The organism is Allobosea sp. MMO-172, from assembly GCF_037147855.1.
GTDB lineage: Bacteria > Pseudomonadota > Alphaproteobacteria > Rhizobiales > Beijerinckiaceae > Allobosea.
This window is the reverse complement of sequence record NZ_JBBCUM010000015.1, coordinates 1-56,759: the sequence shown is the minus strand read 5'-3', so window position 1 is coordinate 56,759 and position 56,759 is coordinate 1. Positions and strand designations below refer to the sequence as shown.

The 56,759-nt window shown below is 67.8% G+C and carries 52 protein-coding genes, 1 tRNA gene and 1 pseudogene (1 of these 54 running past the window's edge); 13 read left to right on the top strand and 41 right to left on the bottom strand.

Features of this window, described 5'->3' with window-relative positions; translation table 11 throughout:
* Both WFK61_RS20390 and WFK61_RS20385 read left to right on the top strand, forming a co-directional pair.
* A protein-coding gene (locus tag WFK61_RS20390) for a methyl-accepting chemotaxis protein (RefSeq protein WP_336813906.1) crosses the window boundary here: on the top strand, positions 1–1,136 show its 3' portion. Its footprint begins 682 nt before the window's first position; 1,136 of the gene's 1,818 nt are visible here — the last part of the coding sequence; its start codon lies beyond the left edge, outside the window; its stop codon occupies positions 1,134–1,136.
* A 94-nt stretch (positions 1,137–1,230) separates the two neighbouring features.
* Positions 1,231–1,563 carry a hypothetical protein gene (locus tag WFK61_RS20385; RefSeq protein ID WP_336813905.1) on the top strand — a complete coding sequence of 111 codons (333 nt, stop codon included), beginning with the start codon at positions 1,231–1,233 and terminating at the stop codon, positions 1,561–1,563.
* Positions 1,564–1,578: 15 nt separating this feature from the next.
* On the opposite strand, the gene WFK61_RS20380 is transcribed toward WFK61_RS20385, so the two are convergent.
* Both WFK61_RS20380 and WFK61_RS20375 read right to left on the bottom strand, forming a co-directional pair.
* A tRNA-Gly gene (locus WFK61_RS20380) sits at positions 1,579–1,653 on the bottom strand.
* Between the two features lie 115 nt (positions 1,654–1,768).
* Positions 1,769–2,857, bottom strand: coding sequence for a 2'-deoxycytidine 5'-triphosphate deaminase (locus tag WFK61_RS20375; RefSeq protein WP_336813904.1), 1,089 nt, complete (start codon positions 2,855–2,857; stop codon positions 1,769–1,771).
* Between the two features lie 194 nt (positions 2,858–3,051).
* Between WFK61_RS20375 and apaG the strand changes: the two genes are divergently transcribed.
* Positions 3,052–3,444, top strand: a complete 393-nt coding sequence (apaG, locus tag WFK61_RS20370) for a Co2+/Mg2+ efflux protein ApaG (RefSeq protein WP_336813903.1) — start codon at positions 3,052–3,054, stop codon at positions 3,442–3,444.
* Positions 3,441–4,619: an acetylornithine deacetylase gene (gene argE, locus WFK61_RS20365; RefSeq protein WP_336813902.1), complete on the top strand. Its 1,179-nt coding sequence runs from the start codon at positions 3,441–3,443 to the stop codon at positions 4,617–4,619. Before apaG ends, argE begins: the two co-directional genes overlap by 4 nt.
* 55 nt (positions 4,620–4,674) lie before the next feature.
* Here argE and WFK61_RS20360 read toward each other — a convergent pair whose 3' ends face one another.
* From WFK61_RS20360 to WFK61_RS20350, 3 genes are read right to left on the bottom strand one after another with little or no spacing between them, the layout of a single operon-like run.
* Positions 4,675–5,679 (bottom strand): Hsp33 family molecular chaperone, encoded by a 1,005-nt coding sequence (locus tag WFK61_RS20360; RefSeq protein WP_336813901.1) that lies wholly within the window; start codon positions 5,677–5,679, stop codon positions 4,675–4,677.
* Positions 5,679–6,602 (bottom strand): ornithine carbamoyltransferase, encoded by a 924-nt coding sequence (gene argF / locus WFK61_RS20355; RefSeq protein ID WP_257733096.1) that lies wholly within the window; start codon positions 6,600–6,602, stop codon positions 5,679–5,681. The genes WFK61_RS20360 and argF overlap by 1 nt, the downstream gene beginning before the upstream one ends.
* Positions 6,603–6,646: 44 nt before the next feature.
* The gene (locus WFK61_RS20350) at positions 6,647–7,867 is read right to left on the bottom strand and encodes an aspartate aminotransferase family protein (protein ID WP_336813900.1); all 1,221 of its coding nucleotides are present in this window, start codon (positions 7,865–7,867) and stop codon (positions 6,647–6,649) included.
* A gap of 544 nt (positions 7,868–8,411) precedes the next feature.
* Here WFK61_RS20350 and WFK61_RS20345 point away from each other — a divergent pair.
* Positions 8,412–8,960, top strand: coding sequence for a GcrA family cell cycle regulator (locus WFK61_RS20345; protein ID WP_336813899.1), 549 nt, complete (start codon positions 8,412–8,414; stop codon positions 8,958–8,960).
* Positions 8,961–9,041: 81 nt separating this feature from the next.
* Here WFK61_RS20345 and WFK61_RS20340 read toward each other — a convergent pair whose 3' ends face one another.
* From WFK61_RS20340 to WFK61_RS20320, 5 genes are all read right to left on the bottom strand, one after another.
* A complete protein-coding gene (locus WFK61_RS20340; protein WP_336813898.1) occupies positions 9,042–10,085 on the bottom strand; it encodes an amino acid ABC transporter permease in 1,044 nt (347 codons plus the stop codon).
* Complete coding sequence (locus WFK61_RS20335) at positions 10,082–11,242, bottom strand: amino acid ABC transporter permease (protein ID WP_336813897.1); 1,161 nt, start codon at positions 11,240–11,242, stop codon at positions 10,082–10,084. The genes WFK61_RS20340 and WFK61_RS20335 overlap by 4 nt, the downstream gene beginning before the upstream one ends.
* Positions 11,243–11,409: 167 nt before the next feature.
* The gene (locus WFK61_RS20330; protein ID WP_442896343.1) at positions 11,410–12,444 is read right to left on the bottom strand and encodes an amino acid ABC transporter substrate-binding protein; all 1,035 of its coding nucleotides are present in this window, start codon (positions 12,442–12,444) and stop codon (positions 11,410–11,412) included.
* 157 nt (positions 12,445–12,601) lie between these two features.
* Positions 12,602–13,645 carry a GMP reductase gene (locus WFK61_RS20325; protein ID WP_336813896.1) on the bottom strand — a complete coding sequence of 348 codons (1,044 nt, stop codon included), beginning with the start codon at positions 13,643–13,645 and terminating at the stop codon, positions 12,602–12,604.
* 113 nt (positions 13,646–13,758) lie between these two features.
* Positions 13,759–14,835, bottom strand: a complete 1,077-nt coding sequence (locus WFK61_RS20320) for a DMT family transporter (protein ID WP_336813895.1) — start codon at positions 14,833–14,835, stop codon at positions 13,759–13,761.
* A 301-nt stretch (positions 14,836–15,136) separates the two neighbouring features.
* Between WFK61_RS20320 and WFK61_RS20315 the strand changes: the two genes are divergently transcribed.
* A complete protein-coding gene (locus WFK61_RS20315; RefSeq protein WP_336813894.1) occupies positions 15,137–16,240 on the top strand; it encodes an AbrB family transcriptional regulator in 1,104 nt (367 codons plus the stop codon).
* 5 nt (positions 16,241–16,245) lie between these two features.
* On the opposite strand, the gene WFK61_RS20310 is transcribed toward WFK61_RS20315, so the two are convergent.
* Positions 16,246–17,415 carry a glycosyltransferase gene (locus tag WFK61_RS20310; protein WP_336813893.1) on the bottom strand — a complete coding sequence of 390 codons (1,170 nt, stop codon included), beginning with the start codon at positions 17,413–17,415 and terminating at the stop codon, positions 16,246–16,248.
* Positions 17,416–17,580: 165 nt separating this feature from the next.
* On the opposite strand from WFK61_RS20310, the gene WFK61_RS20305 reads away from it, so the two are divergent.
* The gene (locus WFK61_RS20305) at positions 17,581–18,630 is read left to right on the top strand and encodes a glycosyltransferase family 2 protein (RefSeq protein ID WP_336813892.1); all 1,050 of its coding nucleotides are present in this window, start codon (positions 17,581–17,583) and stop codon (positions 18,628–18,630) included.
* A gap of 24 nt (positions 18,631–18,654) precedes the next feature.
* On the opposite strand, the gene WFK61_RS20300 is transcribed toward WFK61_RS20305, so the two are convergent.
* Together WFK61_RS20300 and WFK61_RS20295 are read right to left on the bottom strand one after the other, a co-directional pair.
* On the bottom strand, positions 18,655–21,108 hold the full coding sequence (locus WFK61_RS20300) for an exopolysaccharide transport family protein (protein WP_336813891.1): 2,454 nt from the start codon (positions 21,106–21,108) through the stop codon (positions 18,655–18,657).
* A gap of 24 nt (positions 21,109–21,132) precedes the next feature.
* Complete coding sequence (locus WFK61_RS20295) at positions 21,133–22,227, bottom strand: endo-1,4-beta-xylanase (RefSeq protein WP_336813890.1); 1,095 nt, start codon at positions 22,225–22,227, stop codon at positions 21,133–21,135.
* Positions 22,228–22,337: 110 nt separating this feature from the next.
* Here WFK61_RS20295 and WFK61_RS20290 point away from each other — a divergent pair, with 110 nt between their 5' ends.
* A complete protein-coding gene (locus WFK61_RS20290; RefSeq protein ID WP_336813889.1) occupies positions 22,338–23,567 on the top strand; it encodes a lipopolysaccharide biosynthesis protein in 1,230 nt (409 codons plus the stop codon).
* A 2-nt stretch (positions 23,568–23,569) separates the two neighbouring features.
* On the opposite strand, the gene WFK61_RS20285 is transcribed toward WFK61_RS20290, so the two are convergent.
* Together WFK61_RS20285 and WFK61_RS20280 are read right to left on the bottom strand one after the other, a co-directional pair.
* Positions 23,570–24,472, bottom strand: a complete 903-nt coding sequence (locus WFK61_RS20285) for a DUF6492 family protein (protein ID WP_336813888.1) — start codon at positions 24,470–24,472, stop codon at positions 23,570–23,572.
* Between the two features lie 10 nt (positions 24,473–24,482).
* A complete protein-coding gene (locus WFK61_RS20280; RefSeq protein WP_336813887.1) occupies positions 24,483–25,289 on the bottom strand; it encodes a WecB/TagA/CpsF family glycosyltransferase in 807 nt (268 codons plus the stop codon).
* 403 nt (positions 25,290–25,692) lie between these two features.
* Here WFK61_RS20280 and WFK61_RS20275 point away from each other — a divergent pair, with 403 nt between their 5' ends.
* From WFK61_RS20275 to hemA, 3 genes are all read left to right on the top strand, one after another.
* Complete coding sequence (locus WFK61_RS20275; protein WP_336813886.1) at positions 25,693–26,439, top strand: SDR family NAD(P)-dependent oxidoreductase; 747 nt, start codon at positions 25,693–25,695, stop codon at positions 26,437–26,439.
* A gap of 97 nt (positions 26,440–26,536) precedes the next feature.
* Positions 26,537–27,796, top strand: a complete 1,260-nt coding sequence (locus WFK61_RS20270) for an allantoate amidohydrolase (protein ID WP_336813885.1) — start codon at positions 26,537–26,539, stop codon at positions 27,794–27,796.
* 80 nt (positions 27,797–27,876) lie between these two features.
* Positions 27,877–29,088: a 5-aminolevulinate synthase gene (hemA, locus tag WFK61_RS20265; protein ID WP_336813884.1), complete on the top strand. Its 1,212-nt coding sequence runs from the start codon at positions 27,877–27,879 to the stop codon at positions 29,086–29,088.
* Positions 29,089–29,224: 136 nt separating this feature from the next.
* Here hemA and truB read toward each other — a convergent pair whose 3' ends face one another.
* The 6 genes and pseudogenes from truB to rimP all read right to left on the bottom strand — a co-directional run.
* Positions 29,225–30,172: a tRNA pseudouridine(55) synthase TruB gene (truB, locus tag WFK61_RS20260; protein ID WP_336813977.1), complete on the bottom strand. Its 948-nt coding sequence runs from the start codon at positions 30,170–30,172 to the stop codon at positions 29,225–29,227.
* Positions 30,162–30,617 carry a 30S ribosome-binding factor RbfA gene (gene rbfA / locus WFK61_RS20255; protein WP_336813883.1) on the bottom strand — a complete coding sequence of 152 codons (456 nt, stop codon included), beginning with the start codon at positions 30,615–30,617 and terminating at the stop codon, positions 30,162–30,164. Before rbfA ends, truB begins: the two co-directional genes overlap by 11 nt.
* 151 nt (positions 30,618–30,768) lie before the next feature.
* On the bottom strand, positions 30,769–33,591 hold the full coding sequence (gene infB, locus WFK61_RS20250) for a translation initiation factor IF-2 (protein ID WP_336813882.1): 2,823 nt from the start codon (positions 33,589–33,591) through the stop codon (positions 30,769–30,771).
* Positions 33,588–34,235 (bottom strand): RNA-binding protein, encoded by a 648-nt coding sequence (locus WFK61_RS20245; RefSeq protein WP_442896342.1) that lies wholly within the window; start codon positions 34,233–34,235, stop codon positions 33,588–33,590. Before WFK61_RS20245 ends, infB begins: the two co-directional genes overlap by 4 nt.
* Positions 34,236–34,291: 56 nt before the next feature.
* A complete protein-coding gene (gene nusA, locus WFK61_RS20240) occupies positions 34,292–35,884 on the bottom strand; it encodes a transcription termination factor NusA (RefSeq protein ID WP_336813880.1) in 1,593 nt (530 codons plus the stop codon).
* Positions 35,832–36,585, bottom strand: a pseudogene (gene rimP, locus WFK61_RS20235) (ribosome maturation factor RimP); the annotation flags it as partial. The gene nusA and the pseudogene rimP, both read right to left, overlap by 53 nt.
* 220 nt (positions 36,586–36,805) lie before the next feature.
* On the opposite strand from rimP, the gene WFK61_RS20230 reads away from it, so the two are divergent.
* Complete coding sequence (locus WFK61_RS20230) at positions 36,806–37,894, top strand: DUF2336 domain-containing protein (protein WP_336813878.1); 1,089 nt, start codon at positions 36,806–36,808, stop codon at positions 37,892–37,894.
* On the opposite strand, the gene trmB is transcribed toward WFK61_RS20230, so the two are convergent.
* From trmB to hslV, 20 genes are all read right to left on the bottom strand, one after another.
* Positions 37,869–38,558, bottom strand: coding sequence for a tRNA (guanine(46)-N(7))-methyltransferase TrmB (trmB, locus tag WFK61_RS20225; RefSeq protein WP_336813877.1), 690 nt, complete (start codon positions 38,556–38,558; stop codon positions 37,869–37,871). The genes WFK61_RS20230 and trmB overlap by 26 nt on opposite strands.
* A gap of 109 nt (positions 38,559–38,667) precedes the next feature.
* Entirely contained in the window at positions 38,668–39,873 is a 1,206-nt protein-coding gene (gene metK, locus WFK61_RS20220) for a methionine adenosyltransferase (RefSeq protein ID WP_336813876.1), read from the bottom strand.
* A 152-nt stretch (positions 39,874–40,025) separates the two neighbouring features.
* Positions 40,026–40,439 carry a helix-turn-helix domain-containing protein gene (locus WFK61_RS20215; protein ID WP_257733069.1) on the bottom strand — a complete coding sequence of 138 codons (414 nt, stop codon included), beginning with the start codon at positions 40,437–40,439 and terminating at the stop codon, positions 40,026–40,028.
* Between the two features lie 126 nt (positions 40,440–40,565).
* Positions 40,566–42,161: an apolipoprotein N-acyltransferase gene (gene lnt / locus WFK61_RS20210; protein WP_336813875.1), complete on the bottom strand. Its 1,596-nt coding sequence runs from the start codon at positions 42,159–42,161 to the stop codon at positions 40,566–40,568.
* Positions 42,161–43,150, bottom strand: coding sequence for a hemolysin family protein (locus tag WFK61_RS20205; RefSeq protein WP_336813874.1), 990 nt, complete (start codon positions 43,148–43,150; stop codon positions 42,161–42,163). Before WFK61_RS20205 ends, lnt begins: the two co-directional genes overlap by 1 nt.
* 12 nt (positions 43,151–43,162) lie before the next feature.
* Complete coding sequence (gene ybeY, locus WFK61_RS20200; protein WP_336813873.1) at positions 43,163–43,735, bottom strand: rRNA maturation RNase YbeY; 573 nt, start codon at positions 43,733–43,735, stop codon at positions 43,163–43,165.
* The gene (locus WFK61_RS20195) at positions 43,732–44,838 is read right to left on the bottom strand and encodes a PhoH family protein (RefSeq protein ID WP_336813976.1); all 1,107 of its coding nucleotides are present in this window, start codon (positions 44,836–44,838) and stop codon (positions 43,732–43,734) included. The genes ybeY and WFK61_RS20195 overlap by 4 nt, the downstream gene beginning before the upstream one ends.
* A gap of 249 nt (positions 44,839–45,087) precedes the next feature.
* On the bottom strand, positions 45,088–46,458 hold the full coding sequence (miaB, locus tag WFK61_RS20190; protein ID WP_336813872.1) for a tRNA (N6-isopentenyl adenosine(37)-C2)-methylthiotransferase MiaB: 1,371 nt from the start codon (positions 46,456–46,458) through the stop codon (positions 45,088–45,090).
* A gap of 106 nt (positions 46,459–46,564) precedes the next feature.
* Positions 46,565–47,365 carry a lysophospholipid acyltransferase family protein gene (locus WFK61_RS20185; RefSeq protein WP_336813871.1) on the bottom strand — a complete coding sequence of 267 codons (801 nt, stop codon included), beginning with the start codon at positions 47,363–47,365 and terminating at the stop codon, positions 46,565–46,567.
* A gap of 81 nt (positions 47,366–47,446) precedes the next feature.
* Positions 47,447–47,944: a GNAT family N-acetyltransferase gene (locus tag WFK61_RS20180; RefSeq protein ID WP_336813870.1), complete on the bottom strand. Its 498-nt coding sequence runs from the start codon at positions 47,942–47,944 to the stop codon at positions 47,447–47,449.
* A gap of 53 nt (positions 47,945–47,997) precedes the next feature.
* On the bottom strand, positions 47,998–48,684 hold the full coding sequence (tsaB, locus tag WFK61_RS20175) for a tRNA (adenosine(37)-N6)-threonylcarbamoyltransferase complex dimerization subunit type 1 TsaB (protein ID WP_336813869.1): 687 nt from the start codon (positions 48,682–48,684) through the stop codon (positions 47,998–48,000).
* Positions 48,685–48,739: 55 nt separating this feature from the next.
* Entirely contained in the window at positions 48,740–49,300 is a 561-nt protein-coding gene (locus WFK61_RS20170; RefSeq protein WP_336813868.1) for a NifU family protein, read from the bottom strand.
* 104 nt (positions 49,301–49,404) lie between these two features.
* A complete protein-coding gene (locus WFK61_RS20165) occupies positions 49,405–49,899 on the bottom strand; it encodes a universal stress protein (protein ID WP_336813867.1) in 495 nt (164 codons plus the stop codon).
* Positions 49,900–49,972: 73 nt separating this feature from the next.
* Positions 49,973–51,022 carry a tryptophan--tRNA ligase gene (trpS, locus tag WFK61_RS20160; protein WP_336813866.1) on the bottom strand — a complete coding sequence of 350 codons (1,050 nt, stop codon included), beginning with the start codon at positions 51,020–51,022 and terminating at the stop codon, positions 49,973–49,975.
* Positions 51,023–51,068: 46 nt separating this feature from the next.
* A complete protein-coding gene (gene murJ, locus WFK61_RS20155; RefSeq protein WP_336813865.1) occupies positions 51,069–52,622 on the bottom strand; it encodes a murein biosynthesis integral membrane protein MurJ in 1,554 nt (517 codons plus the stop codon).
* Positions 52,623–52,638: 16 nt separating this feature from the next.
* Positions 52,639–52,953 (bottom strand): type II toxin-antitoxin system RelE/ParE family toxin, encoded by a 315-nt coding sequence (locus WFK61_RS20150; RefSeq protein ID WP_336813864.1) that lies wholly within the window; start codon positions 52,951–52,953, stop codon positions 52,639–52,641.
* Positions 52,950–53,210 carry a ribbon-helix-helix domain-containing protein gene (locus tag WFK61_RS20145; protein WP_047578942.1) on the bottom strand — a complete coding sequence of 87 codons (261 nt, stop codon included), beginning with the start codon at positions 53,208–53,210 and terminating at the stop codon, positions 52,950–52,952. Before WFK61_RS20145 ends, WFK61_RS20150 begins: the two co-directional genes overlap by 4 nt.
* 80 nt (positions 53,211–53,290) lie before the next feature.
* Positions 53,291–54,601 (bottom strand): ATP-dependent protease ATPase subunit HslU, encoded by a 1,311-nt coding sequence (hslU, locus tag WFK61_RS20140; RefSeq protein ID WP_336813863.1) that lies wholly within the window; start codon positions 54,599–54,601, stop codon positions 53,291–53,293.
* The gene (locus WFK61_RS20135; protein WP_336813862.1) at positions 54,598–54,723 is read right to left on the bottom strand and encodes a hypothetical protein; all 126 of its coding nucleotides are present in this window, start codon (positions 54,721–54,723) and stop codon (positions 54,598–54,600) included. Before WFK61_RS20135 ends, hslU begins: the two co-directional genes overlap by 4 nt.
* A 38-nt stretch (positions 54,724–54,761) precedes the next feature.
* Positions 54,762–55,331 carry an ATP-dependent protease subunit HslV gene (gene hslV / locus WFK61_RS20130; RefSeq protein WP_336813861.1) on the bottom strand — a complete coding sequence of 190 codons (570 nt, stop codon included), beginning with the start codon at positions 55,329–55,331 and terminating at the stop codon, positions 54,762–54,764.
* A 363-nt stretch (positions 55,332–55,694) separates the two neighbouring features.
* Here hslV and WFK61_RS20125 point away from each other — a divergent pair.
* On the top strand, positions 55,695–56,759 hold a 1,065-nt coding region (locus tag WFK61_RS20125; RefSeq protein WP_336813860.1), incomplete at its 3' end, for a HAMP domain-containing protein.

The following is a 56,759-nucleotide window of genomic DNA, read 5'->3' as shown; positions in this document are numbered from 1 at the left end:
TCCTCGATTCGGCAGGCCGGCCCTACAAGGTCGTGAAATTCGCCTCCGACATCACGGAGCGCCGCCGCGAGCAGGACGCTCTGCAGCGCACGGTCGCGGAAACGCAGCAGGTCGTCGCCGCCGCCAAGCAGAAGAACCTCCATCCGCGCATCGACATGACCGGCAAGGCCGGCGACCTGCGCAATCTCTGCGAGGGCGTGAACGCGCTGATCGAAACCCTTTGCGAAGTCGTGACGACGACGGCCGACATCTCCGACAAGCTCGCCAGCGGCTCCTCGGCGATCAACCGCGACAGCCGCAACCTCGCCCAGCGGACCGAGGAACAGGCCAGCAGCCTCGAAGAGACAGCTGCGACGACCGAGGAGCTTGCCGCCTCGGTCAAGCAGAGCGCCGCGCGGGCACAGGACGCGACGGTGCTCGGCGAAACCGCCAATGCGATCGCCAACCGCGGCGGCGACATCGTCAGCGCCGCCATCGCCGCGATGGAGCGCATCGAGCGCGCCTCCGCCAATATCGCCGACATCATCAACGTCATTGATACGATCGCCTTCCAGACCAACCTTCTCGCGCTCAACGCCGCCGTCGAGGCGGCGCGCGCCGGAGAAGCGGGCCGCGGCTTCGCCGTGGTCGCTTCGGAGGTCAGGGCGCTGGCGCAGCGCTCCAGCGATTCGGCCAACGACATCAAGAAGCTGATCACCGATTCGGCGGAAGAGGTCTCGGCCGGCGTGAAGCTGGTCCAGGAAGCGGGCACCGCCCTGACCGAGATCATGCGGTCGTCGGGACAAGTCTCCGCCGCGCTCGCCGATATCTCGATCGCCTCACAGGAACAGGCGAACGGGATCGAGGAGGTCGCCAAGGTCGTGGCCCATCTCGACGAGATGACGCAGCAGAATGCCACGATGGTCGAGCAGAGCCAGGGTGTCGCCGGTTCGCTGGAGGATTCGGCCAGACGCCTCCAGACGCTCGTCACCTCCTTCCAGATTCCCGCGGAGCGCCTGGGTTCCCAGGCCGAGAATGCCACCCTCGCGCGGTCGCCACAGGCGGCGGCGGAGCCGGCGCCGACCGCGCCCGCCCGGCTGCAACGCCGGGTGCTGCGCGCGATGAACAGCGGCCGCGACGACTGGGCGGAATTCTGACGCCAGCCGCCGAGCCCTGTTCCCTTCGACCCAGGAACATGCCGTGAAGCCACGATGGCGGCGGCATGCCCCCAGCCAAGACGAGACCCATGCCATGAAGCAAGACGACCTCAGCACTTGCATCGCCGGGCTGGCCAGCGCCCAGATCAGCCTGTTCGGCATCCTGTTCAAGCATCTGGAGAACCGGCTCGGCAGCGAGATCAAGCGTGACTTCGCCGACGAACTCGGCCGGATCATCGCGGTCGCCGAGCAGAGCGGGCAGCCGGTCCAGCCCTTCCAGCGCATCATCTTCGAGCATATCGCCGACTGGCTGAAATCGCCTGAACGCGGCTGGACACCGGTCGTGATCGACGGCGCGAAGGCAGCTCAGGCGATGGCGGGCGCGACCGCGCCGGCACCCGCAGGCCACGGTTCGACAACAAGCTGAAGTTTCGAGGAAGTTTGGAGCGGGCGATCGGGATCGAACCGACGACATTCAGCTTGGGAAGCTGACGTTCTACCACTGAACTACGCCCGCATGCCCTTCACGCTGGCGAAGCAACGCGCGGCAGGCCCGCGTTCATAGCGGGTCCGCGCCCAAGTGTCATCCGGGAATCGCTGGCGATCGCGAGAGGACTAGAGCGGGCGTTCGCTCAGCCCTTGAAGTGCTTCGAGAGCTTCAGGGCCTGGCCCTGATAGTTGGACTTGAGATCGGCGCCGTAAAGCGCTTCCGGGCGGCCTGCCATGGTCTCATAGACCAGGCGGCCGACGATCTGGCCGTCCTCGATGATGAAGGGCACGTCGCGGGAGCGGACTTCGAGCACGGCCCGCGCACCCTGGCCACCGGCGGCACGATGGCCGAAGCCGGGATCGAAGAAGCCGGCATAGTGGACGCGGAATTCGCCGACCAGCGCGTCGAAAGGCGTCATCTCGGCGGCATAATCCGGCGGGACATGCACCGCTTCCTTGGAGGCGAGGATGTAGAACTGGCCGGGATCGAGGATCATGCTGCCCGAGCCGTCGTCATGGATCGGCTCCCAGAAATCGGCGGCGCGATAAGCGCCGACGCGATCGACATCGATCAGAGCGGTGTGATGCTTGCCGCGATAGCCGAGCAGGCCGTCGAAACCGGAAAGATCGACGCTAACGGCGACACCGCCCTGGAAGGAGGGCTCGGCCGCGCTGACCAGCGTCTCGCGGGCATGAATCTCGCCGAGGGCGCGGTCGTCGAGCCGTGTCTCGCCAGCGCGGAAACGGATCTGCGAGAGCCGCGAACCGGAGCGGACCAGAACCGGGAAGGTGCGCGGCGAAATCTCGATGAAAAGCGGGCCGTCATAGCCGTCCTCGACCAGATCGAACTCGCGGGCGCGATCAGTGATGACGCGAGTGAAGACATCGAGCCGGCCGGTCGAGCTCTTCGGGTTGGCGGCGGCGCGCAGGCCCTTGGGCAGGCGCAGGCCTTCCATCAGTTCGGCGATGTAGACGCAGTCAGTTTCGAGCACCGCGCACTGCGTCAGGTCGATCTCGTGGAGCGAGAGATCCTCGATGCGGCTGCGCACCGTGCGCTCCGGGCCAGGCAGGAACGAGGCGCGGACGCGATAGGCGCGTGCGCCCAGGCGCAGATCGAGGCTCGCCGGCTGGATCTGCCCCTCGGCCGGCGGCCGCGCGAGCGTGATCGCTCCCGCCTCTATGAAGGCGCGGATGGAGCTGTCGGGCTGGATGCCGGGCTTGAAGGTCAGCATGCGCGTTCCGCAGGGGACAATCGGTCATAGCTAGCGAACGAGGCCTTGAAGGCCAAGCATGGCGGCAGCGGGGCATGCACGGGCCAAGGGGTTGTCCACGCCAGAATCGCCGCAGCACCACATTGACGCTGGCGCCGGCCGGCCGGTAACACATCACGGCGGCAAGGCCGCGACCGAACGAAGCGGAGCCTTCGATGTATCAGGCCCAGACGCATGGCGTGCGCGTGACCGCGGCGCCGAGTTTCATGGATGCGGAATCCTCGCATGCGCAGAGCCGCTATTTCTGGGCCTATGCGATCGAGATCGTGAATCTCTCGACGCAGACCGTGCAGTTGATGACCCGCCACTGGTTCATCACCGACGGGCGCGGCGAGGTCCATGAAGTGCGCGGCGAAGGAGTCGTCGGCAAGCAGCCGGTGCTGCGGCCGGGCGAGAGCTTCAACTACACCTCGGGCTGCCCGCTGACGACGCCTGACGGCTCGATGCACGGATTCTATGCCATGCAGGACGAGAACGGCACGATCTTCGATGTCGAAGTGCCGCTCTTCCCGCTCGATTCCCCCTATGTGAAGAAGGTTCTGCATTGACCGCCTCCGCTCCAGCCGGGCAGCGCTACACGCCGCTCGAAATGCTCGCCCGCCTCGTCGCCTTCGACACGGTGAGCGACAAGTCCAATCTGGCCCTGCTCGACTTCGTCGAGGACTATCTCACGGGCTGGGGCGTCTCCTCCCTGCGCTTCCCGAACGCGACCGGCGACAAGGCCGCCCTGTTCGCGACGGTGGGTCCGCAGGATCGCGGCGGCATCGTCCTCTCCGGCCATACCGATGTCGTGCCGGTGGCGGGCCAGGCCTGGAGCCGCGACCCGTTCACGCTGCATGTCGCGGATGGCAAGGCCTATGGCCGCGGCGCCGTCGACATGAAGGCCTTCCTCGCGCTCGGGCTGGCGCTGGTGCCGGATTTCCTGGCGGCGAACCTGAAGACGCCGATCCATCTCTTCCTGTCCTATGACGAGGAGGTGACCTGCCTCGGCGTGGTCGACGGCATCAATGCCATGGGCAAGACCCTGCCGCGGCCGCGCGCCGTCATCGTCGGCGAGCCGACCATGCTCGATATCTGCGACGCCCATAAGGGGGTCAGGACCTTCCAGACGGTGGTGAAGGGCTTTGCGGCGCATTCCTCCAAGCCGCAGCTCGGCGCCAGCGCCGTCCATGCCGGCGCGCTGCTCGCGGCCGAGCTCGACCACATGGCGGAGGACGCCAAGCAGCGGCCGGACACGAGCGGCCGCTTCGACCCGCCCTATGACACCGTCCATATCGGCACCTTCCATGGCGGTATCGCCCGCAATATCCTCGCCGACCGCAGCGAGATCCTCTGGGAGATCCGGACGGTCCCGAGTTCCGATCCCGAGGCCGGCCCGGCGCGCTTCGCGAAGGTGGCCGACAAAGTGCTGGCACGGATGCGCTCGACCGCGCCGAGCTCCGCGATCGAGACGCAGATGACCTCGGACGTGCCGGGACTGGCGCCCGATCCGGGCTCGGAGGCCGAGCGGCTCGCGATGCGGCTCTCCGGCCGTAACCACACGATCGCCGTCGCCTATGCGACCGAAGCCGGGCATTTCCAGCAGGCGGGGCTTCCGACCGTGGTCTGCGGCCCCGGCTCGATCGACCAGGCGCATCAGCCGGACGAATACATCACGCTGGAGCAATTGGCGGCCGGCGAGGCCTTCATGCGCAAGCTGATGGCGGAGTGCCAGGTGGGCTAAAGGCTGTTGTCATGCTCGGGTCGCCGCTTCGCGGCGCCCGAGGATGACGAGTTGGCTACTGCCCCGCCGCCTGCCCGTCCTCGACCTCGGCCGGATCGAAGGAATAGCGCCGCGAGCAGAATTCGCAGGTGACGCCGAGCTTGCCGTCATCGGCGATCATCGCCTTGCGATCCTCGGGCGCGAAGCCGCGCAGCATCGAGAGCACGCGCTCGCGCGAGCAGCGGCAGGCCTCGTGCACGGTGACCGGCTCGAAGACGCGGGCGCCGCGCTCGTGGAACAGGCGATAGAGCAGGCGCTCGCTCTCCAGCGTCGGGTCGAGCAGTTCGTGATCCTCGACCGTCTCGACCAGCGAGCGCGCCTCCATCCAGGCATCGTCGGCAATGCCGTCCGGGTCGGGGTTGGCGAGAATCTCGTGACCTTCAGGCACGTCGCCGGGATGGATATCGGCCGCGCGCAGGCGGTCCGGCGAATGCGGCATGAACTGCACGAGGATGCCGCCGGCGCGCCATTGCGGACGCCCACCCGTCGTGACGGTGCCGACACCGAGGCGAACCCGCGTCGGGATCTGCTCGGACTGGCGGAAATACTGATGCGCGACCTCTTCGAGGCTCTGGCGCTTCAGCGGCACGATGCCCTGGTAGCGCGTCGTCGCCGAGCCCTGGTCGACGGTCATGGCGAGATGGCCTTCGCCGAGCAATTCCCCGGTCGAAACCTTGTCGAGCGCGATCGCCTCGACCAGCTTGGCCTCGTCGATATGGGCGACCGCGCGGAAATTATCCGGCGCGTTGAAGTCCACGACCATCATCGGGATGGCGCCGTCGCTCTTGGTCTGGAGCTGAAAGCGGCCCTCGAACTTGAGCGCCGTACCGAGCAGGACGGTGAGCGCTGCCGCCTCGCCGAGCACGCGCGAGACGGGCTCGGGGTAGCCGTGGCGATCGAGGATCGTATCGATCGAGGCGCCCAGCCGCACGACGCGGCCGCGCACGTCGAGATCGGGCACGGCGAAGGGGATGACCCGATCGTCGAGCCCGGCGGTGTCGATGGTGTCGTCCACGGCCATCAGGCCGCCACTCCGCCGAAGCACCAGGCAAGAATGCCCTTCTGCGCGTGCAGGCGGTTCTCGGCCTCGTCGAAGACAGCCGATTGCGGGCCGTCCATGATCGCGTCCGTGACCTCCTCGCCGCGCGAGGCCGGCAGGCAATGCATGAAGATCGCGTCCTTCTCGGCGCGCTCCATCAGCCTGTCATCGACCTGATAGGGTCGCAGGAGGTTGTGACGGGTGCCCTCATCGTCGTCGCCCATCGAGACCCAGCAATCGGTAATGACGCAATCGGCGCCCTCGACCGCCTCTTCGGGACGGTGGGTCAGCTTGATCCTGGCACCCTGCTTCTTGGCCCAGGCGATCAGGGCCGGCGGGGGTGCCAGCTCCTCGGGCGTTGCGACGGACAATTCGAAATCGAGCCGGCCGGCAGCATGGACCCAGGAGGTCAGCACGTTGTTGGTGTCGCCGGTCCAGGCGATGCGCTTGCCCTCGATCGCACCCTTGCGCTGCTCGAAGGTCATGACATCGGCCATGACCTGGCAGGGATGCTGGCGCTTGGTCAGGCCGTTGATCACCGGGACGGTGGCGTATTTCGCCATCTCGACCAGCGAGTCGTGGTCGAGAATGCGGATCATGATCGCGTCGACATAGCGCGAGAGCACGCGGGCGGTATCCGCGATGGTCTCGCGCTCGCCGAGCTCGATCTCATGGCCGGCAACCATCATCGGCGAACCGCCGAGCTCACGGATGCCGACATCGAAGGAAACGCGCGTGCGCAGGGACGGCTGCTCGAAGATCGTGGCGACGACCTTGCCTTCGAGCAGGCGGTCCCCGGCGGCGGCGGGGGTACGGCGTCGCGCCTTGATCTCCTCGCCCGTGCGCAGGATCGCGCGCAGCTCGCTGCCGGAGAAATCGGAGAGATCGAGGAAATGGCGCGTCACGGGCGCTTCCTTACGCTTCGCTGGTGTGGGGCTTGCGGATGAACTTATTCGGCGGCCGGGCGCTTCAGCGTGGCCTCGATGCCGGACGCCGCCTTGTCGAGGCGCGACACGGCTTCGGCGACATCGGCCTCGGTGATGATCAGCGGCGGCAGCAGGCGCACGACATTGTCGCCGGCACCGACGACGAGCAGGCCGTGGGCGCGGGCCTCGTTGACGAAATCGGTGTTGAGCGTGTGAAGCTTGAGGCCGAGCATCAGGCCCTCGCCACGGATCTCGGCGATGACCTCGGGATGCTTGTCCTTGAGCTCGGCCAGCGACTGCTTCAGGCGAAGAGCGATCTGGCCGACATTCTCGATGAAGCCGGGCGCGAGCACGACATCGAGCACGGCATTGCCGACCGCCATGGCGAGCGGGTTGCCGCCGAAGGTAGTGCCATGGGTGCCAAGCGTCATGCCCGAGGCCGCCTCTTCGGTCGCAAGGCAGGCGCCCATCGGGAAGCCGCCGCCGATGCCCTTGGCGATCGACATGATGTCAGGCGCAACGCCGTATTTCTCATGGGCGAAGAACTTGCCGGTGCGGCCGACGCCGGTCTGGATCTCGTCGAAGATCAGCATCAGGCCCTGCTCGTCGCAGAGCTCGCGCAAGAGCTTGAGGAAGCGGGCCGGCACGGAGCGCAGACCGCCCTCGCCCTGGATCGGCTCGATCATCAGCGCGGCGGTTTCCGGCGTGATCGCGGCGCGCAGCGCCTTCTCGTCGTCGAAGGGCGCCTGGTCGAAGCCGTCGACCTTGGGGCCGAAGCCGTCGATGTATTTCTGCTGGCCGCCGGCCGCGATGGTCGCCAGTGTCCGGCCGTGGAAGGCGCCCTCGAAGGTGATGATGCGGTAACGCTCGGGATGGCCCTTCGCGGCATGGTATTTCCGCGCCATCTTGATGGCGCACTCGTTCGCTTCGGCGCCCGAATTGGTGAAGAAGACGCGCTCGGCGAAGGTCGCCTCACAGAGACGGCGGGCCAGCCGTTCGCCATCCGGCGCGCCATAGAGGTTCGAGGTGTGCCAGATCTTGCCGGCCTGCTCGGTCAGCGTCTTGACGAGATGCGGATGGGCATGGCCGAGCGCGTTGACCGCGATGCCGGCGCCGAAATCGAGATAACGCGTGCCGTCCGCCGTGATCGCCCAGGGGCCTTCGCCGCGCTCGAAGGCAACGGGGGCGCGGGCATAGGTCGGGACGAGCACGGACTGGCTGGCGGAAACAGGGGCGGGAGCCATGAGACGAAGATCCTCGCGAGGGGGACGGGGTGAGAAACGGATTGGCGCTGAACGGAGAACGACGATCCGGGATGGATGCTGCAGGCATGCAGCCACGATAAGACCCGGTGACGACGTTATCGTCGCACCCAGCTCCTGATCTCTCGTCGCGCCGTCATCCGCATCGTCGGAACCTTGATCCGCCAAACATAAGCGCCGCCCGAGCGGGGCGGCGTCACCTTGTGGATAAATATGCTTAAGGCGGTCGCGACTGTCAATTCAGTGCCGCAGGGACAGTGTTGCCGAAAGGATTCGCTTGACCGTTCAATCGCGAATCGTCTGGGGAAAAGCCGAATTGGGATTCGCCGACTCTTGTTCGCGAGTCACCGCAGCTTGTATGGTCGGCTTCGTCAGATACGACATTTCGTGCGGCGCCTCCTGTACCGTCTGTTGCGGCAGCAACGGCCTTGTCCCTGCGACAAAGCCGCCGGTCCCGGATTCCGTCACGAAGCGCCCTTAAAGGCAGGACCCGCGAGGGACCAGCCGGACAAGACAGGTGATGCGGATGAACGAAGCCGGAGCATGGACGGAAGAGCGCGTCGAGCAGCTCAAGAAGCTCTGGAGCGACGGGCTGAGCGCCAGCCAGATCGCCGCCGAGCTGGGGAACGTCACGCGCAACGCGGTGATCGGCAAGGTGCACCGTCTTGGCCTTTCGGGCCGGGCCAAGAGCGCAGCCCAGCCCGCCGCGCCGCGCAACAGCGCCCCGCGCAAGGCGCCGGCCCGCTCGCCGAGCCATCCGATGGCCGGCGCGGCCCCCACCCCGACGCGTGGCGCCCATGCGCTGGCGCCCGACTTCGCCCCCGAGGCGGAGATCGAAGTCGAAGCCGCGCCGCTGCCCTCCGAGGACGTGGTGATCCCGTTCTCCGAGCGCGTCACCATCATGGACCTGCGCGAGTATATGTGCCGTTGGCCGATGGGCGACCCGACGACCCCCGAATTCCGCTTCTGCGGCGCGCGCTCGCAGACCGGCCTGCCCTATTGCAGCCACCACGCCCGCATCGCCTACCAGCCCGCCGCCGACCGCCGGCGCGACCGGAGCAAGGTCCGGGCCTGATCGGGTTGCGGAGCATCGAACAAAGAAAACCGGCCGAAAGGCCGGTTTTTTGTTGTCTGAACTCGAGCCGGCCGCGTGGCCTCACAACCTCCGCTTCTTCTCCAGCGAGCGGCTCCAGCGCGAGAGCGCGAAACAGATCAGCCAGTAGATCGCGCCAGAGAAGACATAGGCCTCCATGTTCATGCCGACCCAGTTGGGATCGGCGAGCGAGGCCTGGGCGATGCCGAGCAGGTCGAGGATCGAGACGACCAGCACCAGCGTCGTGTTCTTGATCAGCGCGATGAACTCGTTGGTCATCGCCGGCAGCGAGATGCGCAATGCCTGCGGCAGCACGATCAGGCCCGTCGCCTTCCAGTAGTTGAGGCCGAGCGCGGTCGCGGCCTCGCGCTGGCCCTTGGGCAGGGCCTGCAGGCCGCCGCGCACCGCTTCCGCCATATAGGCGGCGATGACGAAGCCGAGACCGATCACGGCGCGCGCCAGCCGGTCGATGCCGATGCCGCCGGGCAGGATCAAGGGCAGCAGGAGCGAGGCGAGGAAGATCACCGCGATGATCGGCACGCCGCGCCAGAACTCGATGAAGATCACGCTGATCAGGCGGATGATCCGGAGTTCCGACTGCCGGCCGAGCGCGAAGAGGATGCCGAGCGGGATCGCGATCAGGCTCGAATAGATCGAGATGAACAGGGTCAGCGTCAGCCCGCCCCATTCGCGCGTCTCGACATAGCGCAGGCCGAAGCCGCCGGAGAGCAACCAGATGCCGAGCGGCGGCAGGACGACCAGCAGCGCCAGCGCGAGCTTCAGTTTGAAGCGCTGCGGCGCGAAGACCACCGACAGCACGCCGGCCAGGACGAGAAGCCCGGCGATATCGACGCGCCAGCGCTGGTCCACGGGGTAGAGCCCGTACATGAACTGGCCGAAACGGGCGCGGATGAAGACCCAGCAGGCGCCGCCGGGCGCGCAATCGGCCCGGGTCGAGCCGATCCAGGTCGCGTCGATCACGGCCCAGCGGATCAGCGGTATCGCGATCCAGGCCATGAGGGTGATCAGCACCACCGAGGTGAAGCCGGTGAAGGGCGTTGCGAAGAGGCGCTCGCGCCAGATCGAGAGGGCGGAGGTGCGGGTCATCGCGTCACCAGGGCGATGCGGGCGTTGTACCAGTTCATCAGCGCGGAGACCGCGAGGCCGATGACGAGATAGACCGCGAGCGTCATGGCGATGATCTCGATCGCCTGGCCGGTATTGTTGAGCGCCGAGCCCATGAACAGGCTGACCACGTCGGGATAGGCGATCGCCGCGCCGAAGGACGAGTTCTTGAGCACGTTGAGGTACTGGTTGGTCAAGGGCGGGGTCATCACGCGCAAGGCCTGCGGGATGACGACGAGGCTCAGGATGCGGCCGGGGCGCAGGCCCAGCGCCGATGCCGCCTCGCTCTGGCCCTTCGCCACGGACTCGATGCCGCCGCGCACGATCTCGGCGATGAAACCGGCGGTATAGGTGACCAGCGCCGCGAGGAGCGCGACGAATTCAGGGATGACGACGAAGCCGCCGCGATAGTTGAAGCCGCGCAGCACGGGGATGTCCCAGCGCGTGGCGAGGCTCGCCCAGGCGATGGCGAGCGCCGGGACGACCACGATCAGGCCGATGCCGATGGCGAGCAGCGGCGCGTCCTGGCCGGTGCGGTCCTTGCGGCGGCGCGCCCAGGCGCTGGCCAGCCAGTAGCACAGCCAGGACATCAGGACCGCCAGCGCCGCCCAGCGGAAATTGCCGGGCGCATCCGGCAGTGGAATGGTGAGGCCGCGATTGTTGAGGAAGGCGACGCCGAACAGGCCGATGCTCTGGCGCGGCTGCGGCAGGGCAGCGATGACGCCGAAATACCAGAACAGCACGAAGAACAGCAGCGGGATGTTGCGGACGAACTCGATATAGGCGCCGGCGATGGTCGAGAGCAGCCAGTGCGAGGACAACCGCGCGATGCCGAGCGCGAAGCCGAGCAGCGTCGCCAGCACGATCGCGATCACCGTCACCAGCATGGTGTTGGCGACGCCGACCCAGAACAGCGCGAAGATGTCGTCGGACTGGGTATAGCCGGTCAGGACGAAGGGCACCTCGATGCCCGATGTCCGCCAGAGGAAGTCGAAGCCCGAGGCGATGCCGGCCTTGACCATGTTCTCCGAGGCATTGCGCACGAAGAACACGGTGAGGCCGACGAGCAGCAGGATCAGGGCGATCTGGTAGAACCAGTCGCGGACACGCTTGTCGTTGATGAAGGATAGGACGTTCATGCCGCGAGGCCTTCGCAACTTGCGTCGGAAACACGCGGTCATCCCGGGCGGAACGAAGTGGAGACCCGGGATCCATGCCGGAACGGTTCAGGCATGGATCCCGGATCGGCGCCGCTCACGCGGCTTGTCCGGGATGACGCGCTGGCGGGTTCGCTAGGCGTCCGCTCTCACTGGAAGGGCGGGGTGAAGAGCAGGCCGCCCTTGGTCCAGAGCTGGTTCTGGCCGCGTTCCATCTTCAGGCCCGAACCCATGCCGACGGTGCGCTCGAAGCTCTCGCCGTAATTCCCGACCTGCTTGATGGCGTTGTACATCCAGTCGTTCGAGAGCCCCATCATCGCGCCGAAGCCGCCCTCGGCGCCGAGCAGGCGGCGGACTTCCGAGTTCTTGGAGTTCGCCTTCATGTCGTCGACGTTCTTGGAGGTGACGCCGAGCGCCTCGGCCGCGATCATGCCGTTCAGCACCCAGCGCACGATCAGCTGCCAGCGCTCGTCGCCCCAGCGCGTCACCGGGCCCTGCGGATCGTTCGAGATCGGCTGGGTCAGGATGACGTGATCCTCGGGGGTCTTGAGCTTGGCGCGCTGACCGGCGAGCGCGCCGACGCCGGCGGTATAGGCGTCGCAGCGGCCCGCATCATAGGCGGCGATGGCGTCGTCGTTCTTCTGGAAATTGGTGATGGTCGTCTTGAGGTTGCGCTCGCGGAACCAGTCGGCGGCGTTCTTCTCTTCGGTCGAGCCGGCGGCGACGCAGACCGAGGCGCCGTCGAGATCGGCCGCCGTCTTGGCATTGGCCGACTTGCGGACGATGAAGGTCTGACCCTCGTAGAAATTGATGCCCTGGAAATTGAGGCCGAGCGTGGCGTTGCGCGAGAAGGTGATGGTCGAGTTGCGCGAGAGCACGTCGACCTGGCCGGATTGCAGGATCGGCCAGCGCTGCTGCACCGAGGTCGGGGTGTACTTCACCTTGTTGGCATCGCCGAGCACCGCGGCGGCCAGCGCCTTGCAGTAATCGACATCGAGGCCGCTCCACTCGCCCTTGTCATTGGCGAAGGAGAACCCGGGCAGGCCGAGATGCACGCCGCATTCGAGATTGCCGCGCGCCTTGACGGCATCCAGCGTCGGGCTCGGCGCCAACTGCTGCGCCTGCGCCATCGAAGCCCCCGCGGCAAGCAGAGCCGCGGCACCCAAAATCCTGAAGGTCGTCATATCCGTCTCCCCGAAGCCGTCGGGCGGCTTTCTGTGTTGCAGGGCGACTATGCAACAGGCGCGGGGAAAGCGATAGCGCATCGAAAGGCGAGCGGATCACCCGCGCCATCGTCCTGCCGGGGCCTGTCAGGATGCCCCGGCCGGTTGTTCCGCGCCCTCAGTTGCCGAAGATGGTGTTGAGCTGGCTGCCGACCATGATGAAGGTGGTGCGCTTCGGCATCTCCTTCAGACGGACGGCGCCGATATAGGTCATGGCCGAGCGCACGCCGCCCATCAATTCCTGCATCGTGCCCTCGACCGGGCCGCGATAGGGCACCTCGACGGTCTTGCCCTCGGAGGCCCGGTATTTGGCGACGCCGCCGGAATACTTGTTCATCGCCGTGTCCGAGGACATGCCGTAGAAGGTCATCGCCACCGGCACCTTCTCGCCATTGCGCTCCTCGTAGCGGATCTCGCCCTCGCATTCGTCATGGCCGGCGAGCATGCCGCCCATCATCACGAAATCGGCGCCGCCGCCATAGGCCTTCGCGACATCGCCCGGCACGGTGAGCCCGCCATCGCCGCAGACGAAGCCCTTCAGGCCATGGGCGGCATCGGCGCATTCGATGATGGCGGAGAGCTGGGGATAGCCGACGCCGGTCATCTTGCGGGTCGTGCAGACCGAGCCCGGCCCGATGCCGACCTTGACGATATCGGCGCCGGCGAGGATCAGCGCCTCGGTCATGTCGCCGGTGACGACATTGCCGGCCATGATCGCGGCATCCGGGAAGGCGGCGCGCGTCGCCTTGACCGTATCGACGAATTTCTCGGTATAGCCGTTGGCAACGTCGAGGCAGATCTTGGTGATCGGCGACTGCGCGTGGACCGCCTTCAGCTTGTCATGGTCGGAATCGGTCGTGCCCAGCGAATAGAAGGCGTTGGCGGAGCCGGGCTCGCGGAAGAAGGCGATGAGCTCATCGGCGCTGTAATGCTTGTGCAGGGCGACCATGGCGCCGTGCTTCAGGAGCGCGCGGGCCATCGCCATCGTGCCGACCACGTCCATATTGGCGGCGATCAGCGGGAAGCCCTTCCACTCCTTGCCGGTATGGGCGAAGCGGAAGCTGCGTTCGACATCGACCTCGGCGCGGCTGCCCAGCGTCGAGCGCTTCGGGCGAATCAGCACGTCGCGGAAATCGAGCTTCGGGTCGTTTTCGATGCGCATGATCGGGCCTCTGGCTGTCGCTGTCGCCGGGCGAAGGCCCGGCGGCACGCATGCGGAGAGGCGTGCGCCGATTCATAGCGCCGGGGATGGGGCAGGCGCAATCCCGGCCGCGGTCAGGCGGTTGCGGGCGGCGGGGCCGCCGTGCGGGCGTTCTTGCGGATCGTGTAGAGCGTCGCCCCGATGACGATGGCGGCTCCCGCCCAGGTGGTGAGCGCCGGAATCTCGGCAAAGAAGACGAAGCCGGTGAAGCTCGCCAGCAGCAGGCGGCTGAAATCGAGCGGAGCCAGCGCCGCCGCCTCGCCGACCTGATAGGCGCGGGTGATCAGCCATTGCCCGGCCGTGCCGAACAGGCTGAGCGTGATCAGCCAGAACCACTGGTCGGGTGTCGGCACCTGCCACCAGAGAAAGGTCGGCACAGCCAGAAGCACGATCAGCACCATGCCCTGATAGAGCAGGATCGTGTCGGTGCGCTCGCTCGCGGCGAGCTTGCGGACGCTGACCGTGATGGCGGCGCCGCAGACCGCGCCGGCGACCGCGAGAAGGGCGTAGACATCGAGCCCCTCCGAACTCGGCCGCAGCATGATCAGCACGCCGACGAAACCGATCACCGTCGCGGCCCAGCGCCGGCCGTCGACCACCTCCTTGAGGACGAGCACCGCCGCGATGGTGACGAACAGAACCTGACTGAAGCCGATCGCGGTCGCCTGCGCGAGCGGGATTTTCACGACCGCCGTGAAGCCGCAGAGCATCGAGAGCAGCGTGACCACACTGCGGAAGATCTGGAGGCCGAGCCGGTCGGTATGCAGCGCCTGTCGCAGGCTGCCGGCGGCGAAGAGCAGCAGGATCGCGGTCATGGTCACCTGCCGGATCAGCAGGATCTGCACCAGCGGGATGCCCTGCCCGACATGCTTGATGCCGGCGACCATCACCGCATAGACGAGCATCGAGGCGAACATGAAGACCGAGCCGCGCAGGTTCGGACTCGCACCGCGCCACCAGTAGCGCAGCCGCTGCCTGCGGCTCGCGAACCAGCCTTCACTCGAACCAACTGGCGGCGCGGCCTCGACGATTGGAACGGAGCGGGAGGAGCCAGGCTCGGGAGGCGCGGAAGCGGCCGGCTCCTGCCATGCCGGAGCCTCGCCCTCGAAACCCGGCCGTTCATGACGGCCGGACTGCCGATCCTCGCTCATCACCCTCAACCAGTGGTCGCGGCCGATGACCGGCCCGGCATTTCATCCCTTGGTGCAAATCATTGAGGAAACGCGGCAATTCGGCCAATGACAAAGTCACATGGCCGCATTGTCCCGGCCGCGCGACGCGCAGGGGCGGCATACCCGGCGCGGGCTGTGCAAGGGCGCGAACAGATTCTAGGACGAGCCTGAGAGGGACCTGCCGCTTGACGCTTCAAGATCGCCCATATCCCTGCCGCCTCATTGCGGAAGGCGACCCGACCGGCGCATGCCGCCGCAACGGGCATGGCGAGCCCGTTCGATGAAAGTCCTGCTCGACGATTTCGTGGGCGGCCTGCGCCAGCTCGCTCCGAGCCGCTTCCCCTATCGACGCTTCGCTCTCGCATTGGCGCTCGGTGGGCTCGGCGGCTGGCTCTTCGTGCAGGCCAAGCTGCCCTTGCCCTGGATGCTGGGCTCGATGGTGTTCTGCACCTTCGCCGCCCTGATCAGCCTGCCTGTCGCCGCGCCGGCCGTGATCCGCCCGCCGATGACGGCGGTGATCGGCGTGATGCTCGGCGCCTCGTTCAAGCCGGAGGTGATCGCGCAACTGCCGAACTGGCTGCCGACGCTGGCCGGGCTCATCCTGTTCATGGTCGCCTGCGGGCTGTGCTGCGTCAGCTATTTCCGCCGCGTCGCCGGGTTCGACCCCGTCACCGCCTTTTTCTCGGGCATGCCGGGCGGGCTGATCGAGATGGTCACGGTCGGCGAGGAGAAGGGCGGCGATGCCCGCATCATCGCGCTGATCCACTCGGCCCGCATCCTGCTCGTGGTGATGACGCTGCCCTTCATCGTGCAATGGATCGGTGGCGTCACGTTGAGCGGCGGGCGCGTCGCCGGCCCATCGATCACGCAGACACCGCTCGGTTCCGAACTCTGGCTGATCGGCTGCGGCATCGTCGGCGTGATGGTCGGGCATTGGCTCAGGATGCCGGCGAAATTCCTGCTCGGACCGATGCTGGTCAGCGCGATCGTGCATGTCACGGGCCTCAGCGCCGCGATGCCGCCCTCGGAGATCGTCAATGCGGCGCAGCTCGTGCTCGGCGTGACGATCGGCTGCCGCTTCGTCGGCACGGCGCCGCGCATCATCCTGCGCGTGCTCCTGCTCTCGGTCGGCTCGACCGCGATCCTGCTGGCGCTGACGCTGGGCTTCGCCTGGCTCGTGGCGCTCGTCTCCGTGCACGGCCATGTCCCGCTGATCCTGGCCTATTCGCCGGGCGGCCTCGCCGAGATGAGCCTGATCGCGCTGGCGCTCCATACCGAAGTCGCCTTCGTGGCGGCCCATCACATCATCCGCGTCTTCCTGGTGATGGTGTCGGCCGGGCCGATCTTCGGGCTGATCGGCCGCCGCAAGCTGCCCGCGGAATAACCAGCCTACGGCTGCGCGGCGGCAAGCCCCTGCGCGAGCCCTTCCGCGAGCGCCTTCCGCTGTCCTGCCAGGAAGGCAGCGCCATCGATGCGCTGCCGGTCGCCGGCGCGGATCGCCGCGACGCGCTCCACCAGCATCCGGGCGAAGTCTGCGGGCGTGTCGGCGAGAGTGAAATTGGCGGGCAAGGCCGTGAAACCCCTGCAGGACAGGGGCGTCGCAACCGCCGGCAGGCCGTATTGCATCGTCTCGATCGTCTTCAGCTGCACACCGGTGCCGGCCCGGCTCGACAGCGCCACGAGGCGGCAGGAGCGCAGGAAATGCTCGGCCGAGGGCACGCGCCCGACCAGCGTGACGCCGGGCGGCGGCCGCAGCTCCGGCGGCACGCGGCCGGCGACGGCGATGCGGATATCATCCGGTAAGAGCGGGCAGATCTCGCGCAGGAACCATTCGAGGCCGATCAGATTCGGGCCCCAGGTCCAGGTCCCGATCATCCCGATATCGAAGGCCGGGGCTTCGTCGCGATCGTCCGGCGGGCTCGCCGCCGGATCGCCTGAGACCAGCGGCAGGGCACAGGATTTCTGCCGATAGGCCGGGCCGAGCGCCCGGCGATCCTCTTCCGCCAAGGTCCAGATGAAGCGCGCCTCGTCCCAGAGCCCGCGCTCCAGCCGCTCCAGCAATCGCGCCTCGCGCCGGTAGAGCCAGCTCAGGACCGGGTTTCCGGCATGGTCGGCATTCTGGCCGGCCGAGACATGCTCGATATTGTGCTCGACGAGGATGCAAGGGGCGATCCGCGTGAGCTCCGGGAAGGCACCGGGCAGGAGCACCGAATTCAGGATCAGCGCATCGAATGGCCCCTGCGCCGTCACGGCCTCGACGAGGCGCCCCTCCCCGATCAGCCGGAGCTTCGCGCAGGCGATCGGCATCCCCAGTCGCAGGGCCGCCGCGAGCCAGCGCAGTTTCTGCCCGGCGGGCACGACCGCGTTCTCGATATCGGCCTCGGCGAGGACGACGGCCTGCTCCGGCTCGGCCGGGGCCTCGCCGGGGCGCAGGAAGCCGATCGCGGCGACGTCATGCCCGGCATCGCGCAACGCCTTCAGGATCGCCGCATTGGCGATCTCGAAACCGGTATCCGGCCGGGCGACCGGGATCAGCGAGGTCAGGAAAGCGAGGCGCAAGAAGGAGAGCTCGTCGGCAGGTGATATTCCACTCCTCCCAATGGCCGGGCAGGTCAAGCCGCGTCCTTGACTATGATCAACGGGAGCTCGCCGGATCGGGGCCCGTTTCGGCGACGGCAAACACGGAACTTTAAGCTGGAACGGCCTAGTTTTCGGGCGATGACGATGGCCAGCCAGATTCGAGAGGGTGCGCCGGGGGCTGGTCGGAATCCTTCCGCCCCTGCGGTCTTCACCATGCCCGAGAGCTTCGAGATCGTCGCCGGCTCGGCGCCGGAGGCTCTGGCGGGCATCACAAGCGTGGTCTGCGTTCCGACCTTCAAGCGCCCGGACATGCTCGAGGCAACGCTACGCTCGCTCGCCAACCAGCAAGGCGGGCATGATTTCGCGGTGATCGTGGTCGAGAACGAGGGCATCGAGCGGGCCGGCGCGGCCCGCGCCAGCGCCCTGCACGCAGCAGGCCTGTTCAAGGGTTTCGTCATTGTCGAGCCGCGGCAAGGCAACTGCAAGGCCTATAACGCGGCCTGGCGCTGCGCGCTGACGCACTTTCCGGCACTGGAGCAGGTGCTGGGCATCGACGACGACGAAGAGGCCGAGCCCGGCTGGCTCGACGCCTTCGTCACCGCAGCCCGCATGGCGCCGGCCGACCTGTTCGGCGGCTCGGTCACGGCCGTCTTCGCGGATGCCTCGCGCGCCTGGCTCTCGGCGCACCCGGTGTTCCGCTCGCATTACGGAACCAGCGGCCCGGTGCCGATGCTCTATTCGAGCGCGAATTACCTGATCCGGCGCAGCGTGCTCGACACGCTGGGCTTCCCCTTCCTCGACGAAAGCTTCGACTTCACCGGCGGCGGCGATACGGATTTCTTCACCCGCGCCAAGGCGGCAGGCTTCCGCTTCTGGTGGGTGCAGGAGGCCGCGCAGCGCGAAACCATGCCGGCGCGACGCAGCGAGTTCGGCTGGATCCATGCACGCGGCCTGCGGAACGGCGCGATCTCGGCGGCGATCGAAAGACGGCAGAATCCGGGGCCAGGCGGGCGGCTTCGCGTACTGGCGAAATCGCTCGCGCTGCTCGCCGCGTCAGTTCCGCGCGGCCTCGCGCTGGGAATCCGCACCCGTTCCGGGCTGATCGGCCTCTACCATGCCCAGGTTGCGGCCGGTCGCCTGATGTCGGAATTCGGCGTCGCCAACGAGCAGTACCGCAAGCCCGAGAAGAACTGACCGGATCGCGCCCGGCCGCGGTGCTCAAGCCAGGTTGATCACGAGTCCACGCAGCTTGACCGCTTGCGATCCGAGCTGTGCCTTCAGGCGCTCGGCCATGGTCCTGGCGGATTTATCGTCGCGCGCGACCAGCACGATATCGTCCACCACCTCGGCGAAGCGCCCGATCAGGCCGTCCGCCTTCACAGGGCCGCCATCCACGATGACCGGCCCGAAGCGATGCGTCGCCGCGAAGGCGCCCGTCCGCAGCGAGCCGGCGCCAGCCGGCGGGATCACGCCCGCATAGGGCATGAAGGTCAGGCCGGTGCCCTCGTCCTTCATGATTGCGCGGCCGAGCGCCGCCTGACCGGACATGACATCGCCGAGCCCGACCGATGCATCCGCCGCAAAGTCCGGCGTGAGGCCATGAGCACCGCCGGCGGCATCGACCAGCAGCGCCGGCAGGCCCGACTGCGCCGCATCGAGCGCCAGATTGAGGGCGAGCGTCGTCGCACCCGCCTGCGGCTCCAGGCCGACGACCAGGATGCGGCGGCGCTGCTCGCCGCCTGCGGCGCCGGCCAGCGCGCGACGGGTCGCGGCAATGGCGGTTGCGAAGCCGGATTGCGGCTTGTCGATGACATCGACGAGATGGGCCTGTCCCTGGAAGACCGAGCGCGCCTCGGCCACGTCGCGCCGCCAGCGGCGGTTGCGCACCTGCGGGATGGTGCCGAGCCTCGGCAGGGAAACCGGCTCGGAAACAGGTTGCGGGGCTGCTTCGGGAACAGGCGCGGCGTCCGGAGGATTGGCGGCGCGCTTCGCCGAGCCACCCGGGATCGCCATGAGGCGCCGCCAGTTCACCGGCCTTGCCCCGGTCTGGGCCGGCTGCGGCGGCGGCGGAGGCGGCTCGGGCGTCGCCGCCGGGGGTGGCGGCGGCGTCACTGCGACAGCCCGCCCAGGCTCCGGGGCTGGGGCTGGGCGCTCGCTCTCGACCGGTTCGGTGGTGGCAACCGGGCGCGGCGCGCGGCGCCAGAACGGCTTGCGCCTCGGAGTCGGCGGCGGCTCCGACGGGCGCGGCGCGGCGAAGATAGCGAGGCCCAGCGCGAGCAGGACGCCCGCGCCGCCACCGCCGAAGGCGCCGAGCAGCGCCAGCGTCCTGCGGCTGATGCCGCTCCTCTCCAGCGGCGGCATGGCCGGGCTGATGACGCGGGCATTGGTGGTGTCGATCCCGCCGAGTTCGCCCGTCTCGCGGGCGCGCCTCAGGAACGCGTCATAGATGGCGCGCGAGGATTCGACCTCGCGCTCGAGCTCGCGCAACTGCACCGAGGCCCGGCTGGCGGCATATTGTCCGGCGGTGAGCTGCTCGACGCGGCGGGCCAGCTGACGCTCGGCCTCGACGGCACGGTCGTATTCGGCCTTGGCCGCGCGCCCGATGCGGGCAAGTTCGTCATTGATCTGGCGGCGGGCATCGCGCACCTGCGACTGTGCCGAGGCGAGCGCCGGATGACGCGCGCCGAGCGAGGAGACGAGATCGGCTTCACGGGCCAGCGCCGCGCCGAGCTGGGAACGCAAGGCGGTCATCGTGTTGGAGGCGACGGCTTCCGGAATGGCTCCGGCCTCGATGCTGGAGGCGCGGGTGCCGGCGATCTGGTCGTATTTCGCCTTGGCCTCGGTCGCACGCGTGCGGGCGGCGACGAGCTGCGCATTGTTGAGCGAAAGCTGCTCCTCACCCAGCGAACGACCACCGACGCCAACGATATTGTTGGCTTCCTTGTATTTCTCCGCCTTCTCCTCGGCGATGCGCAGGCGGTTGCGCAGTTCCTCAAGGCGGCTGGTCAGTGCGGATGTCGCCTTCTGCGCGGCTTCGGCGCGCACCGCGGCCTGGTCTTCCAGATAGGCCTCCGCCAGCGCATTGGCGATCCTGGCCGCCTTGTCCGGATCCCGCGCCGTGGCGGAAATGTCGATGACGAAGGTGCGCTCGCCGCGGCGGACGGAGACCGTACGATCGAGCGCCGCCAGCGCGTAGAGCGTCGCTTTCGAGGACGGACCGGTATCGGTGCCCAGCAAACGCGCGAGAAAGCCCGCCGAGGCTCCGCCGAAATCGGGGTCGCGATCGAGGCCGAGTCGCTCCACGACCCGCGACTTGATGCTGTCGGAGGCGATCACGCGCGCCTGGCTTTCGAGATAGCCGGTGATCGAGGTCGGATCGCTGCCGACGGCGTTGGGAGCAACGTCGTTCTGGAGCACGCGCAGATCGCGCGGATCGATGAAGAGCTGCGCGGTCGAGACGTATTTCGGCGCCATCAGCAGGCCGGCGAGAATGGCGAGCGCCAAGCCGAGCACCGCCATCAGCACGATCAGCCCGCGCCGCGCCCAGAGCGTCCCGAGAATCCAGGCGGGATCGGCGAGCCGCGCAAACTGCGCAGGCACGGAGGCAGCCGGCCGCTCGCGGCCGTCCGGCTTGTCCTGTGCTTCGCTCGTGGCGGGCCCGGTGGTGAACATGACGCTAGGTTTCACTGTCCCGTATCACGCGACCCCGCGCCGGTAGCGCTCGAGCACGGCCATCATCGGCTTGGGCCGGTAATCGGCATCAAGCGGCAGGGGCCGGGCACGGGCATCGTCCTTGCGCGGGAAGGTTTCGTGAATCCATGAATAGCGGTCGGTCAGCCCCCAGGTGACGATCGCCTTCGGCCGCTTGGCCGAGACCACCGCCTCCAGGAAGGTCGAGACCAGGGCGGCCGCAGTCCTGTCGCGCTGCGCCGCGTCGGCGGGCTGCTTCCAGTCGATGACGTCGAGCTCGGTGATCTCGACATCGAGACCGAGCGCATCGAGATCGCGCATGAAACGCTGCACGCCGTCCACGTCGATGCCCTTGTCGGCATAGAGATGGGCCTGCATGCCGACGCCGTGGACCGGGATGCCCTTGTCCTTCAGGCGGCGGCAGATATCGAGCGCGATCCTGCGCCGCGCGGCGGCGCTGGGGACCGGCTCCTCGAAATGGTAGTCGTTGAGGACGAGCCGGGCCTTCGGGTCGACCCGCGCCGCCGTGCGGAAGGCGATCTCGACATGCTCCGGCCCGAGCAGGCGCTGCCAGATCGTGTCGCGCCAGGGCTGGCCGGGCTCGGGCTCGTATCGGATGACCTCGTTGACCACGTCCCAGGTCGCGATCCTGCCCTTGTAGCGATCGACCACGTTCTCGATGTGCTTGACCAGCTCGCGCTCGGCCTCGGCCCGCGTCGTCATCTCCCTGGTCCAGCTCGGCAGCGCCTCGCCCCAGAGCAGCGTATGGCCGCGCAGCACCTTCCCGTTCGCCTCGGCGAAAGCGACGAGCTCGTCGGCGCCGGAGAAATCGAAACGCGCCTTGTCGTGCCGCAGCGCCTCCCATTTCAGGTCGTTCATGGGAACGATGACATCGCAATAGCGCTTCAGCGCGTCGCGATAGCGCACGTCCCCGCGGAAGGTGCCGATCTCCGCCGCGGAGCCGAGCGGGATCGGCCGCACGGTGGACGCAGCGGTGCCCGTCATGGCGCCGGTCAACAGACAGGCGGACGCGCCACGCAGCACGCCGCGGCGCGTCTGCAAGGCCTCATTCGGGTCCGGTTCGGCTTTCCGCTTGGTCAATCGGGACGCTTCCGTGTCGTTTAGGGTCGTTCAACGCCTCTGGTCTAAGAGGTGATCGTCATGCTGCAACGCAAAGGCACGCGATGGGCCAGCCGTCGCGGAAACGGGTCATGCTGCCGGATCGCGCCACCATCTTCGCCTACCTCACCATCCTGAGCGGCTCCGCCGGCCGGCTCGTGATCTCCCTTGTCTACTTCCTCATCGTTGCGAATACGTTGACCCTCGGCGAATTCGGTCTGTTCGCCACGGCGTCCTCGACCGGGCTCATCCTGTCGCGGCTGCTCGCCTTCGGATTCATCTCGCCGCTCTACCGGGTCGCCACCGTCAAGCCGCGGCTGCTTGGCGCCTATCTCTCGGGCTTCGCGGGCCTCTCCGCCCTGTCGCTGCCGCTGATCGTCGCGGCGGCCGGCGCGGCCTATCTGCTGCTCTTCGCGGAGCGCCTCGCGCTCCTGCCCTTCGCCGTCATCATCGTCGCGGAAGTGCTGGGCTGGCGGCTCGTCGAGGTCGTCGCCATCGTCAATAACGGCCTGCGGCGCTTCCGGCAGGCGGCGCTGCTCGTCGTCATCGGCTCCGGCCTGCGAACGATCGCGGCCCTGCTCTTCGCCGGCTTCGGCCATGCCAGCCTGGAGATCTGGGCCTTCGCCTATTGCGGGGCGACCATGGCGAGCGCGCTGATCGCGTTCGTCGCGTTCCTGCCGAGAGCGCGCTGGCGCTTCGTGCGCAGCCTCTATCCGCGCCGCATGGCGGACGCCGTCTTCGCAGGCACGGCCGATATCGTGTTCTATGTCCAGTCCGAGCTCGACAAGCTGCTCGTGCTGGGGCTTGCCGGCGAGCGCACCGCCGGCCTCTACGCCATCGCGCTCAGGGTGATCGACCTCACCGCCATGCCGGTGCGCAGCTTCAACCAGATGCTCGTCCAGAAGATCATGACGGATCGCGGCATCGGCGGTTTCAAGCGCCTGGCGGCCTATGAGGCCGGCATCGCGCTGGTCTCGATCGGCGGACTCGTCGCTGTCATCGTCGCGCTGATGCCGTTCCCGAACCTGCTCGGGCGCAATGTCTCGGAAGCGACCTATCTGTTCGCGCCGATGCTGCTGGTCCCGGCCTTCCGCAATCTCGTCGAGTATCACGCCGAGCTGCTCTATGCGCGCGAACGCACGGGCTCGCGCATCGCATTGCTGAGCCTGCTGACGGGCCTGAAGGCGCTCCTGATCTCGGCGATCATGCTGCGTTTCGGCTCGGACGGTGCCTGGGCAGTCTGGATGAATGCCGTCTTCGCGCTGGTCTATGTCGCCTCCGCGGCCTTCACCTACAGGCTGCTGGCGCGCGCGCAGGCGTGAAATCAGCTCCGGGCCTGCCGCTCGAACAGGTCTCGGATCCGCTCCAGCGGCTGATCGATGAAGGACTGCACGGCCACGGCGACCTGCCAGGGCTCCAGAACCTCCTCGAAGGACTCGAGCTGCTCGAAGCCGGCCACGTCCTCGCTGAACCAGTAATACTTGCAGAGCTCCTGCGGGGCTGCCCAATGCCCCGCCGCTTCCAGGCCGAGCAGGCGCTCGACATAGCAGCCATAGATAACATACTCGGAAAAGCGGCGCCGGCCGGCGATGGCCGATACCCAGTCCCGCCCGCTGCGGCGCTCGACATGGTCGAGGAGGTCGAGCACGACCGCGCGGCGCCAGCTCACCATGTTGATGTAGTCGGGGCTCGGAAAAACCGGCCTGCCGAGACCGAGAAGCGAGGCCGCGTTCTCGCACCATGGCACATGCCGTTCTCGCATGTCGGAAGTGATCGCGCCGGGCTTGCTGTAGAGCCGGATCTTCCCGTCCTGTTCCAGGCTCGCCAGATCGAAGGGCCGCACGAAGAGCATGTCGGAATCGGCGAAGAGGATGACATCCTCCGAGCAGGCCTTGGCAATGGCGAATTTCCGAAGCTGCTGGGCATGCCAGCCGCGCAGCGGCGGGATGCCGCGCGCCAGCGCCTGCACCCCAGTCCAGAGCCGGCGCTTGCCGAAACTCAGCGGATCGGGACGCGGCTTCAGCCAGCCTGGCAGCAACTGCGATTCCGGCAGGATGCGCCGGCGCGGCCCTTCGAGATCCCGGAAGAGCGGGACGTCGCGATCCTCGATCAGGAGATAGTGGACCGCATGGCCGGTGACGAAGCGATCGACGCTGGCGCAGAGCAGCCGGCAACGCTCGATATCGCCCCTGTAGCTCGGTGTCGCCAGGGCATAGGTCGCGCTCAACGCCTGTGTCTCACCCGCTTCGTCGGCCGCCCGTGGCATATTGCCGGGCGATGCGCAGGAGGAAAGCGGGATTTCCGAGCACATAGCGCCGCCAGAGCCGGCGTGGTTCGAGCCAGAGGCGGAACATCCATTCGAGCCGCAGCTTGCGCACGAGCTCCGGCGCGCGCTGCACCTCGTCGGCGAAGAAGTCGAACAGCGCACCGACACCGGCGGCAACGGAGCAATGCTGCGGACCGAGCTTGTCGGCGATGAAACGTTCCTGAATCGGATTGCCCATGGCCACCAGCAGCAGGTCCGGACGGTCCGCCTTCAGTCCATCCAGCAGGAGCGGCTCCTCTTCGGCCGTGAAATAGCCGTGCGAGACCACGCTGAAATGGTGCTCCGGATAGCGCTGCGTCAGCCGCGCGACCGCGCGATTGGCGACGCCGGGCCGGCCGCCGAGCAGGGCGATACGCAGCGGGCGCCGGACCTCGGCGAAGAGCGAGGGGAAGAAATCGGTGCCGTTGAGATTCGCCGGGAAGGGCTTCCCATAGAGGAGCCAGCTGCCGAGATCGACGCCGATACCGTCGGCGAGCACGAGGAAGGTCGCGAGGCTGCGCTGCAGGGCGGCATTGCCCGCGGCGACATTCACCAGGTTCGCGTTGCAGAAGGCCAGCTTCACATGGCCGCCGGTCGACATCGCATCGACCACTTCGGCGACCGCCGCGTCGCGCTCCATCACCGCGACGCCGATGCCGCCGATGTCGCGTTTGGCATAGCCCGGACGCTTCCGGCTTCCGGCTTCGCTGGCGATCGTGATGGAGGCGGTTGCGCGCACGATAATCTCGATGAGAGGCACACGGCCCATTCAGAATGGCACCATTCTCTTGGTCGCCCCGGCCTTGGGGTCAAGGCAAACCGGGCTGAAAGGTGAATGGCTTGTTCCTGCCATACACGCAGGCTCGTTAACGACTATCCTCTTGCAGCAACAAGGCTTTGTACCGGACCGGGGCGATAACGCCGACCGCAGCGTTGCTCCTCGCGGGCACGGCGTCGTTCCGGCACAAATCCTGCCCTGACCGGCACGGGAGAAACGCCACCCTGCCGCGATCGTTCCGCCATCGTCCTTAACGATTTGCATGGCCGCCCTGCACATTTCTCCGAAACGGCCGCGCCCTCTGGCCGGTCCTCATCGGGCCAGTTAGGGTTCGCGTCGCAGAAGACGTTCGAGAGGGCTGGGCATGAACCAAATCGATTTAAAAAAGCGCGTCGCCATCGTAACCGGCGGGGCGCAAGGTATCGGCCGCGCCGTCGCCGAGCGTTTCGCCCAGAGCGGCGCGACGGTCGCGATCTGGGATGTCGATGCGGCTCTCGCAGCCAAGGCCGCCAGCGAAATCGGCCATGGCGCGATCGGCGTCGGCGTCGACGTGACCGATGCCGACGCCGTCCAGAAGGCGAGCGACGCGCTGGAAGCCCAGCATGGCAGCATCGACATCCTCGTCACCAGCGCCGGCATCGCCGGGCCCAACCACAAGACCTGGGAATACCCGCTGGAAGACTGGGCCCGCGTCATGAAGCTCAATGTCGACGGCACGCTGCATTGCTGCCGCTCGGTCATCCCCGGCATGGTCAAGCGCAACTACGGCCGCATCGTCCTGGTCGCCTCGATCGCAGGCAAGGAGGGCAATCCCAACGCCTCGGCCTATTCGGCCTCGAAGGCGGCGGTGATCGCGCTGACGAAGTCGCTCGGCAAGGAGCTCGCCGACAAGGACATCGCGGTGAACTGCATCACCCCGGCGGCGGCGCGCACCCGCATCTTCGACCAGATGAGCGAAGAGCATATCGGCTACATGCTGGCGAAGATCCCGCGCGGGCGCTTCCTGCTGCCCGACGAGGTCGCCGCGATGGTCGCCTTCCTGGCCTCGGCCGAGAACAGCTTCACCACGGCGGGCGTGTTCGACCTCTCGGGCGGCCGCGCGACCTACTGAAGCGAGGGCGAGCGGGGGGCGGAGCATGCCGCCGGGGAGAAGCTGCTTGGCGAAATTGCCCGTCGCAGTTTTCAGAACCCTGATCTAGCTTGGCGGCATGACGCAGACGCTCCCCTCCGCCGCCGTCCTCGGTGCCCGTGCCTTCGCCGCGCTGGCCGGCCTCAACCGCTTCAGCGACGAGCCCGGCAAGCTGACGCGGCTCTATCTCTCGCCCGCGCACAAGCAGGCGGCGGAATGGGTCAAGGGCGCGATGGAGGTCGCGGGGCTGACCGCCTTCATCGATGCCGCCGGCTCGGTGCAGGGGCGGCGCGAGGGCACCGTGCCGGGTCAGCCTGCGGTGCTGATCGGCTCGCATATCGACACGGTGAAGGATGGCGGGCGCTTCGACGGCAATCTCGGCGTCGTCGCCGGCATCCTGGCCGTGCAGGCGCTACGCGATGCCGGGATCAATCTGCCCTTCCCGGTGGAGGTAATCGGCTTCGGAGACGAGGAGAATGTCCGCTTTCCCACGCATCTCTCGACCTCCGAAGCGCTGGCGGGGGCCTATGACCCGGCCTGGCTGGAGGCGCGCGACAGCGAGGGCGTGAAGCTCGGCGAGGCCCTGGTCGCCTTCGGCGGCAACCCGGCAGGGATCGCGGCGCTGGCGCGCAAGCCCGGCTCGATCCAGGCCTATCTCGAAGTACATATCGAGCAGGGGCCAGTACTGGAGGCGGAGAACGAGCCGGTCGGCATCGTCACCGCCATCAACGCCCAGAGCCGGGCACGCGTGCGCGTCACCGGCGAGGCGGGCCATGCCGGCACCGTGCCGATGGCGCTGCGCAAGGACGCGCTGACCGCGGCGGCCGAGATGGCCTTGGCGCTGGAGCAGATCGCCGGCGCGCATGAGCTTGCGGTCGGCACGGTCGGCGTGCTCCGGCCGGAGCCCGGCGCGACCAATGTCGTCCCCGGCGCAGCCGAGTTCACCATCGATTTCCGCGCGCCGAAGGACGAGACGCTCGCGGCGATGGATGCGGAAATCCGCAAGCGCTTCGCCGCGATCGCGGAGCGACGCGGCGTCGGCCTTGAGATCATCCCCTATGCCAACGCCGCGGCCGTGCCGATGGAGCCCAGGCTGCAGGATGCCCTCGCCGCCGGCATCGCCCGCACCGGAAGCAATCTCGCCGGCCGGCGCCTGCCTTCAGGCGCCGGACACGACGCCATGGCGATGGCGCAGGTGGCGCCCGTCGCCATGCTCTTCGTGCGTAACGAGAAGGGCATCAGCCACTCGCCGCTGGAGAACATGACCGAGGCGGATGCCGGCATCGCCATCCGCGTGCTCATCGAAACGATTCTGGAACTGGCCGGGCAGTCACAGTAGAACGATTCCAGCCGCGACACCGCGCACCATTCCGCAAACGGCCCGAAAGGCCTAGGAGAGGCGCGCCGCAGGAGGCTGGAATGGATTTCGAGAGTTTCTTCCGCGAAGAGCTGGACGGGTTGCGCCGCGAAGGCCGCTATCGCGTCTTCGCCGATCTGGAACGCCAGGCCGGCCGCTTTCCGCTCGCGACCTATCATGGCGAGAGCGGCCCGCGCGACGTCACCGTCTGGTGCTCGAACGACTATCTCGGCATGGGCCAGCATCCGAGGGTGCTCGCCGCGATGCACGAGGCGCTCGACGGCAGCGGCGCCGGCGCCGGCGGCACGCGCAATATCGGCGGCACCAACCATTACCACGTCCTGCTGGAGCGCGAGCTCGCCGACCTGCACGGCAAGGAAGCCGCGCTGATCTTCAATTCCGGCTACGTCTCGAACTGGGCCTCGCTCTCGACGCTGGCCGCGCGCATTCCCGGCTGCATCGTGCTGACGGACGGGCTGAACCATGCCTCGATGATCGAGGGCATCCGCCATTCGCGCGCCGAGAAGCACATCTTCGCCCATAACGACCCGGCCGATCTGCGCCGGAAGCTCGCGGCGCTCGACCCAAATCGGCCGAAGCTGATCGCCTTCGAGTCGGTCTATTCGATGGATGGCGACATCGCGCCCATCAAGGAATTCTGCGACATCGCCGATGAGTTTGGTGCGATGACCTATATCGACGAGGTCCATGCCGTCGGGCTCTACGGCGCGCGCGGCGGCGGCATCTCGGAGCGCGAGGGGCTGACCGACCGGCTGACCCTGATCCAGGGCACGCTGGCGAAGTCCTATGGCGTGATCGGCGGCTATATCACCGGCTCGGCCGCGCTCTGCGACTTCATCCGCAGCTTCGCCTCCGGCTTCATCTTCTCCAGTTCGTTGCCGCCGGCCGTGGCGGCAGGAGCGATCGCCGCGATCCGGCATCTCAAGGAAAGCTCGGCCGAGCGCGAGCGCCAGCAGGACCGCGTCGCGGCCTTGCGCGCCAGGCTCGATGCGGCCGGCATCCCGCATCTGGCCAATCCCAGCCATATCGTGCCGGTAATGGTCGGCGAGGCGAAGGCCTGCAAGGCAATCAGCGACGAATTGCTCGCCCGCTTCGACATCTATGTCCAGCCGATCAACTACCCGACCGTGCCGCGCGGCACGGAGCGGCTGCGGATCACGCCCTCGCCCTTCCATTCCGACGCCGATATCGACGCGTTGGTGGCGGCGCTCGGCGCGATCTGGGCGCGGGACGGGCTGAAGCGGGCGGCCTGAGGCCGCTCAGCCGTCGTTCTCTGGCGGAGCGAAGCGCAGGCCCGAGAACTTACGGACAAAAAGGCGTCTGGGGCCCCTTCCGGCACGAGATGCCCGGGTCAGGCCCGAGCATGACGCCTTGTGATGCCCAACAATCTCAGAGATTGAAGACGCGGTGGGGGACGAACTCGCCGTTCTGGACAGAACCCGTCGAGACCAGCGTGCCCGCGCAGGTGGCATAGGCAGCTTCCAGCTCGATCGGGGCTCCGGCGCCGCGCAGCAGGGCGCTCTGGCCGCGCTTGAGGCGGGCGGCGGCGTCGCGGTGAAGCACGATCTCCGGGATCAGCGTCAGCGCCGCCTTGACCGGCTGGAGGGCCGTCAGCGCGCTTTCCGGGCTCTCGCGCAGGGTCTCGACACTGGCGGCGTCCGCGACCGTGAACGGCCCGACGCGGGTGCGGCGCAGATGCGCGACATGGCCGAGACAGCCGAGCGCGAGGCCGAGATCGCGGGCGATGGCGCGGACATAGGTGCCCTTGCCGCATTCGGCCTCGAAGGTCGTGGTGGCGCCGTCATGGCTGACGATGCGCAGTGCATCGATCTCGACGGGGCGCGCTTCCAGCTCGACCTCCTCGCCGTCGCGGGCGAGGTCATAGGCACGCTCGCCGGCGATCTTGATCGCCGAGAACTTGGGCGGCGTCTGCAGGATCGTGCCGGTGAAGCGCGGCAGCAGGGCTGCGATCGCGGCCTCGTCCGGGCGCTTGTCCGAGGTCGCGATGACGCTGCCCTCGGTATCGTCGGTATTGGTCTGCGTGCCCCAGGCGACGGTGAACTGATAGGCCTTGCGGCCATCCATCACGAAGGGGACGGTCTTGGTTGCCTCGCCGAGCGCGATCGGCAGCAGGCCGGAGGCCAGCGGATCGAGCGTGCCGGCATGGCCGGCCTTCTTGGCGCCGAAGGCGCGCTTCACGACGCTGACCGCATGGGTCGAGGTCATGCCGATCGGCTTGTCGAGGATGACCCAGCCATGGATGTCGCGCTTCTTCGGACGCGGCGCCAAGGCGGCATCCTGGTTCGGGGCGGCGTCGGAGGGATTCTCAGCGGTCATCGTCACGGTCGTCTTCGGGCGTCTGGTCTTCTTGGTCCTGGTCGATCCTGAGGCGCTGGACCTGCGTGTCGCGGCGCACGGCCTCGGTATCGAGCAGCGCATCGATGCGCTCGGCCTCGGCGAAGCTCTCATCGGCACGGAAACGCAGGTCCGGCGCGTATTTCAGGTTCACGCGATGGGCGATCTCGCCGCGCAGGTAGCGCTTGTTGGCGTCGAGCGCCTTGAGCACGGGCGCGATGTCCAGCCCGCCGAGCGGCATGATGTAGCAGGTCGCGAGCTTGAGATCCGGCGAGAGGCGCACCTCCGGCACGGTCACGACATGCTTCGCCAGCACGTCGTCATGGATATCGCCGCGCGCCAGCATCTCGGCCAGCGCATGGCGGATCAGTTCGCCGACACGCAATTGCCGCTGGGACGGGCCTGAGGGTTTTGCAGGTTTAGCCATGATACTCGTTTCTCCGGGATCGGACCGGACCAAACGCCCCGGCGGGCCTGGCCCACCGTCTCAGGATGATAAGGCGCTGGACGCGCTCTTCTCGTCACGAGATGGCCGGGCAGTGCCCGGCCATGACGCGCTGTTTCAGGAAGCGCAGCCTTCAGAGGCTGCGCTTGATCTCTTCGACGCGATAGCACTCGATCACGTCGCCGGCACGCATGTCCTGGTAGTTCTCGAAGGCCATGCCGCATTCCTGGCCGGCCACGACTTCCTTGGCATCGTCCTTGAAGCGCTTGAGCTGGCCGAGCTTGCCCTCGTGAACCACGACGTTGTCGCGGATCAGGCGGACATTGGCGCCGCGCTCGATCGTGCCGTCGGTGACGCGGCAGCCGGCGATCTTGCCGACCTTCGAGACGTTGAAGATCTCGAGGATCGTCGCGTTGCCGAGCATGGTCTCGCGCAGCGTCGGCGCCAGCAGGCCCGACATCGCGTCCTTAACGTCATCCATGAGGTTATAGATGATGTTGTAGTAGCGGATCTCGACGCCGGCCCGGTCGGCCGCCTCGCGCGCTTCCTTATGGGCGCGCACGTTGAAGCCGACGACCACCGCGCCCGAAGCCTGGGCGAGCGTGACATCCGACTCGGTGATGGCGCCGACACCCGACGACAGCACGCGGGCGCGCACCTCGTCGTTGCCGACCTTCTCGAGCGCGCCGACGATGGCTTCGACGGACCCCTGCACGTCGCCCTTGACGACGAGCGGGAACTCCTTGCGGCCGGCGCCTTCCTTGAGCTCGCGCATCATCTCGGCGAGCGAACGGCCGGCGCCCGAAGCCGCGCCGCGGGCGGCGAGGCGGTCGCGACGCTGACGCTCGCGGTAATCGGTGATCTCGCGGGCACGGGCCTCGGACTCGACCACCGCGACGCGGTCGCCGGCCTCGGGCGTGCCGTTGAAGCCGAGAACCTCGACCGGCATGGAGGGCGGAGCCTCCTTCACCTGCGCGCCGGTATCGGCGATCAGGGCGCGGACACGGCCCCATTCGGCACCCGCCACGACGATGTCGCCGGTGCGCAGCGTGCCGCGCTGGACGAGAACCGTCGCGACCGGGCCGCGGCCACGATCGAGCTTGGCCTCGATGACCGTGCCTTCGGCGGCGCGATCGGGATTGGCCTTGAGGTCGAGCAGTTCGGCCTGAAGCGAGATCGCCTCGAGCAGCTTGTCGAGGTTGTGGCCGGTCTTGGCGGACACCTCGACTTCGAGCGTCTCGCCGCCCAGCGTCTCGACCTGGATCTCGTACTGGAGCAGTTCGGCGCGGACGCGATCCGGGTTGGCGTCGGACTTGTCGACCTTGTTGATCGCGACGATCAGCGGCACGCCGGCCGCCTTGGCGTGATGGATCGCCTCGGCCGTCTGCGGCATGACGCCGTCATCCGCCGCGACGACCAGCACGACGACGTCCGTCACCTTGGCGCCGCGGGCGCGCATGGCGGTGAAGGCGGCGTGGCCGGGGGTATCGATGAAGGTCACCTGGCTGCCCAGCGGCGTCGTCACCTGATAGGCGCCGATATGCTGGGTGATGCCGCCGGCCTCGCCGGTGACGACCTTGGTCTTGCGGATCGCGTCGAGCAGCGAGGTCTTGCCGTGGTCGACATGGCCCATGATGGTCACGACCGCCGGCCGCGACTCCAGGGTCTCATCGGTGTCCGGCGTGTCGAACAGGCCTTCCTCGACGTCGGATTCGGCGACGCGCTTGACGGTGTGGCCCATTTCCTCGGCGATGAGCTGGGCGGTATCGGCGTCGATCACGTCGGTGATCTTGTGCATCGCGCCCTGCTTCATCAGCAGGCGGATGACGTCGACGCCGCGCTCCGTCATGCGGTTCGCGAGTTCCTGGATGGTGATCGTCTCGGGGATGATCACCTCGCGCATCACGCGCTCTTTCTGGGCATCCGACGCACGATGGCCGGTCATGCGCTGCACGCGCCGGCGGAACGAGGCGACCGAGCGTGTCCGCTCATCGTCACCACCGGTGGCGGTGGCGAGCGTCAGACGACCGCGGGGCTTGTCGTTGGTGGTCTTGGGCGTCTTGGGCGCGGCAGGAGCCGGGCCACGGCCGGGGCCGGCACTCAGGCCGGGACGGCGGAAGGCGGCCTTGACGTCGACATCATCCGAGCGATTGCGGGTGGTGTTGGCCGAAGGCGCCTGGCGAGCCGGACGCGCAACGGCCGGCTCGGCCGGAGCCGAGGTGTCGAGCCGCGGCGGACGCGGCGCATCGGAACGCGGCGGGCGGCCGTCGAGCCGCGGCGGGCGGGCGCCGGTGTCGCGCATCGGCGGACGCGAGGTGAACTCGCGCGGGCCGGACGGGGCCGGGCGGCCGTAATACTGGGTCGGCTGCGGCGCAGGGGCCTGAGGCGCAGGCGCGGCCTCGCGAGCCTGCGGCGGCGGAGCCGCCGGGCGGACCGGCTGCTCGTCGCGCTGGCGCGCGGCCATCTCGACGCGGCGCTTCTGGTCGTCTTCCTGACGGCGGCGCTCTTCCTCCTGCCGCTGACGGGCGGCGGCGGCTTCACGCTCCTGGCGCTCGCGCTCAGCGGCGGCGGCGCGCTGGCGCGCCTCGTCCTCGGCGATGCGGCGGGCTTCGGCCTCGCTGCTGCGAGCCTCCGAAAGGGCGCGCTGCCGGGCATCCTTCTCCTCATCGGAGAGGGTGCGCAACAGCATGCTGGTGGCCGGGCGCTGGGGCGGCTGCGGGGCCGCGGGGCGCGGCGCGGCAGCCTGCGGAGCCGGAGCCTGCGGCGCACGCGGCGCGACGGGCTCCTTGACCTCGTGACCGGCGGCGCGGCGCTTGACCTCGACGACGACCTGCTTCGAGCGCCCATGCGAGAAGCTCTGGCGAACAGTGCTCTGCTCGACAGGCCGCTTCAGCGACAGGGTCTTGGGCGGGTTGACGGAGAGTGTCTTGTCGCCCGGGTTCTTGGTATCGGTCATTCCGCGTTCGGTCCTGCCGGTTCGGTCGTGTCTTCGGTGTCGTTCTGGTCGGATGCGGCGGTATCGTCCGTCCGATACCGGACGAGCCGACGCCAGCGGGAGAGCACACCCTCGGCCGCCGGTCCCGGAGCAAGCGCGGCATGTATCACATGTGCCCGCCCCAACGCCAATTCCAAATCCGCCGCCGCGAAAATCGTGACGACGGGCAATTCGCGGGCCTTGAGCCCTTCGGCCTCGCGCGCCGCGCCAAGCCGCCTGACGGCCTGGCCGATCTTGCGCTTGCCGTCCTCGGCGCCGTCGCTGGCAGCGATAACGCCGACGCAGCGGCCGGAGCCGATCAGGGCCTCGACCTTGGCGAAGCCCGCGATCACGAGCCCCGCCTTGTTGGCCATCGAGAGCGCCTGCAACGCATCGCGCAGCATCAGCGCATCGATCATCTCCGGAAGGTCGGCGGGAACCGCGACCTTCGCCTTGAGCGAGCGCTCGAAGGCCTTGCGCTTGATCGCCTCGGCCACCGTCTTGCGGCTGAGGCTCGCCCAGACGCCACGCCCGGGCAGCTTGCGCCGGAGATCCGGCACCAAACTGCCGTCGGGTCCCGCGACGAAGCGGATCAGATCGTCAGGCGCCTTCACGGCCCGCGTCACGACGCAGCTCCGTTCCGGTCCCTCGTTCCGAGCCGCCTTCATCGCGACGATCCCGCTCAGGCCTCGGCCGCCTCGTCGGCTTCCGCCTCAGGCTCCTCGGCCGGCGCCTCGACCCAGCCCGCGTGGATACGGGCGGCCATGATGATCGCTTCCGCGTCCTGGCGCGACAGGTCGAACCCGTCGAGATAGCCGGAGTGACGGGTGGTCTCGCCGTCCTTGCGCTCGGTCCAGCCGACGAGATCGTCCGTGGCGCAGCCCGCGAGATCCTCGACGGTCTTCACATCGTTCTCGCCGAGCGCGACCATCATGGATGTGGTGACGCCATCGACCTCGCGCAAGGCGTCCTCGACACCGAGCGCGCGACGCTTCTCGTCCAGCTCCGCCTCGACGGCGGCGAGATGCTCCTGGGCGCGGCTCTGGATCTCGCCGGCGGTGTCCTCGTCGAAGCCCTCGATCGAGGCAAGCTCGGCGAGGTCGACATAGGCGAGCTCCTCGACATTGCGGAAGCCTTCCGAAGCCAGGAGCTGGCCGACCGTCTCGTCGACGTTCAGCGCGTTCATGAAGAGGTCGGTGCGCTGCACGAATTCCTTCTGGCGGCGCTCCGACTCCTCGGCTTCGGTCAGAATGTCGATATCCCAGCCGGTGAGCTGCGAGGCGAGACGCACGTTCTGGCCGCGGCGGCCGATGGCGAGCGAGAGCTGCTCGTCGGGAACCACGACCTCGATCTTGTCGGCCTCCTCGTCGAGCACGACCTTGGCGACTTCGGCCGGCTGCAGGGCGTTGACGACGAAGGTCGCGACATCAGGCGACCACGGGATGATGTCGATCTTCTCGCCCTGGAGCTCGCCGACCACGGCCTGCACGCGCGAGCCGCGCATACCGACGCAGGCGCCTACCGGATCGATCGAGGAATCGCGCGAGATCACGGCGATCTTGGCGCGCGAGCCCGGATCGCGGGCGACTGCCTTCACCTCGACGATACCGTCATAGATCTCGGGCACTTCCTGGCCGAAGAGCTTGGCCATGAACTGCGGATGGGTGCGCGACAGGAAGATCTGCGGGCCACGCGGCTCGCGACGCACGTCGTAGACATAGGCGCGGGCGCGATCGCCGACCTTGAAGGTCTCGCGCGGGATCATCTCGTCGCGGCGGATGATGGCCTCGCCACGGCCGAGATCGACGAAGACATTGCCGTACTCGACGCGCTTGACCGCGCCGTTGACGATCTCGCCGATGCGATCCTTGTACTCGTCATACTGGCGGTCGCGCTCGGCCTCGCGCACCTTCTGGACGATGACCTGCTTGGCCGACTGGGCGGCGATGCGGCCGAAATCGAAGGGCGGCAGCGGATCGGCGATGACGTCACCGACCTGGGCGGCCGGGTTATGGCGCTTGGCCTCGTCGACCGTGATCTCGATCGCCGGGTTCTCGACGGTCTCGACGACCTGGAGATGGCGGGCGAGGCGCAGTTCGCCGGTCTTGGTGCTGATCTCGGCATGGACGTCCGTCTCGATGCCGTAGCGCGAGCGGGCAGCCTTGGCGATCGCGTCCTGCATGGCGTCGACGACGATCTGGCGATCGATCGACTTCTCGCGGGCGACCGCGTCGGCGATCTGCAGCAGTTCGAGCCGGTTGGCGCTGACGACCATGACGCTCACTCCTCTTCGTTGTCTTCTTGCGGGGCCTGCGTGTCGGCCTTCTTCGGCCGCGGTCCCAGCGATTTCCCTCGGCCCTTCTTCGGGCCGGCGATGTCATCGGCCGGCGGCATTTCCGGCGGCAGGCCGGACTTGCCGCGGCGCAGCGCCTCGGTGATGAGCGCGTCGGTCAGCACGAGACGGGCCTCGGCAATGGCGCGCATTGGAATCGCGACGTCGCGCTCTTCCTCGCTCTTGGCGTCGTCGCGCGTCAGCAGCGCATCCTGGCCGGCGGCGCCGCGCAGAATACCACGGAAACGCTTGCGGCCGGCGACCGGCTCGCTCGTATCGATCTTGGTGAGATGGCCGGCCCAGCGCTCGAAATCGCTGGCGCGCACCAGCGGCCGGTCGATGCCCGGCGACGAGACTTCGAGGTGGTAGGCCGCCTGGATCGGGTCGTCGACGTCGAGCGCCGGCGAAACCGCCTGGCTGATCTCCTCGCAACCCTCGACATTCATCGTGCCGTCCGGCCGCTCGGCCATGATCTGCACGGTGCAGCCGTTCTGGCCGGTGACGCGTACGCGCACCAGTCGATAGCCGAGATCGATGATCGCCGGCTCGATAATCACGGCGACGCGCGCCGCCACGCCGCTCTCGACGACGAGGCGGGGTTCGTGATCGGCTGCCGCTGCCGGCTCTTGGGTGGGTTCGCTCATGGCCTGAGACCGTTCCGTCTGCCTCCGGCGGGTCGCGGCCAATAAAAAAGAGCGGGCCGGTGGGCCCGCTCTTGATCATCGGCGTTAACCGATACCAGAGCTGTTGGCCGCTATTTAGTCCGCATCGCCCCGATATGCAAGCTCGGTTGCGGCGGCGCTAACCCGATGGTCACCCTTCGCGTGCCAGATTACGCAACGGGATACCGGTTGAGGACTTGGTATGAGTGCGGTCGGCTCGCTGCTGCGAGATCTCGAATCCACGATGCTGCGCGGCTCGAGCGACGAGCGCGCCGACATCCTCTCGCGGCTGACGGACCTGTTCCTGGCCACGGCCGTCCATATGGACGAGGAGCAGGTCGGCGTCTTCGACGTGGTGATCGGACGCCTGTCGCGCGCCATCGAACTGCGCGCCCGCGTCGAATTGTCGGAGCGGATCGCGCCGGTGCCGAACGCGCCGAGCGGCGTCATCCGCCAGCTCGCGCTCGACGAGATCGCCGTGGCGCGTGCCGTGCTCGTGCAGTCGCCGCGCCTGAACGACCAGGACCTCGTCGCCGTCTCCGCGGCCAAGGGGCGCGACCATATGCTGGCGATCACCGAGCGGCCCGAGCTCGGCGAGCCCGTCACCGATTTCCTGATCCTGCGTGGCGGGCGCGTCGTCACCCATGCTGTCGCCGCCAACCAGACCGCGCGCTTCTCCCGCCACGGCATGGGCGTGCTGGTGATGCGGGCGGCGCAGGACGATGCGCTCCAGGCGACGCTGGGCCTGCGGCGCGACATCCCGGCCGAGCTCGTCGCCCAGCTGATGGCCGCCGCCAAGGATTCGGCGCGGCGGCGCTTGAGCGAAAGCCTCGAGCCGACGCTCGCAGGCGATGTCGACAGCGCGGTCGAGCGCGGGGCAGATGCCATCGCGGCCGGCGGCCAGATGCCGGGCGAGCTCGGCGCGATCAGCGCGGCGCTCGTCGAAATTCGCGAGCTCAACGAAGCCGGGCTGCTCGACGAGGCCAAGGTCCGTGCCTATGCCCTCGAAGGCGCGACCGAACATGCGATCTGCGGTGTCGCCGTGCTGGCTCAGCTCGGCCTGCCGGCGAGCGAGCAGATCATCCTCGGCAGCGACCGCGAGGCCGTGCTGCTGGTGGCCCGCGCGCTCGGCTGGTCGTGGGACACCACCGCAGCGCTGATCTCGCTGCGCAAGGATTTCGGCAAGTCGCAGGCGGCGGTCGACCGCGCCCGCGATAGCTTCCGCAATCTCGCCCAGGGCACCGCCCAGCGCGTGCTCGGCTTCCTCAGGATGCGCGACGCAAAGCCGTGAGATAGCTGGAGATGCGCCCTTCGCGCACCGCCTTCGCCTCGTAGCGGGTGCGGATCCAGCCGGGATAGGGCGTGCGCCAGTCGCCCGGGCGCTCGTCCGTCCAGTCGAAATCCGGCGAGGCCATCAGGCGCGACAGCGTCCAGCCGATATAATCGTCGATATCGCTGGCGAAGCGGAAGCGCCCGCCGGCCCTCAGTGCACGGGCGAACAGGCCCAGCGTATGCTCGGAGACGAAGCGGCGCTTGCGCTGGCGGCGCTTCGGCCAGGGATCGGGATAGAGCAGGTCGATCGCATCGAGGCTGCCGGCCGGAAAGCGCGGCAGCAGGAGCGCGGCATCGTCGTCCCAGACGCGGATATTGGTCAGCCCCTCGCGCTCGACCACGGCCAGGAACTTGGCCATGCCGTTGATGAAGGGCTCGACGCCGATGAAGCCGATCTGCGGGCTCTCGCGCATCCGCATCAGCAGATGCTCGCCGCCACCGAAGCCGATCTCCAGCCTAACGGCCTCGACAGGCTGCGGAAACAGCGCCTTGAGATCGGCGATCTCGCCTTCCGGCAGGCGCAGGCGCGGCAGCACATGCTCCATCAGATGGCTCTGGCCGTCACGCAGGGCCTTGCCCTTGCGGCGGCCATAGAAGGCGCGGTCGTTGTCGTGCTCGGTCATGGCCCCGCCTTGGCTGCTTGGCACGCGGACATCAAGCCCCTCCAGGCCACAGCCCAAACAAAAACCGGGGCTCGCGCCCCGGTTTCGTGGTTCACCCATGCCTGAAGAATCAGGCGACGGCCTTCTTCAGCGCGTCGACGAGATCGGTCTTCTCCCAGGAGAAGGAACCGTCGCGGCCGGCCTTGCGGCCGAAATGGCCGTAGGCCGAGGTCTTGGCATAGATCGGCTTGTTGAGGCCGAGATGGTTGCGGATGCCGTTCGGCGAGAGATCGACCAGCTTGCCGAGCACGTCCTCGAGCTTGGCCTCGTCGACCTTGCCGGTGCCGTGCAGGTCGACATAGATCGATAGCGGCTTGGCGACGCCGATGGCGTAGGAGAGCTGGATCGTGGCGCGGTCGGCGAGCTTGGCCGCGACGACGTTCTTGGCGAGATAGCGCGCCGCATAGGCGGCCGAGCGGTCGACCTTGGTCGGGTCCTTGCCCGAGAAGGCGCCGCCGCCATGCGGAGCCGCGCCGCCATAGGTGTCGACGATGATCTTGCGGCCGGTGAGGCCGGCATCGCCGTCAGGACCGCCGATCACGAACTTGCCGGTCGGGTTGATGTGCCAGACCGTGTCCTTGGAGATCCAGCCATCCGGCAGCGCCTGGCGGATATAGGGCTCGACAATCTTGCGGACGTCGGCCGAGGACAGCTTTTCGTCGAGATGCTGGGTCGAGAGCACGATCTGGGTGACGCCGACCGGCTTGCCGTTCTCGTACTTGACGGTGACCTGGCTCTTGGCGTCCGGGCCGAGCTTGGCTGCGTCGCCCTCGCCCTTCTTGCGGGCGAGCGTCAGGGTCTCGAGGATCTTGTGGGCGTAATAGATCGGGGCGGGCAGCAGCTCGGGCGTCTCGCGGCTGGCATAGCCGAACATGATGCCCTGGTCGCCGGCACCGACATCCTTGTTGCCGGACTCGTCCACGCCCTGCGCGATGTCGGCCGACTGCGGATGCAGCAGCACGTCGATCTTGCACTTCTTCCAGTGGAAGCCGTCCTGTTCGTAGCCGATGTTGCGGATCGCCTTGCGGGCGGCCGACTTCACCTTCGACTTGATCTGCTTCTCGTCGAGATGGGTGCGGACCTCGCCGGCGATGACGACGCGGTTGGTGGTCGCCAGCGTCTCGGCGGCGACGCGGACCTTGGCGGGCTCATAGCCGGCCTTCACCGCTTCTTTGAAGAACAGATCGACGATCTCGTCGGAGATGCGGTCGCAGACCTTGTCGGGATGCCCCTCCGAGACGGACTCGCTGGTGAACAGGTAATTCTGGCGTGACACGGTCGGGGATTCCCTGAATCGGCACATGGAAAGGCCGGCGCTGAACGCCGGCCGATGGACACATGGTCATTGCAGCGGACGCGTTCGCCGTCAAGCGGAATATCCGCTTATCGGGAGGATCGTTCGTCACACCGAACAAAGAGAGAGCGATATCACGCCGTTCCGGCGTCTTCCTCCGCCAGCGCCTCGACGAGATCGATGATTCGCCGGCGCACCCGGCCGCTCTTGATCCGCGTGAAGGCCTTGGTCAGCTGCACGCCTTCGCTGGTGGCGAGGAACTCGGAGATATAGGTCGTCGCGGCCGAATCGGCGAAGCCGAGCTCCGGCATGTCGCCGGTCGGTGCGCCATCGAAGAAGAAGGAGACCGGCACGTCGAGCATCTTGGCGATCTGCTGCAGGCGGCTCGCGCTGATGCGGTTCGAGCCCTTCTCGTATTTCTGGACCTGCTGGAAAGTCAGCCCCAGCGCCTCGCCGAGCTTCTCCTGGCTGACGCCCGCGAGCATACGACGCATACGAACGCGACTACCGACATGTTTGTCGATCGGATTCGGGACCTTCTTGATCATGATTCACCCTGCTTAGGCATCAGTGTCATGACCAGGAGCCGCCATCCTGGTCGGCGCGGTAATCGTCCCTTTATTATAGGCGCCGCAGCTAATCCACCCTTCGGCGCGAAAAAGTTCCAATTGGGATCATTTCCGAGTCGCAAACCGGGAAAGTGCAAGGAAAAGAAGCACAAGCCCAGCGAAGAGGCTATCGCCCAGCCGGCCGTAAAGCGTCACGGGGCCGGCGCGCGGCAGCCCCGAATCCAGCACGCCCTCGACACCGAGCGGCAGGTTCGCGACCGTCCGCCCATAGGCATCGACCACCGCCGAAATGCCGGTATTGGCGACACGCACCAGCGGCAGGCCTTCCTCGATGCTGCGCAGCCGCGACTGGGCGAAATGCTGGTAGGGGCCGCTAGTCTGGCCGAACCAGCCGTCATTGGTCAGGTTCAGGAAAAAGCCGGCGCGCGGGCCGCGCACGGAGACCTCGCCCGGAAACACCGCCTCGTAGCAGATCAGCGGCGCAGCCGTCGGCAAGCCCTTGATCGCGAGCGGTGCCCGCACGCTTCCCGAAGCAAAACCACCGGGGATCGAGACGAACTGGGACAGGCCGACGCCGCGGATCAGCGTATCCAGGAACGGCGGGAGGTATTCGCCGAAGGGGACGAGATGGACCTTGTCGTAGCTGGCGACGATGACGCCCTCGTCATTCACCACCTGGATCGCATTGTAGATCGGCGGCCGGCTTTCGCCGGGCAGCGTCTCGCCCGCACGCGCCGCGCCGGTGATCAGCGTCACGTCGGGCGGCAGCACCGCCCCGATGCGCGCGAGGGCGCCGGGCGTGCGACCGAGCAGGAAGGGAAAGGCCGATTCCGGCCAGATCAGGTGCGTGACGTTCTGGAGGCCGGGCGTGGTCGGGCTGGTCGCCCGGTCACTCAGGGCGAGGTAATTGTTGAGGATCGCCTCGCCGTTGCGGCCGTTGAACTTGGCATCCTGCGGCAGGTTGGGCTGCATCAGCCGGAGCTTCACCCCGGCCACGAGCGGCGCGGGAGCGGCCGGCAGGCGCCAGAACCCGAAGGCGAAAAGGCCAGCCAGGGCGGCGAGCGCCAGAAGCGGCGGCAGGCGGCGCCCTGCCGGCGTCTGCGCGGTGCCGAGCACGGCCGGGGCCGCACCGATCGCCACCGCCAACAGGGTCAGGCCGTAGAGCCCCACCAGCGAGGCGGCCTGCGCGAGATGGATCTCGCCCGCCAGCATCATGCCGTAGACGTTCCAGGGGAAGCCGGTCAGGACATGGCCGCGCAGCCATTCGCTGAGCGCCAGCATCGCGGCCAGCACGAGGATGCGCCCGCCGCCCTTGGGCCAGGCCAGGCGCGCGAAGCCGAAGGCGGCAGCCGGAAAGAGGGCGAGGAAGGCCGGCAGGGCCACGACGCCGAGCGGCATCGCCCAGGCGAATTTGTCGGCCTCGACGAGGAAGGCTGCGCCGAGCCACCACAGCCCGGCGAGGAAGAAACCGAAACCCCACCACCAGCCGACGGCGAAAGCAGCCCTGAACCGGCGCCAGGGACTGGTGCCGACGGCGCCGTCGATCAGCCAGACCGCGACCGTCATCGGCACGACGACGAGCGGCCAGAGATCGAGCGGCGGCAGGGCGAGGGCGCCGCTCGCGCCGGCCAAAAGCGCGATCAGGCGCTTCCGCCAGCCCCAGCCCAGGATGACGGCTTCCGCGACGCCGGAGAGCCCCATCAGCCCGGCTCCATCGCCGGTTCTTCAGTCGCGGGCTCGCTGCGGCAATGGATGGTCAGGCGCTTCACGCGGCGCTGGTCGGAATCGAGGATCTCGAAGCTGAGCCCGTCCGGCCCCTTGACCGTCTCGCCCAAAGCCGGAACCCGGCCCGCGAGCGTGACGATCAGGCCGCCCAGCGTATCGATGTCGTCGGCGATCTCGTTGCCGGAGAGATCGACACCGGTCGCGACCTTGAGTTCGGCCAGCGTCGCGCGGGCATCCGCCGTGAAGCGGTTCTCGCCGGCCGGGACGATCGGCGTCTCCTCCAGATCATGCTCGTCCTCGATATCGCCGACGACGATCTCGATCAGGTCCTCGATCGAGACGAGGCCGTCGGTCCCGCCATATTCGTCGATGACCAGCGCGATATGGGTGCGGGTCGACTGCATGCGGACGAGCAGATCGACCGCCGGCATCGAGGGCGGAACGTAAAGGACCGGGCGCAGCAGCTTGGTCTCGGACAGGCGCGTCGCGAGGTCGACGGCGGACAGCGTATGCGGAATCGTGAGCTTGCCGCTCTCGTCCGGGGGCCCGTTCTCGCCGGGCCGGGCCTTCTCGGCGATATATTCGAGGAAGTCGCGGATATGGACCATGCCGCGCGGGTCATCGAGCGTATCGTCGAAGACCGGCAGGCGCGAATGGCCGGCGGTACGGAAATGCGCGAGCAGCTCGTCCAGCGTCGCCTCGGCGGGCACGGCGACGATATCGGCGCGGGGTATCATGACGTCGCCGACGCGGCGCTCGCGCAGGCTCAGCACATTGCTGAGCATCGCGCGTTCCTGGGCGGAGAGATCGGCAAGCTCGCCATTCTCCTCGGCCAGGGCCTCGACGATTTCCTCGCGGGCGGTGCCGCCGCCGCGCAGGCCGAGCCGGTCGAGGAACTGGCCGAGCCAGTGGCCGAGGCCACGGCCGGCGGTTTCGTTCTGGGATTGTCGACTGTCGTCGCTCATGATCGTGGGGGCTTACGCGGAAGAAGGAACGGGCGCCGTGACGAGTTCGGCACCGGCATAGGGATCGGCCACGCCAAGACGGGCGAGGGCTTCGACTTCGAGCGCTTCCATGCGGCGCGCCTCGGCCTCGGTCTCGTGATCCTCGCCGAGGAGATGGAGCAGGCCGTGGATGGCGAGATGGCGGAGATGGTCCGTCACACTCTTGGACTCGGCCTTCGCCTCGCGCAGCACGGTCTCATAGGCGATGACGATGTCGCCGAGCAGCGGGCTTTGCGCGATGCGCTCCGGCGGCGCGGCCGGGAAGGAGAGCACGTTCGTCGCCTTGTCGAAGCCGCGCCAGTCGCGGTTGACGATGCGGATGCGCTTGTCGTCGGTGAGCAGCAGGCTGAGCTCGGCGCCGGGCATGGGCTTGCGCGGGGAGACCGCGATGCCGGCCTCCAGCGCTTCGTTCAGCAAGGCACGCAGGCCCGGCAACTTGCCGAGCTCATGCCAGCGGCGCGACTGCGCCCTGACGTCGAGATGGATCTCAGGAGACGTCTTCTCGGGTGGCGGCGCCGAGCGCCGCCCGCGAGGTCGATCGTTCATCGCGGCCGCTCCCGCGCCAACATCCGCTTCAGCCCTTCGCTGTCGCCTTCCCGGTGGGAATCCGGGGGCGTCTCGGGATTGCGCAAGCGCTCTTCCCGTTCCGCGCGTTCATGACGCGCAGCGCTCTCATAGGCCATGACGATGCGTCGCACCAGTTCATGCCTGACGACATCACCCTCCTCGAAGCGCGCATAGCCGACGCCTTCGACATCCTTGAGCAGCTTCACGGCCTCGACGAGGCCCGAACGCTGGCCCGGCGGCAGGTCGATCTGCGAGGGATCGCCGGTGATGATCATGCGCGAGCCCTCACCCAGGCGGGTGAGGAACATCTTCATCTGCATCGAGGTGGCGTTCTGCGCCTCGTCGAGCAGCACGACGGCGTTCGAGAGCGTGCGCCCACGCATGAAGGCGAGCGGCGCGATCTCGATCATGCCGGTCTGCAGGCCACGCTCGACATGGCGCGCCTCCATGAAGTCGTTCAGCGCGTCGTAGATCGGGCGCAGATAGGGATCGACCTTCTCGCGCATGTCGCCGGGCAGGAAGCCGAGGCGCTCGCCCGCCTCGACCGCCGGGCGCGACAGGATCATGCGCTCGACCACGCCCTGCTCGATCAGCGAGACGGCATGGCCGACCGCGAGCCAGGTCTTGCCGGTGCCGGCCGGGCCTTCGGCGAGGACGAGTTCGTGGCGCTTGAGCTGGCGCAGATAGGCATCCTGCGCCGCGTTGCGGGCACGGACGGGCCCGCGCTTGCGCGTCACGACCGCGTCGAAGGAGGTCTTGCCGGCATCGGCCGTCGGGAAGAGCGAGCGCTGCACGTTGCTCTCCTCGATCGCGCCATCGACCTCGCCGAGCGTGACCGGCGCGCCGGCCTTGGCGCGGGCATAGAGCGTCTTGAGCACGCGCCCGGCCTGCTCGGCCGTCTCGCGGGCGCCCTTCACCGTGACGTGATTGCCGTTGGGGCTGACCACGACGCCGAGCCGGCGCTCGAGATGGGCGAGATTCTGGTCGTACTGGCCGAAGACCAGGCTCGCGAGGCGGTTGTCGTCGAAGGAGAGCACGACCTCCGTCGCCGAAAGCCCTTCACGGACCGCGCTTTCGCGCACGCCGCCCTCGGGGCGGGCGGGCGCGAGATCGCGCCGCGGGTTCCGGTCGGGTCTTTGCGTCGAATCAGCCTGTGCCAAATGCGTCGCCTCGCTTCAGTCCGGGGTGGCGGATCGCCCGTTCCCGGCAACTGTTCCAGCCGGGCAGGAGCGCCCGGCGGGGTCGTCTCGCAGCATAACCGGACGCAACGATCTCAACCTGATGACAGGCCGGCGCCCGTCCCTGGCAGATGGTGACGAAGCGGGACGCGCTCAAGCGGCCAGCCCCTTTCCATCGGTCTCCCCGGCTTCCACCAGCCGGCCGAACAGGGAATTCGTGCTCGTCTTCTCGATCACCACCCGCACGATATCGCCGATCTGATTCGCGTCGCTCTCGATCTGCACAGCCTGCAGATAGGGCGACTTCCCGGCAAGCTGTCCGGGGTAACGTCCCGCCCTTTCGAGCAGGACATCCACCGTGCGTCCGACCATGGCCCGGTTGAAGGTCTGCCGGTGATGCTCGATGCGCTCCTGCAAACGGTAAAGCCGCTCGTTCATCACCTCGCGCGGGACCTGCGCTTCGAGATCGGCCGCCGGCGTGCCGGGACGGGGCGAGTAGTTGAAGGAATAGCTGGACGCGAAGCCGATCTCGTCGACGAGGCGGATCGTTTCCTCGAAATCGGCATCGGTCTCGCCGGGGAAACCGACGATGAAATCCGACGACAGCGCGATATCGGGCCGGGCCTCGCGGATGCGATCGATCAGGCGGCGGTATTCGTCGCCGGTATGCTTGCGGTTCATCGCGGCGAGGATGCGGTCCGAACCCGCCTGCACCGGCAGATGCAGGAAGGGCATGACCTGCGGCAGATCGCGATGGGCGGCGATCAGGTCGTCGTCCATGTCGCGGGGATGGCTCGTGGTATAGCGGATGCGGGCGATGCCCGGCACCGCGGCGACCCGGTGCATCAGGCGCGCCAGGCTCCAGACCGCACCGTCCGGTCCCTCGCCGTGATAGGCGTTGACGTTCTGGCCGATCAGGGTGACGTCGCGCACGCCGGCCTCGGCGAGGCGCTCGACCTCGGCCATGATCTGCGCAACCGGCCGGGAGAACTCGGCGCCGCGCGTATAGGGCACGACGCAGAAGGCGCAGAACTTGTCGCAGCCTTCCTGCACAGTGACGAAGGCCGAGACGCCGCGCGCCAGGATCGCCTGCCGCTTCGGTGCCGGCAGGAAGCCGAACTTGTCCTCGACCGGCAGATCGGTATCGACGATGCGGCGCTTACCGGCCTCGGCCAGAAGCTCGGGCAGGCGGTGATAGGCCTGCGGCCCGACCACGAGATCGACAGCCGGCTGACGGCGCTGAATCTCGCCGCCCTCGGCCTGGGCGACGCAGCCGGCGACGACGATCTTCGTCTCCTGCCCCTCGGCACCCTGCGCCTTCTTGATGTCACGCAGCTTGCCGAGCTCGGTATAGACCTTCTGCACCGCCCGGTCGCGGATATGGCAGGTGTTGAGCAGGATGAGATCCGCGCCCTCCGGCGTCGCCGTCTCCTCATAGCCCTGATGGCTCAGGATGTCGGCCATGCGCTGCCCGTCATAGACGTTCATCTGGCAGCCGAAGGACTTGATATGGACTTTCTTCATCGGTGCGGATCGGGTCTCCAAAACGCATTCTTTACTGCGGATCGGGCGCCTTGGGAACGGCCGGAAGGCGCAGGGGAGGGATAAGCAAGCGGCGGACCAACCCCGGTCACGCCTCCGCGCGGCCGGTGACGGCCTGTTGGCGCGCCTTGCGGACCGAGGCTTCCGCCAGCCGCGTCGCTTCCTTGCGCGAGGTCGCCCGGCCCATCACGATCGGCTCGCCCCAGACCAGTTCGACATCGACCGCGCCGCACTCCAGCACATGCTTGAGATGCGGCCAGAGCTCGGTATCGCCATACCAGGCCAGGGACGCGCGCCCGCCGCGCCCGCCCGGAAGGCCCTGCCAGCCGGTATAGGTGATGGTCAGCGGATAGACCGTCACATCGGCCGTGGCATCGCCCATCGCCTGATGCGCGGCGCCGAGCAGGGAGGAGCGGAAGGGCAGGATGCGCGTGCCGTCACCGGTCGTGCCCTCGGCGAAGAGCACGACCTCCTCGCCATTGGCGATGCGCGCGCCCATGGTGGCCGCCATGCCAGCGGTCGCGCTGCGGCGCTGCCGGTCGATGTAGAGCGTGCGCTGGAGATTGGCGAGGAAGCCGACCACCGGCCATTCGCCGACCTCGCTCTTGGCGACGAAGGCGAGCTCGCGCTCGGCGCCGATCACGCCGATATCGAGCCAGGAGACGTGGTTGGCGACGATCAGCGCGCCCGTCCCGGCCGGCGGCGGAGCGCCCCGCACCCGCGTACGCACGCCGAGGCACCAGCAGGTCAGGCGGTGGAAGCGCAGCGGCAGAGCGCCCCGTCGCGACGGCACCACCCGCATGACGACGAGCTGGGCGAGAACGAGCCCGAGCGTGCCCGTGCACAGCATCACCAGCCGGGCGAGCGCGCCAATGCGGAGTCCGTTCATGCGCAGGCGGGTCCGGTCATCGGCGGAGCGGCGATCTCGTGGCAACTGGAGCGCCGTCAATGGCGCGATTGCGCCGGCTTGTCACGCGAGATCGAGCCGCATCGCGATCGCGGTCGCCCGCGTGCCGTCCGGCTTGGGGTAATAGCCCTTGCGCCTTCCGACCTCGCGGAAGCCGAAATGGCGGTAGAGCCGCTCCGCCGGCAGGTTGCCTTCCTCGACTTCGAGAAAGACCTGCGCGGCACCGTCTTCGGCCAGGCGAGCCAGATGCGCGGCAAGCAGGGCGCGGCCGAAACCATCGCGGCGACGGGCAGGCGCGACGACGATGCTCAGGATCTCCGCCTCGTCGGCGGCCTTACGGGAGATGACGAAGCCTTCGGGATGCCTGCCGCCACCGCTGAAGACGCCGTCCGTCGCGACCGCGGGGTCGGCGATCAGCGCCGCGCATTCGGCCGGCTCCCAGCCACGGGCGAAGCCGCCATGATGATGCAGGGTCGCGACATCGAGCGCGTGCCCGGCATCGAGCCGCATCGTCCGCAACGGGACCGAATCAGGGTGAAGCAGTTTGCGCAGCCAGGCCATGCCCCCTGTTCGCACAGATTGACGCAACGGCAACCACCATTTGGAGGATGCGCTCACCGGCGCGGCAGGCGGGCTTTGTCCTGCGGCGTTGTCTCGGGCGCCTTCAGGTAGAGCGGGCGGGGCGGCGCGCTTTCGGGATCGGCGATGAAGCCGAGCCTGGCGACCCAGGCGATATCCGGTGCCTTGGCATCGTCGATCACCAGCGCATCGAGGCCGATCGCCCAGGCTTCGTTGGCGACGGCCAGAGCCGACGAGCCGACGAGGCTGACCGGGCCTGCACCGATGGCGCGGGCCGCGTCGCGATAGCTGACCTGCCGGAGCGAGACGAGCGGCTTGCCCTCCGCCGTCAGCGCCTGGAACCAGACCTGCCCGTGCTTGGCGTCGAGCGCGGCGGCGATGACACGGCCCGATTCGCGCCCGATCAGGGGCGCGGCGCAGGCCGCGACCGTGGTGACGCCGACCGCCGGGATGCCGGCGGCGAACGCGATGGCGCGGGCCGCGCTGACGCCGACACGCAGGCCGGTATAGCTGCCGGGGCCGACGGTGACGGCGACGCGGGAGAGCGAGCCGAAGCCGCCCTCGACATCCTTCATGACCCGCTCGACCAGCGGCATCAGCGCCTCGGCATGGCCGCGATCCATGGCGATCTGCTCGACCGCCAGGGGCCTCACCATGTCGGCCGTGTCCATCACGCAGGCCGAGCAAGCGCCGAGCGCGGTATCGATCGCGAGAATGCGCATCAGGAGGTCATTCCGCGAAAGGCCCGGCTCATCGTCACCAACAATTCCGCTTCGCTCAGACGGCTTCGACTTCGCGCACGTCCGGCAGGAAGTGGCGCAGCAGGTTCTGGATGCCGTGCTTCAGCGTCGCGGTCGAGGACGGGCAGCCCGAGCAGGAGCCCTTCATCGCGAGATAGACGGTGCCGTCGCGGTAGCCGCGGAAGGTGATGTCGCCGCCATCGCCGGCGACCGCCGGGCGGATGCGGGTCTCGAGCAGGTCCTTGATGGTCTCGACGGTCTCGGCATCGGCGGGATCGAAGAACTCGCCCTCCTCGATCACATCGGCGGCCGAGCCGGCCGCCAGAACCGGGGCGCCCGACATGAAATGCTCCATGATCGCGCCGAGGATCGCGGGCTTCAGATGCGGCCATTCGCCGTCCGACTTGGTGACGGTGATGAAATCGGAGCCGAGGAAGACGCCGGAGACGCCGGAGACGCCGAACAGGCGCTGCGCCAGCGGCGAGCGCTCGGCGTCGGTGACGTCACGCAGGTCGAGCGTGCCGTCGGGCATAACGGCGCGGCCGGGAAGAAACTTGAGTGTCGCCGGATTCGGCGTGGCTTCGGTCTGGATGAACATGGACTTGCCTCCGGTACCGGCGATTCAAGGTCGCCGTTCCTGGCTCCGATATAGGCCGCCGGCTGGAATCATTCCAGCGGCAAGGAATCGCAAGGCCGCCGCCTTCAGGCGAGGGCGTCGATTTCCTCGTCCTCGAGATGCCCGGGCACGATGGCGACGGGGATGGGGAAACTCGCCGAAGACTTGCCGGCGAGCGCGCTGACGAGCGGGCCCGGCCCCTTGCTGCTCGTACCGGCCGCCAGCACGAGCAGCGAGATATCCTCGTCCTCCTCGATCAGCTTGACGAGCTCGTCGGCCTTGTTGCCGACGCGCACGACCTTCTCGGGTTCGAGCCCGGCGAGCGCACGCACCGCAGCGGCAGCGCCTTCGAGACGCTTCTCGGCCTCGGCCTGGGCCTCGGCCAGCATCACTTCACCGACGCCGAGCCAGGTCTCGTGCTCGGGCGGGGTGGCGACACCGAGCAGGACGATCGATGCGCCGACGCGGGCGCAACGACGCGCGGCGAAGCGAATCGCCTTGGCGCATTCCTCGCTGCCGTCGACCACGGCGAGGAATTTCGGGCGATGGCCCGTCTCGTAGGACCGCCGTCTCTTGACCATGAACTGTCCTGCCGCCGCTTCAGGGACGGGCATGGTGACCTGCGCCGGACCCCCCGCGCAAGTGCACCCTGCGTCAACGGCTCCGGACGAAGCCGACGATGTCCTTGACCTCGCGCATGATCGGCGCCGCGATCGCATCGGCCCGATCGGCGCCTGCGCCGAGGATATCGTCGATATGCTTGGAGTCCGCCAGCAGGCGGCGCATCTCGCCGGCGATCGGCGCGAGCTTCTCGACCGCGAGATCGACCAGCGCCGCCTTGAAGCCGGAGAACTGGCCGCCGCCGAACTGCTTGAGCACGGCGTCCTTCGACGAACCCGAGAGGCCGGCATAGATGCCGACGAGGTTCTCGGCCTCGGGCCGGCCTTCCAGGCCCTTTTCCTCGGAGGGAAGCGCCTCGGGATCGGTCTTGGCCTTGCGGATCTTCTGGGCGATCGCCTCGGCATCGTCGGTCAGGTTGATGCGCGAATAGTCGGAAGCGTCCGATTTCGACATCTTCTTGGTGCCGTCGCGCAGGCTCATGACGCGCGGCGCCGGACCCTGGATCATCGGCTCGGGCAGCGGGAAGAAGCCGAGCTCGCCCGTGCCGAGGCCGCGCTCGGCGATCTGCGCCCCGAAATCGTTGTTGAACTTCTGGGCGATGTCGCGGGTCAGCTCGAGATGCTGCTTCTGGTCCTCGCCGACAGGCACATGCGTCGCCTTGTAGAGCAGGATGTCGGCCGCCATCAGGTTCGGATAGGCATAGAGGCCCACCGAGGCGTTCTCGCGGTCCTTGCCGGCCTTTTCCTTGAACTGGGTCATGCGGTTGAGCCAGCCGAGGCGGGCGACGCAGTTGAACACCCAGGCGAGCTCGGCATGGCCCGGCACTTGGCTCTGGTTGAAGATGATGCTGCGCTTGGGATCGACACCGGCGGCGATATAGGCGGCCGTGACCTCACGGATGGCGCGCTTCAGGTCGGCCGGGTCCTGCCACATCGTGATCGCGTGCATGTCGACGACGCAATAGATGCACTCATGCGTGTCCTGCATCGCGACCCAGTTGGTCAGCGCGCCCAGATAATTGCCGAGATGCAGCGTCGAGGTCGGCTGCATGCCTGAGAATACGCGCTGATGAAAACCCGACATGGGGCACTCCGTCGTCACGATGGAGAAGGGAAGCGGCGCTTCTGGCTCAACCCCGCCGCTTGCGCAAGGGGAGAGCGCCGAAGGCTCCGAGCGCCCAGCCCGCGGCGCCATAGCTTGCGAGCCCCGCCAGACAGAGCAGGCCGAGCGCCCCGACCCGGTGCAAGGCCGGCTGATCGGAGGTCAATGGCCCGCTGAGCAACCCGAGCAGCAGCTCCAGCACGGCAAGCATGATCGCGCTCGCCGCAAGGCCGGCGGCGATCGGCCGCAAGCTCGCAATGCTCGGGCGCCAGATGCCGTCGCGCAGCAGCATTCCGCCGAGCAGGCAGGCCTGCGCCATGAAGGCGAAGGTCGCCGCGAGCGCCGCCATTCCCGCCGCATTGCCGTCATTCGCAAGGCCGAACCCGACCAGCGCCGCCACGAGAACCGCGATCCCACCCGCCATCAATGGCCGGCGCGGCGCGCGACGGGCGAAATAGACCTGGCCGAAAACCTTTGCCGCGATCGCAAAGGGCAGGCCGTAGCCGAAGGCGGCGAGCGCCGCCGCCGTGCGCTCGCGATCAACGGCATCGAAGCGGCCATATTCGAACAGCGCCGAGACGATCGGCTCGGCCAGCGCGACGAGGGCCGTCGCAGCCGGCAGGGCGAGCGCAAGCCCCAGCGCCAGCGCCTGGCCCAGCATGGCATCGGGGCCTGCCCGGTTCGCCGCCAGCGCCATGTCGGAGAGCACGACCGTGCCCATCGCGACGCCGACGAAGCCCAGCGGCAGCTGGAAGACGCGATCGGCATAGTAGAGCGCGGCAACGGCGCCCGGACCGATCGATGCGATCTGGGTCGCGACCAGCAGGACGAGCTGGGCGGCGGAAGCCGCGAGCAAGGTCGCGCCGCCCGTGCGGACAAGCCGCGTCATGTCCGGCGACCAGCGCAGGCGCGGGCGCGGCAGGCCGGGTCCGCGCAGGGCCAGCAGGATCATGACGAGATGGGCAAGGCCGGTGAGGCTCGTGCAGAGCGCAAGCCAGCGCGCGCCGGACTCCGGCTCTGTGCCCTTCGCATGCAGCAGCAGCAAGACGACGAGCAGGATCGCGTTCATCAGCGCCGGAGCCAAGGCCGCGACGGCGAAGCGCTTCTCGGCATTGAGCAGCGCCGCGAGCATGGACGCAAGCGTCGTCAGGAACAGGAAGGGCAGCATCAATCGCGTGTAGGAGGCCGCCAGCGCCAGCGTTTCGGGCGCCTCGGCGAAGCCGCCGGCGAGGCCGAGCACGAGCCAGGGCGCGAACAATTCACCCAATCCGACGAGCACCAGCAGCAGCAAGCTGATCTGGCCGGCGGCCTCGCCGGCGAAACCGCGCGCCGCGGCCTCGCCGCGCTCGCCCTTGATAGCAAGATAGAGCGGCACGAAAGGCGCATTGAGCCCGCCTTCGCCCAGCACGCGGCGGACGAGATTGGGCAGACGCAGGGCCGCGAGGAAAGCATCCGCCACCGGCCCACCGCCGAGCAAACGTGCGATCAGGACGTCGCGGGCGAAGCCAAGCAGGCGCGAAGCGATCGTGGCCGCCCCGACGACGGCGGAATCGCGGGCGAGGCGGGAGGGCTGTTCGCTCAAGGCCGGGGTTTCCCGATCACAATCCGAAATCCTCGCGGAAGCGATCGATCTGATGCATGCGCTGGTGAAGGATCGTCACGATGCCGATATCGCCGTTCGCCAGCCTGCGCCAATACACGACATGGCTTTCGTAGCGGAAGCTGAAGCCATCGACGCCGAAATTGGCCGGCACTGGCCGGGACGGCACGCCATGCGTAGCGATCTTGCCGAAGGCTTCGAAAAGGCCCTCGATATAGCGCTCGGCCTGCGCGGCGCCGAACTGTTTCAGGGTGTAGCGATAGATATCATCCAGGCGGCGCGCCGCCGCTTCCTGGATACGAACAGCCGTCACGCCCGCGCCTTGTTACGCGCGATCACCTCTGCCGCTGTCAGGGGCCGGTAGCTGGAATCCGGCGCGGCGAAGGCATGGGTCAGCTCAGCCTTGAGACGGTCGAAAGCCTCGCTTTCGGCGCGCTCCTTGTCGCGTCGGATCAGGTCGCGGACATATTCGCTGACATTTTCGTAGGGACCGTCGTCACCGACCTTGCCCGCCACGAACTCGCTGAGCGCGCTGCCGATGCGCACGGTCATGGTCGTCGTTCGAGACATAGCTCGGGCTCCCTTCTGTCTTCAAGATACACAATCTTGAAGACATAATCCATCGCGGCGCCGCTCGACTCATGCTCCCGTCAGAGGATGAACCGGCTCAGATCTGCGTTCTTGGCGAGGTCGCCGATGCGGGCTTCGACATAGGCGGCGTCGATCGTCACGGCCTCGCCCGAGCGGTCCGGTGCCGTGAACGAAATTTCATCGAGGATGCGCTCGATCACGGTCTGAAGCCGGCGGGCGCCGATATTCTCGACGGACGAGTTCACCTCGACGGCGATGCGGGCGATGGCGTCGATCGCGTCCGGGGTAAAGGTGACGGCGACTTCCTCCGTCGCCATCAGCGCGACGGACTGCTTGATCAGGCTCGCTTCCGTCTCGGTCAGGATGCGCTTGAAATCCTCGATGTCGAGCGGGTTGAGCTCGACGCGGATCGGCAGGCGGCCCTGCAGTTCGGGCAGGAGGTCGGAGGGGCGCGAGACGTGGAAGGCGCCGGAGGCGATGAAGAGGATATGGTCGCTCTTCACGGCCCCGTGCTTGGTCGCGACCGTCGTGCCCTCGATCAGCGGCAGCAGATCGCGCTGCACGCCTTCACGCGAGACATCGGCGCCGCCCTTGCCCTCGCGGGCGCAGATCTTGTCGATCTCGTCGAGGAAGACGATGCCGTTATTCTCGACCTCGCGGATCGCGGCCTGGATGATCGCGTCCTGGTCGATCAGCTTGTCGCTCTCCTCGGCCAGCAGCGGCTGATAGGCGTCCTTGACCAGGACGCGCTTGGGCTTGCCCTTCTGGCCGAAGGCCTTGCCGAGCATGTCGGAGAGGTTGATCGCGCCGATCGAGGCGCCGGGCATGCCGGGAACCTCGAACATCGGGGCGGAGGCACCAGCGCCCGCAGCGACCTCGACCTCGATCTCCTTGTCGTCGAGCTCGTTGTTGCGCAGCTTGCGGCGGAAGGAATCGCGTGTCGCCTGGCTGGAATTGGCGCCGACGAGCGCATCGAGCACGCGTTCCTCGGCGGCGACATGGGCCTTGGCCTGGACATCCTTGCGCCGGCTCTCGCGAACCAGGGCGATCGCGACCTCCAGCAAGTCGCGCACGATCGATTCGACGTCGCGGCCGACATAGCCGACCTCGGTGAACTTGGTCGCCTCGACCTTGAGGAAGGGCGCATTGGCGAGCTTGGCGAGGCGCCGCGCGATCTCGGTCTTGCCGCAACCGGTCGGCCCGATCATCAGGATGTTCTTGGGCGAGACCTCCTCGCGCAGCGGCCCTTCGAGCTGCTGGCGGCGCCAGCGGTTGCGGAGCGCAATGGCGACGGCGCGCTTTGCGTCCTTCTGGCCGACGATGAAGCGGTCGAGCTCGGAGACGATCTCGCGAGGGGAAAAGCTGGTCACTGCTGGTACTCGCTATTGGGCTTCATCGTCTCACTGCGAAATCGGACGGCTTCGCTCCCGCTCGCCTTTGCGATGAAGCGGTCGAGCTCCGAGACGATCTCGCGGGAGGAAAAGCTGGTCATTGCGGTGCTGTATCCGGTGAATGGGCCTGGCGGGAACGTCAGGCCGCTTCGAGCGTCTCGATGACGAGCGAATGGTTGGTGTAGACGCAGATATCGCCGGCGATCTTCATCGCCTTGCGTACGATCGCCTCGGCATCGGGCTCGAGATCGATCAGCGCGCGCGCCGCCGAGAGCGCGTAATTGCCGCCGGAGCCGATCGCCATCACCGCGCCGTGTTCGCTCGCTTCGGGCTCCAGCACGTCGCCGGTGCCGGAAATCAGGAGCGAGACCTCCTTGTCGGCGACGAGCAGCATGGCTTCCAGCCGACGCAGGTAACGGTCCGTGCGCCAGTCCTTCGCCAGCTCGACGCAGGCGCGCAGCAGCTGGGTCGGATACTGCTCGAGCTTCTTCTCCAGGCGCTCGAACAGGGTGAAGGCGTCGGCGGTGGCGCCGGCAAAGCCCGCGATCACCTGCCCCTTGGCGAGGCGGCGGACCTTGCGGGCATTGCCCTTCATGATGGTCTGGCCGAGCGAGACCTGGCCGTCGCCGCCGATGACGACGCGCCCGCCCTTGCGCACCATCAGGATGGTGGTGGCGTGCATTACGGGGGCATTGCTGTTTTCAGACATGAGATCGCGAACCGAGGGTCAGAACAAAGCGGCGGATGCTGCCAAACATGTTCAGGAGAGGCCGCACTATCAAGGGGGGAGCCGGCATGCCACCTGCGAGGGCAGCATAGTGAACCATGCAAGCCATGCTTGAATAACAGCATTACTTACAGTTGAATTCCAGCTTTCATGACGTACATGCCATCACGCCAGCGATAAGCTCGATGCTATTCCCGCAAGTCCTCGGCCTCTGCCGTAGAGCATCCGCAGCACAATCCCGAGTTGCCTTGATGCTAAACTTTTAAGCAGTTTTTTATCATTAACGCCCAAAGGTCAGGGTTTAGATCGGCTTCCATTGTCGGGAAGCCGCCTCGGGGCGTCATCATGAAATCAATCCGCCTGAAAATCCTCGCCATGCTGGCCATCGTCGCCGGCGGCGCCATCCTGTCGGCGATCATCAGTATCTACGGCCTGCACAAGGCCGACGATCTGAACACCCGTTCCGAAATCCAGGGCAATGTCGCGCTGCTGACCCAGCGCATCAACGGCGTGGTCACGGCCGTGGTGATGGAATCGCGCGGCGTCTACATGGCGAAGACGCCGCAGGAAGCCCAGGGCTATGCCAAGGGCATCGAGGATCGCTTCCCGACGCTGCGCAAGTTCACGGCCGACCTGCAGAAGGTCGCCCCGACGGAAGAGCGCGCCATCGTCGACCAGATCGCCAGGGCGGTCGATGAATTCATCACCTTCCGGACAGAAACTGCCCGGCTCGGCCGCGAGGTTTCGCCGGCTGCCGCCAACGAGCAAGGGAACAACGAGGCCAACCGCGCCAACCGCAAGGCCCTGAACGACCTGCTGATCAGCTTCAGCCAGCGCGTCGAGAAGGCCGGTATCGAAGTCGGCGAGGAAGCCACCGCCTTCACCCGGCAGGTCCAGTGGCTGCTGCCGATCGTCCTGCTGGCGACGCTCCTGGTTTCGGTCGGCGTCGCGCTCGTCTTCGCGCAGCGCTCGATCACCAAGCCGATCCTCGACCTGAGCCAGGTCATGGAGAAGCTCACCGCCGGCGATACCAGCATCAACGTTCCCCATTCCGAGCGCCCCGACGAGATCGGCGCCATGGCACGCGCGGTTTCCGTGCTGCGCCAGAGCACCGAGCAGGTCGCCCTGCTGCAGGAACAGGAACGCGCTTCGGCCGCCGCGCGCCTCGCCCGGGCGCAATCGATGGAAGCCGTGGTCTCGGATGTCGGCGAGGTCGTCGCCGCGGCTGCGGCCGGCGATTTCTCGGCCCGCCTCCAGATCGAGGATGCCGACGAGCAGATGCAGCGGCTGGTCGCCGGCATCAACGAGATCAATGCGGTCGTGGACGGGGCGACGACGGAGTTCGCGGAGGCTCTGTCGGCGATTGCTGGCGGCGACCTGACCAACCGGGTCGAGACGGCCTATCGCGGC

Excerpts from the sequence above, each read along its gene's own strand:
- WFK61_RS20350 (WP_336813900.1), bottom strand. The coding sequence starts at position 7,867 with ATGGCTCCCGCCCCTGTTTCCGCCAGCCAGTCCGTGCTCGTCCCGACC.
- apaG (WP_336813903.1), top strand. The coding sequence starts at position 3,052 with ATGTATCAGGCCCAGACGCATGGCGTGCGCGTGACCGCGGCGCCGAGT.
- trpS (WP_336813866.1), bottom strand. The coding sequence starts at position 51,022 with ATGTCGGGTTTTCATCAGCGCGTATTCTCAGGCATGCAGCCGACCTCG.
- truB (WP_336813977.1), bottom strand. The coding sequence starts at position 30,172 with ATGACCGCTGAGAATCCCTCCGACGCCGCCCCGAACCAGGATGCCGCC.
- infB (WP_336813882.1), bottom strand. The coding sequence starts at position 33,591 with ATGACCGATACCAAGAACCCGGGCGACAAGACACTCTCCGTCAACCCG.
- hslV (WP_336813861.1), bottom strand. The coding sequence starts at position 55,331 with ATGTCTGAAAACAGCAATGCCCCCGTAATGCACGCCACCACCATCCTG.
- WFK61_RS20335 (WP_336813897.1), bottom strand. The coding sequence starts at position 11,242 with ATGAACGTCCTATCCTTCATCAACGACAAGCGTGTCCGCGACTGGTTC.
- WFK61_RS20290 (WP_336813889.1), top strand. The coding sequence starts at position 22,338 with ATGCTGCCGGATCGCGCCACCATCTTCGCCTACCTCACCATCCTGAGC.
- WFK61_RS20145 (WP_047578942.1), bottom strand. The coding sequence starts at position 53,210 with ATGTCTCGAACGACGACCATGACCGTGCGCATCGGCAGCGCGCTCAGC.
- WFK61_RS20270 (WP_336813885.1), top strand. The coding sequence starts at position 26,537 with ATGACGCAGACGCTCCCCTCCGCCGCCGTCCTCGGTGCCCGTGCCTTC.
- WFK61_RS20275 (WP_336813886.1), top strand. The coding sequence starts at position 25,693 with ATGAACCAAATCGATTTAAAAAAGCGCGTCGCCATCGTAACCGGCGGG.
- WFK61_RS20180 (WP_336813870.1), bottom strand. The coding sequence starts at position 47,944 with ATGGCCTGGCTGCGCAAACTGCTTCACCCTGATTCGGTCCCGTTGCGG.
- WFK61_RS20325 (WP_336813896.1), bottom strand. The coding sequence starts at position 13,645 with ATGCGCATCGAAAACGACCCGAAGCTCGATTTCCGCGACGTGCTGATT.
- WFK61_RS20330 (WP_442896343.1), bottom strand. The coding sequence starts at position 12,444 with ATGACGACCTTCAGGATTTTGGGTGCCGCGGCTCTGCTTGCCGCGGGG.
- trmB (WP_336813877.1), bottom strand. The coding sequence starts at position 38,558 with ATGACCGAGCACGACAACGACCGCGCCTTCTATGGCCGCCGCAAGGGC.
- WFK61_RS20315 (WP_336813894.1), top strand. The coding sequence starts at position 15,137 with ATGAAAGTCCTGCTCGACGATTTCGTGGGCGGCCTGCGCCAGCTCGCT.
- WFK61_RS20305 (WP_336813892.1), top strand. The coding sequence starts at position 17,581 with ATGGCCAGCCAGATTCGAGAGGGTGCGCCGGGGGCTGGTCGGAATCCT.
- WFK61_RS20340 (WP_336813898.1), bottom strand. The coding sequence starts at position 10,085 with ATGACCCGCACCTCCGCCCTCTCGATCTGGCGCGAGCGCCTCTTCGCA.
- WFK61_RS20185 (WP_336813871.1), bottom strand. The coding sequence starts at position 47,365 with ATGAACGGACTCCGCATTGGCGCGCTCGCCCGGCTGGTGATGCTGTGC.
- lnt (WP_336813875.1), bottom strand. The coding sequence starts at position 42,161 with ATGGGGCTCTCCGGCGTCGCGGAAGCCGTCATCCTGGGCTGGGGCTGG.
- WFK61_RS20135 (WP_336813862.1), bottom strand. The coding sequence starts at position 54,723 with ATGACCAGCTTTTCCTCCCGCGAGATCGTCTCGGAGCTCGACCGCTTC.
- tsaB (WP_336813869.1), bottom strand. The coding sequence starts at position 48,684 with ATGCGCATTCTCGCGATCGATACCGCGCTCGGCGCTTGCTCGGCCTGC.
- WFK61_RS20360 (WP_336813901.1), bottom strand. The coding sequence starts at position 5,679 with ATGGCCGTGGACGACACCATCGACACCGCCGGGCTCGACGATCGGGTC.
- WFK61_RS20170 (WP_336813868.1), bottom strand. The coding sequence starts at position 49,300 with ATGTTCATCCAGACCGAAGCCACGCCGAATCCGGCGACACTCAAGTTT.
- WFK61_RS20230 (WP_336813878.1), top strand. The coding sequence starts at position 36,806 with ATGAGTGCGGTCGGCTCGCTGCTGCGAGATCTCGAATCCACGATGCTG.
- WFK61_RS20375 (WP_336813904.1), bottom strand. The coding sequence starts at position 2,857 with ATGCTGACCTTCAAGCCCGGCATCCAGCCCGACAGCTCCATCCGCGCC.
- WFK61_RS20215 (WP_257733069.1), bottom strand. The coding sequence starts at position 40,439 with ATGATCAAGAAGGTCCCGAATCCGATCGACAAACATGTCGGTAGTCGC.
- nusA (WP_336813880.1), bottom strand. The coding sequence starts at position 35,884 with ATGGTCGTCAGCGCCAACCGGCTCGAACTGCTGCAGATCGCCGACGCG.
- WFK61_RS20320 (WP_336813895.1), bottom strand. The coding sequence starts at position 14,835 with ATGAGCGAGGATCGGCAGTCCGGCCGTCATGAACGGCCGGGTTTCGAG.
- WFK61_RS20345 (WP_336813899.1), top strand. The coding sequence starts at position 8,412 with ATGAACGAAGCCGGAGCATGGACGGAAGAGCGCGTCGAGCAGCTCAAG.
- hemA (WP_336813884.1), top strand. The coding sequence starts at position 27,877 with ATGGATTTCGAGAGTTTCTTCCGCGAAGAGCTGGACGGGTTGCGCCGC.
- WFK61_RS20300 (WP_336813891.1), bottom strand. The coding sequence starts at position 21,108 with ATGTTCACCACCGGGCCCGCCACGAGCGAAGCACAGGACAAGCCGGAC.
- WFK61_RS20165 (WP_336813867.1), bottom strand. The coding sequence starts at position 49,899 with ATGGTCAAGAGACGGCGGTCCTACGAGACGGGCCATCGCCCGAAATTC.
- rbfA (WP_336813883.1), bottom strand. The coding sequence starts at position 30,617 with ATGGCTAAACCTGCAAAACCCTCAGGCCCGTCCCAGCGGCAATTGCGT.
- ybeY (WP_336813873.1), bottom strand. The coding sequence starts at position 43,735 with ATGAACGATCGACCTCGCGGGCGGCGCTCGGCGCCGCCACCCGAGAAG.
- WFK61_RS20385 (WP_336813905.1), top strand. The coding sequence starts at position 1,231 with ATGAAGCAAGACGACCTCAGCACTTGCATCGCCGGGCTGGCCAGCGCC.
- WFK61_RS20205 (WP_336813874.1), bottom strand. The coding sequence starts at position 43,150 with ATGAGCGACGACAGTCGACAATCCCAGAACGAAACCGCCGGCCGTGGC.
- miaB (WP_336813872.1), bottom strand. The coding sequence starts at position 46,458 with ATGAAGAAAGTCCATATCAAGTCCTTCGGCTGCCAGATGAACGTCTAT.